Genomic DNA, 55,621 nt, shown 5'->3' on the forward strand with positions numbered 1-55,621 from the left:
TCGTGGCCACGGACGGGACGGTCACCGATGGCCCTTACCCGGAGACCAAGGAGGTCATTGGCGGCTTCGTTGTCGTCGACGTCTCCTCACGCGAGGAGGCGTTGACGTGGGCTGCCAAGATTGCCGACTCTTGCCGCTGCGCGCAAGAGGTTCGGGAGCTCATGCCCGATCCCGAAACAGACGCGATGCTTCGCCAGGCTGACAGGTGACGAGTCGCTTCTGACCCGGGAGCCAGTGATGGGAGAGACGGTCACCACCACAATCGTCAAGGTGACCGGGCGGAGCGCCGAGTGCGACTGAAGCTCGCGCCGACGTGTTGATCGGGCGTCCGTCACGAACCGTCCGGACCAACAGCGTCGACATCGGGTCCACACCACACACGGATCGCGGCGGACGGATGCGCGCTCAATCAGTCGGCAGGAGCGGGCGCATGAACGTTCGCTCGTACCGCACGACACAACCCGAGTCGTCGCGGATGCTGTCGGCCTCGACGAACTCCGGGTCATTGCCGAACCGTGCGCGGTAACGCTCGTAGGCTGCCAGGCTCTCGAAACTGAAGAGCGCCTCGGCCCGGTCGCTGGCTCCCTCGGCGGGTAGGAAGTAGCCGTGGTGCACACCACCGTGCTTGGCCACCAGCCGCATCCACGCACGGGCGAAGCGTTCAAACGCCTCGATCTGCGCGGGGTCGATGGTGTAGTGCACGACACAGGTGATCATGGCGCCACCATACGGGCCGGTGCTCCCACAATCGCGACCGCACGGTCGGCGGCAGACACTACGCTGTCGTCGCCGGTCGGCAGAGACAAGTGGGGCTGCGGTGAGTCTGACCAGCCGCCGCGTGACCGGAGGAGGCGATGCTGAGATGACGGCAGGGCGACCGATGCCCACGCAGGACGACGTGCTCGGGTACTTCGACACGCTGTCGAACTGGGGACGGTGGGGCGACGACGACGAGCTCGGAACCCTGAACCACATCACCGACGACGTCCGGCTGGCGGCGGCGCGGGCCGTGCGCCACGGCAGGAGCGTGTCCTGCGCATGGGAGGTTGCGGCACCGCGAGACATGGAGCGGTCGACGACGACGTTCCCGTGCACCGCCGACATGCCAGGTGCCGAGAACATGCCGCCCGCCTTCCACGCCGACCGGCGCTGGGGCTTCTCGTCCGAGCGGCTCGGCATCACGTTCCACGGCAACACCCTCACCCACCTCGACTCGCCGTGCCACATCTTCTGGGACGGCATGATGTACAACGGGCGGTCGCACGGGTTGGTCGACGCCACGACGGGCTCGGCGTGGGCGGCCGTCACGGCGGCGGCGAACGGGATCGTCACGCGTGGTGTCCTGCTGGACGTTGCGAGGGCCCGCGGTGTGCCGTGGTTGGAACCGGGGCAGGGTGTGTTTCCCGACGACCTCGAGGAGGCTGAGCGTCGCCAGGGTGTACGGGTCCGGTCCGGCGATGCGGTCCTCCTGCGGACCGGCTATGGCCGCTTCCGGCACGAGGCCGGCGAGGCCAGCGGTTTCACGCAGGCCGGCTGGCACGCGTCCTGCCTGCCGTGGCTCCATGAACGCGACGTCGCGCTGATCGGCGCCGACACCCCTCAGGACGTTCAGCCGTCGGGGTTCGAAGACGTGTTGATGCCGGTCCACGCCGTGAGCCTCGTCGCGATGGGTCTGTGGATGGTCGACAACTGCGACCTGGAGATGTGCGCGACAACGGCTGCCGCGCTCGGCCAGTGGGACTTCCACCTCGCAGTCGCGCCGGTCCGCTTCGCCGGTACGTCCGGCAGCCCGGTCAACCCGATCGCCACATTCTGACCGCGGTGCACACGCGGTAGCGCCCACACCAACGACCCGATTGCTGTACGAAGCTGCCGCACGACAGCAGAAAGGCCACCTCCCGTTTCCGGGAATCGGCCTTTGACCTGCGAGCGCGCGTCGAGGGCGTTGTCGCGGCCGGAGTCGCGGCGCCGAGGGTCCAGCGGGGTGCTGGATCCTCGGCGCCCTTCGCCTTGCTCGATATAGCGGGGAACGCTACGGCCTGCGGTGTTCGGCCGCTGGAGCGGTCTCGGCCGATCAGGCCTGCAGGCGTACACGGCGGCGCCGTGCGACGAGCACCAACACCGTGCCGACCGCGACGGCGACCGCAGCCGCGCCGACGAACAGCATGGTGTTGGTGCCGGTGACCGGCAGGCCCGGGCCGGCGCTCGACGACGCCGATGCCGACAGCGATGCCGATGCCGACGGCGACGGCGACGGCGACGGCGACGGCGACGGCGACGGCGAGACGCTCGGCGAGCTCACGGCGACCTTCTTCGCCGGCACGAAGATGCGCGGCTCGTCGCTGTCGTCGGCTCTGACCTGCGCCAGAGTGTGGTCGTCCTCGCCGTTCTCGCCGGCCAGGATCTTCCAGCCCGCCGGGGCGGTGAAGGTCAGCAGGACGTCGCCGGCTGGGAGGTGGGCGAGACGGAACAGGCCCTTGGCGTCCGTGATGGCCTCGGCGTACTTCGTCTTGCCGTCGGCACTGGTGGCGACGACCTTGACACCCGGGACGCCAGGCGTCCGGGGCGTCCATTCGGCGCCAGAGGACCCACCCTGGAAGACGTAGCCGCCGAGATCGTCGAAGACGCCCGCCACCAGCAGCCGCACGCTGGTGATGTTGTCGGCGTCGTTGGCCTCGCCGTTGTCGGCGGCAAGCGCGAAGGCAACGAATCCGTAGCCGGACCGCCACGCCACGTGGTTGGTCTTGCCGGTGATCTGAACGGTCTTGGTGGCGCCGGCGGCGAGGTCGAAGCCGGTCGACAGCTCACCGTAGGCGACACCGTCGACGCCCTCGCTGTCGCCACCGGTGTAGTGCACGTGCTTGGCGTCGACGGAGCTCTTGTTCTTCACCGTGACCGTGATGGTGAAGGTCTCACCCTCGGCGTAGTTGGCCTTGTCGGCGGCGGAGGTCACCGCGATATCCGGCTTGGGGTCGGCGGCCAGGGCCGCCGTTGCCGGGAGGGCGGCCACGAGCACGCCCACGAGGGCGGCGGCGGCAAGTGTGCGCATGGAGGTCTCCGTAATGGGGGACGGGAATCAGCGCGATGCTAGCGGCTGGGCGAGTCGCTCCGCTGTCCCAAGATCGAGAACGTGATCGGAAAGGTATCCGATCACGGTTAGCTTGATGATCGAGTGAACGACGACCCGCGACCCGGGGCCAGAACCCGGCAGCACGGACCTCGATCTGCTCCTAGCCGCACTGAAAGCACTTCAAGAGACGCCGGCGCCTGGCGAGATGTGGTTCACCCCGGCGGCCCGGCTCGGGTTCGCGCACCCGGCGATGGACGGCGGGACACTCATCCACTCCGACCTCAACCCGACCAACTTGATCGTGACGCCACTCGGCGTACAGATTGTCGAGTGGGCGTGGGCAACCAAGGCCGCCGCATGGGTCGAACTCGCGTTGCTCGTCCAGTGGCTGATCGGCGGCGGCCACGGCGCGGAACAGGCAGAAGAGTGGCTAACCCAAGCTTCCGGCATGGACCGCGACCGACCGTCAGGTCCTGGACGACTTCGCGTCAAGGAACGCAACGAAGTGGGCGGCCAAGTCCCGGCAAAGCACCGAGACCTGGGTGCGCGACCTCGCAATGTGGACCGGCGAGTGGGCGGACCACCGGACCGTCGGCCACCAGTCAGCCCGTGAGCCACAACCCGGGGGCACCCACTCGTGACGCGGGCACCGGTAGCGGTAGGACAACTCCTCAACTAGCCACCAGTCCCCTCTCGGGGCCGCAAATGTCACCCGGCCGGGCGGCTCCATGCCGGTCCGAACCCAGAACCAGCCGCGCCGCTCCCGATCTGCTCCCAATGTAAGCAGCACACACAGCGAAGCCCGTTACCGGCTACTCCGGCAACGGGCTTTCGACCTGCACAAACTGAGAGTGGGCGATGCTGGTATCGAACCAGCGACCTCTTCGGTGTGAACGAAGCGCTCTCCCACTGAGCTAATCGCCCTCAGCGCCGATGACTCTACCCGATCGTGGGACCGGACCGGAAATCCGGGGTCAGCGCGCGTCGAGGTACTGCATCGCCTCGTCCACCACGTCGATGCCGAGGCTGTACTTGAGCGACAGCCAGACCACCGTTCCCACGAAGACCAGGCCGACGGAGCCGAGCACGATTCGCACCGGCAGTGACTGTCGGGTTACCCACTGCGTCCAGCCGTGTACGTGCCGGCGGGTGAAGCCGAGCAGTCGGCGGGCCCAGTGGTACTCGACGGCCCAGATGCCGAGGCCGGCGATGACGAGCAGCCAACCAGGCCCGGGTAGCGGGATGAGCGCGATGCCGATCGTCACCACCAGTGCCCCGGCGATCGCAATGACGATCTTGAGGGTGATCCGGCCGGTGGGGTTGGCGCGGATCAGGTCGAGCGTGGTGGTGATCCGGTCCCGCCAACGCGGGCGTCTCGGTGGGTCGGCCACGACGAGGACGCCGCCGGCACCACGGCTGGGCCGCTCAGCACCCTCACCATCGGCGCGCGCATCACCGCCGGCGTGTCCGGCGTCTGGCGCCGGCCGACCGGACCTCTCGGGCTGCTCCATCGGCACTCCGTACCCCCGCTTTTCGGCTACTCCGACCGCGACTTTCGGTGGGCCGGGCGCCGTCGCCGGATCCACTGAGGATCCTTTCGTGACCATTTCACCCCCCAGTGTCGCTCGGGCCCGTCACTGCAACGGTCGACTGGACGTTACCGGAGTAAGTCGACGACTGAACCACCCGATGCCGGGCGGGATCACGCACTGGGCAGAACCGGAAATCCTACATGAATGCTCACATTCACGCGGCCTTTCCGTCCCCCTTCCCACCACTGGGTGAAGTCAGCGTATGGCGGAGCGTAGCCAGGAGTAGCACCTGAGTATGGGAAAAGCGGGACACGCGCGTTCCGCAGCGGTGCCGGGGGGAGAACGTCCATGAGTGTCATCCGACCGACGACCGTAGAGGTCGAGACGTCGCTAAGGCTCGTCGCGCCTGACGCCACCGCATTGCCGGTGCGTGCCAGTCTGCGTTACGACCCTGCTGACCCGTATGCGGTCCATGTCCTGTTCCATGCCGAATCGGCGGGTGGCGAGGCGGTTAGCTGGTCCTTCGCCCGCGAACTGCTGGTCACCGGCCTGGACGAGCCAGCCGGCATCGGGGATGTCCGGGTCTGGCCCTGGGCCACCCCGCGCGGCGACTTCGTCGCGCTGGCCCTCTCGTCACCGGACGGCAACGCCCTCTTCGAGGTGCCGCGCAGCGTCCTGGTGCGATTCCTTCGACGGACCTACGTCGTCGTCCCGCGCGGCCGTGAGGCCGAGCACCTGGACGTCGACACGGCGGTGAACCGACTGCTCGCCGGTCGCTGACCACCGCCCGACCGGGCAACACCGGCCATCACGGGGCCGCGCGGATCTGCCGACCGCGCGGCTCCGGCACACCCTGGGGTACGCGGGTCCGCCCGCCCGGGGCGGCCGGTGCTCAACCGTGCGTGGTGATGCCGCCGTCGACCGGGATGACCGCGCCGGTGAGGTAGGCGCCCGCCCGCGAGGACAGGTAGATGGCCGTGCCGGCCATGTCCTCGGGGCGCCCGATACGGCCCAGCGGCACCTGCTGCTCGATGGTGGCCCTGCTCGTCGGGTCGTTCAGCGCGAACGCCATCATCTTGCTCTCGAACGGGCCGGGCGCGATCGCGTTGACGGTGATCTGCTCGCCGGCCAGTTGGTGGGCGAGGCTGCGGGTGAGCATGTGAACGGCCGCCTTGGTGGCCGAGTACGCGTACACCTCCATCCACGGCACCCGGACGCCGTCGATCGACCCGATGTTGATCACGCGGGCCGGGTCGTCGGCGGTGGCGGCGGCGCGCAGCGCCGGCAGCAGCGCGGTCGTCAGCCGGAAGACGGCCTTGACGTTGACCGCCCAGAGCTTGTCGAACGCGGCCTCCGGGTAGTTCTCCAGCGGCGCACCCCAGGTCGCACCGGCGTTGTTGACCAGTACGTCGAGGCGGGGGAAGCGCTCCCGCACGGCGGCGGCGAGCCCTTCGGCGCCGGCGTCGTCGCTGAGGTCGGCCGGAATGGCCTCGCAGCGGCCCTCGGCCGAGAGTTCCTTGGCGACGGCCTCGCAGACGTCCGCCTTGCGCGACGAGATGATCACGCGCGCGCCCGCCCGGACGAAGCCCTGGGCGATCATCAGGCCGATCCCCCGCGACCCGCCGGTGACCAGGACCGTCTTGCCTTCGACCGAGAACAGCTGCGTCATGCCCATCCCATCGCGAGTCGGCGGGGTCGCCGGTCCGGCGGGCGACCGGCGGGGCGCCGGGCGGCCGGGACCGGACGGCACTACCGCCGGGTAACGTAGCCCGGCCGTCCGGATCGCCACAACCCCGTGCGCGAGGCACCGATGCGGAGGGCGGCCAGGTCCGGGATGCGGTGACCTGCGGTTCGGGCTACCGTCGCAGGCGATGGTCTCCACCGGTCCCTCCCCCGCGCCACCGATCGGAACGGCGCCACCCGTACCCGACGAGATAGCGACGTTCGCGCTGGCCGACCTGGCCCGTGACCCGGGCTGGCGTAGGCCGGTGCTCGTCGAGCAGGAGTTGCTGATCCTCACCACCCGTGGGCACGGCGACGCCGAGCTGGATTTCCACCTGCTGCCGTGCCGACCCGGCACGCTGCTGCGGGTCCGCGCCGGCCAGGTGCTGCGCTGCGCCGGCCCGCAGTTCGACGCCACCGTGGTCGCCTGGGACTCCGAGGCGCTACGCGGCTTCGACGTCGACCCCGACGCGCCGACCTGGCGGCAGTTGGCCGGCGAGGACGAGGACGCCGTGATCACCGAGGTGAGTCAGCTCTCGGTGGACTGTCAGCGGCACGGCGACAGCTCGGCGGCCCGTGCCCTGCTCCGCCACCAGCTCGCCGTACTCCTGCTCCGCCTGGCCCTGCCCGGCGCGGACCGGCCTCCGCCGCGCGCCGAGATGGAGACGTTCCAGCGGTTCTGCCGCGACGTGGAGCACGGCTACCAGCACACCCGCCGGGTGGAGGACTATGCGGCCGCGCTCGGCTGCTCGGTGCGGACCCTGACCCGCGCCTGCCTGGCCGTCACCGGACGCAGCGCCAAACAGGTCATCGACGAGCGGGTCGCGTTGCAGGCGAGCCGGCTGCTCGCCGCCACCGACGAGCCGATCGCCCGGATCGGCCGGGACCTCGGCTTCTCCGAGCCCACCAACTTCGGCCGCTTCTTCACCCGGGAGGTCGGGGTCAGCCCCGGCGCGTTCCGGGCCGCCCGCGACCAGCCGCCCGGCCGGGTCGTCCGGCCACGGGCGCCCGCGGAGCCGATGGGCGCCAACGGCGGGCGTTTCCGACCGGGTACCCCCGGCGAACCAGCCAACGGCGGTCACGCCACCCGACCCTGGTAGCCCGCGAGCCCGGGCAGCGTCGGCAGGCGGGCATGATGGCAGGGTGCAGATCTCCGCGCGCGGCGACTACGCGGTACGGGCGGCGCTCAGCCTCGCCACCGCGTACCCGTCGCTGCTGTCCACCCAGGCCATCGCCGCGGAGCAGGACATGCCCCGCAAGTTCCTGGAAGCGGTCCTGGCCGATCTGCGCCGGGCCGGCGTCGTCCGCGCCCAGCGCGGCGCCGAGGGTGGCTACACGCTCGCCCGCCCGCCGCGCGAGGTGACCGTCGGCGCGGTGCTGCGCGCCGTGGAGGGACCTCTCGCCGGGGTCCGTGGCCTGCGCCCCGAGGAGACCCGGTACGAGGGTTCGGCCGAGAACCTGCCCGGCCTGTGGGTGGCGGTGCGCGCCGCCGTGCGGCGGGTCGTCGACGAGGTGAGCCTCGCCGAGATCGTCAGCGGCCGGCTGCCCGCCCACGTCCGCAAGCTCACCGCCCTGCCCGACGCGTGGGAGCCTCGCTGACCCCGGTCAGAGGGTCCGCACCACCTCCGAGGTGCTGAGCCGGGGCAGGCGGGCGTGCCAGGCGTCCGGGCCGGGTCGACCCAGGTTCATCAGGAGCAGCGTCTCGTGCCGGCCGTCGGGGAAGAACTCCCGGGTCACGCCGGCCGCGTCGAACCCGGCCATCGGGCCGGCGGCGAGCCCGGCGGCGCGTACGCCCACCAGCAGGTAGCCGATCTGGAGCGCCGCGTTGAAACGGGCCTGCTCGGCCCGCGCCGCCGGGTCGGTCAGCCAGTCCCGGGCGTGTGGTCGGTGCGGGAACAGCTCGGGCAGCCGCTCGTGGAAGTCGACGTCGGCGGCGAGCACCGCCACCAGCGGTGCGGTGGCCGTCTTCGCCCGGTTGCCCGACGACACGTACGGCAGCAGCCGTTGCCGCGCGGCGGCGGAGCGCAGCAGCAGCACCCGCAGGGGCTGGCCGTTGAACGCGGTCGGCCCGTACCGGACGAGGTCGTGGATGGCCGCGACCTGGGCGTCGGTGACCGGCTCGTCGGTGAACGTGTTGGCCGTGCGGGCCGCCCGGAACAGCAGGTCCTGGGCGGCCCGGTCCAGCGCGAGCAGCTCGGGCGCGGCGGGTGCCCTCACGCCGGCACCGGCGGGACGGCGGTGGTGTAGCCGCCCCGGTGGTGCACCAGCGGCGCGCCGTCGCCGCCGTCGCCCACTGCCAGCGGCTCGGCGATCACGAGGCTGTGGTCGCCGGCCGGCACCCGGTGCACCACCCGGCAGAGCAGCCGGGCCAGCACTCCGGTCAGCAGCGGCACCCCGAACGGCCCGGCCGTCCAGTCGGGGTACGCGGCGAACCGGTCGATGCCGCTGGTCGCGAAGATCCGTGCGGCCTCCCGCTGACCCTCCGCGAGCAGGTGCACCGCCACGTGCTCGGCCCGGGCCAGCACCGGCCAGCTCGACGAGTCGACCCCGAGGCAGAACGAGACCAGCGGCGGGTCCAGCGACACCGACGTGAACGAGGTGGCGGTGAACCCGGCCCGCAGCGGCGCGCCGGTCCCGCCCGGGCGGGCCGGGTCGGTGGCCCGGGCCACGGCGGTGACCACGGTGACGCTGGTGGCCTGCCGGCGCAGCACCGCGCGGAGCAGGTTCCGATCCACCGGCCGCAGGTCGGCGAGGTCCGTCGGGGGACGCTCCACGGTGGTCACGCCGGCACCAGCACCGGTGCGGCGTACCCGCTGGCCGGTCGGGGCAGGCCGTAGTGCTCGCGCAGGGTCCGGCCGGTGTACTCGCCGCGGAACAGGCCCCGCGCGCGCAGCACCGGCACGACGTGGTCGACGAAGTCGGCCAGGCCGCCGGGCAGGTGCGGCGGCATGATGTTGAACCCGTCGGCGGCGCCCCGGGTGAACCACAGCTCGATCTGGTCGGCGACCTGCTCGGGGGTGCCGACGACCACCCGGTGGCCCCGGCCGCCGCCGAGCCGGCCGATCAGCTGCCGGATGGTGAGCCGTTCCCGGCGGGCCAGCTCGGTGACGAGCTCGTAGCGGCTCTGCTGGGCCTGCGTACCCCCTGCTGGCAGCTCCGGGAGGGGCCCGTCCAGCGGCAGGCCGGTCAGGTCGACGCCGAGGATGCCGGCGAGCTGGGCGAGCGCGTACTCGGGGACGATCAGCTCCTCCAGCTCGGCGGCGAGGGCCCGCGCCTCGGCCTCGGTGCCGCCGATCACCGGGGCGATGCCGGGCAGGACCTTCACCAGGTCGGGGTCCCGGCCGACGGCGGAGACCTGCCGCCGCAGCTCGGCGTAGAAGCTCTGGCCGTCGGCGAGGGTCTGCTGGGCGGTGAAGACCGCCTCGGCGTACCGGGCGGCGAACCCGATCCCGTCCGGCGACGAGCCGGCCTGCACGAGCAGGGGCCGGCCCTGCGGCCCTCGGGGGATGTTCAGCGGGCCACGCACCTGGAACTCCGGCCCGCGGTGCGCCACCTCGTGCACCCGGTCGGTGTCGGCGATCACCCCGGCCGAGGTGTCGAAGACCAGCGCGTCGTCCTCCCAGCTGTCCCAGAGCTTGATCGCCACGTCGACGAACTCGGCGGCCCGCCGGTACCGGTCGGCGTGCGCGGGGTGGCTGTCCCGGTTGAAGTTGACCGCCTCGCGTTCCTGTGCGGACGTGACGATGTTCCAGCCGGCCCGGCCGCCGCTGAGGTGGTCCAGGGAGGCGAATTTGCGGGCGATGTGGAACGGCTCGTTGTAGGTGGTGGAGACCGTCGCGATGAGACCGATGTGTTCGGTCACCGCGGCCAGGGAGGCGAGCAGGGTCAACGGTTCGAAGACGGTGTGGATGTTGTGCCGGGGGTTCGGCCCGACGGAGAGCCCGTCGGCGAGGAAGAGCGAGTCGAGGGTGCCGCGTTCGGCGATCCGGGCCAGCTCCTGGAAGTGCCGCACGTCGGTGACCCGGCGTGGGTCGGTGCGGGGGTGCCGCCAGGCGGCCTCGTGGTGGCCGACGCCCATCAGGAACGCGTTGAGGTGCAGGGTTCGGGTCATTGGTGTCTGTCCTATCCGGCGGAGACGTCGACGCGCCAGGTGGAGAAGCGGCGTTCGAGGGCGACGAGGAGCTGGTTGACGACCAGGCCGATGGCGGAGATCGTGATGATCCCGGAGTACATGTCGGTGATCGCGAAGTTGTACTGCGCGTAGTTGACGAGGTAGCCGAGCCCGGCCTTCGCGCCGACCATCTCGGCGGCGACCAGCACCAGGATCGAGTACGCCCCGGCGAGCCGGATTCCGGTGAAGATGGTCGGCACCGCTGCCGGCAGGATCACCTTCTGGAACAGCCGCAGGTGGTTGAGCCCCATCGAGCGGGCCGACCGGATCAGCAGCGGGTCGACGCCCTTCACCCCGGCGATCGTGTTCAGCAGGATCGGCCAGGAGCAGGCGTACAGCACCAGGGCGATCTTGGACGTCTCCCCCAGGCCGAGGATGAGCACGAAGACCGGCAGCAGGGCCAGCGCCGCGGTGTTGCGGAACACCTCCAGCAGCGGGCTGAGCAGCTCCGCGAGCGGCCGGTACCAGCCGATCAGCAGCCCGAGCGGGATGGCGGTGAGCACGGCCAGGCCGAGCCCGGCCAGCGACCGCGTCAGGCTCGCCCCGACGTGCTCGGCGAGCTGCCCGGTGCGCAGCAGCTCCCACCAGGCCACCAGCACCTCCGACAGCGGAGGCAGGAAGACCCGGTCCACCAGCCCGAGCCGAGGTGTGACCTCCCAGATCGCGGCCAGCGCGATGATCGCGACACCGCGGTGCAGCACCTTCCCGCCCACGCCGAGCAGCCGACCGGTCAGGCCGGGTGGGGCGGGGTCGGCCGCCGCGCCGGGCACGGCGGGCGGGGCCGCCAGCCGGGTGGGACGTTCGGCGATGTCAACCAACGCGGGCCTCCTCGGTGCGGGCCACCGCCGGCGCGGCACGCTGCGCGTCGGCTCCGGCCAGGGCGGGGGTACGACCACCGGCTGCTCCGGTGTGGGCGGTGCGGCTGCCGGTGGCGCCTTCGGCGGCCTGTGCGGCGCGCACCTCGTCGCGCAGCAGCGTCCAGATCTGGTGCCGGTGGTGGCGGAAGGCGTCGGTGGAGCGGACGTCGTCGACGGCGTCCCGGTCGCCCAGGTCGATGTCGATGACCTCCTTGACCCGTCCGGGTCGGGAGGTCAGCACCGCCACCCGCTGGCCGAGGTGCACGGCCTCGTCGATGCCGTGGGTGATGAACACGATGGTCTTGCCGGTGCGTGCCCAGATCCGCACCAGCTCGTCCTGCAACGAGTCGCGGGTCTGCGCGTCGAGCGCGGCGAACGGCTCGTCCATCAGCAGCACGTCCGGGTCGTACGCGAGGCTGCGGGCGATGGCGACCCGCTGCTTCATCCCGCCGGACAGCTCGTGCGGGTAGCGGTCGGCGAAGCCGCGCAGGCCCACCAGGTCCAGGTGGTGGTCGATCAGGTCGGCGCGTTCGGCCCGGGGCACCCCCTTGGCCTCCAGGCCGAACGCGACGTTGCCGGCGGCGGTGCGCCAGGGCAGCAGGGCGTACTGCTGGAAGACGATGCCCCGGTCCAGGCCGGGGCCGGTGACCGGCCGGCCGTCGACCAGCACCTGCCCGCCGGTCGGCGCGGTGAGCCCGCCGAGCAGATCGAGCAGGGTGGACTTGCCGCAGCCGCTGGGGCCGACGACGACGAGGAACTCGCCGGGGCGTACCCCGAGGGTGACCCGGTCCAGCGCGGTGACCGCGCCGGCGGCGCCACGCCGGGTGGCGCGGACCGGGAAGGTCTTGCTCACCGCGTCGAAGAGAATCTTGTCGGTGCTCACGCGCCGCCCCCGTCCACGAAGGGGTTGAACCGGTTGGTGTAGATGTCGGCGGGCTTCGGCGGGTCGCCCCGGAGCTCGCCCTCGGCGGCGAGCCAGTCGATCCAGGTGCGGAACTCCCGCTCGTCGATCACGCCGCCCCGACCGGCGACGCCGCTGCTCTTCCAGTACGCGACCAGCGACGGGTCCTCGTTGCGGCCGCGCTTGGCGATGATGTCCCGCATCCGGGCGACCACCGTCTCCCGGGGCTGGGTTCGTGCCCACTCGATGGCCTTGCCGACCCCGGTCACGAACGCCTTGACGGTCTCGGGGTTGCGTGTGATGAAGTCGTCGCGGAAGACGTAGGTGCCGCCGCTGAAGGCGCCGAGCAACTCGTAGTCGGTGAAGATGGTGCGGATGCCGCCGCCGGCGACCGCCTTGTCGCGGATCACCCCGCCGAGCACCGCGACGTCGATCTGCCTCTGCCGCAGCGACTGCTCGGTGTTGACCGGTGGCAGGGCGACCAGTTCGACCTGCTTGATCTCCGCGGGGGTGAGCCCGCCGCGGGCGAGCCAGGTCTTCAGCACGGCCTCGGCGTGCGCGCCGAGGGTGTTCATGCCGACCTTCCTGCCGATCAGGTCGCGGGGGCCGCGGATCGGGCTGTCGTCGAGCACGTAGTAGCCCTGGAAACTCTGCGCGTCGGAGCCGTAGTAGCTGACCACGGCGGTGATCGGGGCGTTGGCGGCGGCGAGCTTGACGATGGCGCCGTTGAACGCGCCGCCGAAGTCGCTCTGCCCCGTGGCGGTGGCCTGGATGTCCTGCGGGCCGCCGGTGACGTTGCCGATCCAGTTGAGCCGGACGTCGCCGAGGTAGCCGAGGTCGGCGGCGAGTTCGGGGAGGGTGACCTGGCCGACGGAGCCCTGGTAGCGCAGCTCGGTGGCCTGTCCGGCGCCGGCCTGGGCGTCGCCACCGCAGCCGGCGGCGCCGGCGAGCAGGGCCAGCACGGCGGCGGTGGCGAGGGTACGCAGGACGGCATGACGAGGTGGGGACATGGGGAGTCTCCTGATCTGTCCACGATGGGATCGCGGGGACGCCCAGCTGCTGGGCGCGAAGGCACGCTGCTCCGCGTTGAGCGCGGGCGGTGGGAGTGCGGCGATGGAGCCGAGCCGGATGGACCGGTCAGCTCAACAGAGCGCGCTCGCGTGCCGGACCAGGTCGACGTGCACGCGAGCGGTGAGGAGAAGCTCATCCCGCTGCGACATGACCTCATGCTGCCGTTGGCGGGATCGACCGGTCAACGGTCTTCCAGAAGGTGAGATCTGTATCGCCGACTATGTTACGAGCCGTCACGAGCAGCGTTTACCGCCGCGCAACACCTATCTGTTGAGTAGGGATTCGCCGCGCGTCGTGGCGCACCGTCCAGGTCGGACAGGGAGAGAGTTTCGGAATTCGCCGGTTCGGGCATGTTCGATCTCGACACGGCAGGGAACGGTGACGAAGGGAGTCCTCCGATGGGCCTCATGTTTCGCAAGCGCAAGAAGTACGGTCCGATCATCCTGAACTTCACCGAGAACGGCTTCTCCTCGTGGAGCATCAAGATCGGGCGCTGGTCGTGGAACTCGAAGGCCAGGGCGCACCGCGTCGACCTGCCGGGTCCGCTGTCCTGGAAGCAGGACAAGTCCCGGTCCTAGAGGCCCGGGAGTCGAGCGGGGTGCCGGTGGATCACCGGCACCCCGCTCGGTGTCCGAGTGCCGGGAGACACAGGCCGGTGCGCGGGCTCAGCGCCGCACGGTGATGATCTCGTCGCCGGCCAGCCGGCCGCCCTCGCGCTCGCGACGCACGTCGCCCGCCTCGATCAGGGCGGCGAGCGCCCGGTTGGCGTCGGCGGCCCGGTAGACGGTGGCCGTGAGGGTGTGCCGGCGCAGGTCGGTGACCGGTCGAGAGCCGCCCCGGCGCAGCTCGGCCAGCAGTTCGCGGGCCAGCGACCCGGGGTCGGGATCGGCGGCCACGTCGACCGGCGCGCCTGCCGGGTCGACCGGGTCGCGGTAGCGAACGTCGAGATCCGCACCGACCGCCCAGAGCGCGTCCCGGATCGCCTCCAGGCTCCGGTCCGAGCGGCTGCCGAACGCGATCACGCCGGCCTCACCGTCGGGGAAAACCGGCACCACCTCGGCGACCAGCGGGAAACCGGCAGCGAGGAGAACGTCGCGGGCACCGCTGCCGGCGTGCAGCAGCACCTCGCCGGCACGGCCGTTGCTCACGGCGGTGAGCAACTCCGGGGTGGCGGCGCCGGGCAGGTCCACGAAGCTGAACAGCGGGGCGCCGGCCGCACCGGCCGCCTTCACCGCGACCGGCAGCCGGTCCGGATTGCCGGGCAGCAGGTGGACGGTGACCTCGGCGGGCAAGTCCGCCTCGACGGGGCCGAGCCGGGCCGCCAGGTCAGGCGCGCCGTCGGCCAGCACCAGCACGGTCACCCGCCGACCCCGGAGCTGGTCGGCCTGCCCGGCGATCACCCGCAGCGCGGCCTCCGCCCCGCCGGCCCAGGTCACGGCGACGGTGGCCCGGCGGGAGCGTTGCAGGGCCGCGGGAAGCCAGGTCGTCAACTGGCGGACCAGCAGCTCGCGGAGGAAATCGGTGGTCCGGTCGGTCGGCATCGGTCCGTTCTACCGTATGACCGGTCAGGCCGGGACGGAGATCCCCACCCCGCCCCGGGTCTGCCCGCCGTAGCGCTGCCGCTCGGCGGCCAGGTCGAGCCGGCCGATCCGCTTGCGCGCGGCCAGCGCCGCGTCGTCGAGCCGGTCAGCCGGGACGAGCCAGACGATCTCGAACTCCAGGCCGTCCGGGTCCTGCCCGTAGAGGCTCTTGGTGGTGCCGTGGTCGGAGGTGCCGACCAGCGCGCCGGCGGCGGTGAGCCGCTCGGCGGTGGCGGCCAGCTCGTCGAGGGTGTCGACCTCCCAGGCCAGGTGGTACAGCCCGACGGTGGCCCGGCCAGCGGTGGACCGCCCGGCGCCGGCGCCGATCTCGAACAGGCCGAGGTCATGGTCGTTGGTCGAGTCGGGGGCCTGCAGGAAGGTGGCGCCCCGGAAGCCGTCCGGGGTCATCGCCACCGGGCGGAAGCCCAGCACGTCGCGGTAGAAGGCGACGCTGCGGGCGAGGTCACTGACGTAGAGGACCGCGTGGTTGAGCCGGTGGATACCCATGGCACCAGGCTAGCGCGGTTTAGTTGAGCGTTCAACCATCTCGGGTATGATGGGGCTCATGACCCGCTGGCTGGACTCCGACGAGCAGCGCACCTGGAGGGCGTTCCTCACCGCCTCCCGAGCGCTGATGGACACGCTCGACCGCGAGCTGCAACGCGACGCGGGCATGCCCCACGCCTACTACGAGATCCTGGTCCGGCTCTCCGAGGCCCCCGACCGTCAACTGCGGATGAGCGAGCTGGCCGACGCGGCCGGGTCGTCACGCAGCCGGCTCTCTCACGCGGTCGCCCGGCTGGAGGCGGCCGGATGGGTGCGCCGCGAGGAGTGCCCCACCGACCGGCGGGGACAGGTCGCGCTGCTCACCGACGCCGGCTTCGCCACGCTCGCCGCCGCCGCACCCGGCCACGTGGAGGGAGTACGCCGGCACCTGTTCGACGCGTTGAGCCCGGCCCAGGTCGACCAGCTGCGCCGCATCAGCGAGACGCTGGCCGAGCACCTGACGAGATCCTGACCGATCGACACCGGCGCGGGTCTTGTACTTACCGTCGTCAAATGAGCACGATGGGGCGTGTCCTCCGGCTTCGGCGAACTGACTGATCAGGCGCACCACCTCGTGTCCGCCGGCGACCTGGCCGGCGCGCAGCGGCTGCTCTCCGACGCCCTCACCGACGCCGACCCTCGCCCGGCCAACGCCACCGGGGAGCTGGCCGAGGCGGCCAGCCTTCAGGCGCGCGTGCTGGTGGCCCTCGGCGAGCCCCACTCCGCCCGGGGCTGGGCCGCCTTCGCGTACGCGGCCACCAACCGGCTGCACGGCCGCTCCGACCCCCGCACGGTAGCCGCCGCGGCGACCCTCGCCGCGGTGCTGCACCGGGTCGGCAGCCACTCCCGTGCCGCCCGGCTCTACCAGGAAGTCATCATCGAGCTGACCGCGCAGGACGGCCCCGAGTCGCTGCGGGTGCTCGCCGCCCACGCCGACCTGGCCACCGTGGAGTACGCCCGCGGCCAGTGCACGGTGGCCCGCGACCGGCTCCAGGACGCCTGGGAGCTGCACCGCGAGGTGTACGGCGACGGGCACCCCAGCGGCATCAAGATGCTGGCCCGTCTCGGGGCGATGCAGCGCGACTGTGGGCAGTTCGCCGAGGCGCACGACAACCTGGCGCTGGCCCGCGAGCTGTGCCGGCAGCACCTGGCCGCCGACGACCCGCTGTCGGTGCAGGTGGCGGCACTGGCCCGGGCGGCTGCCAACCCCGACCACGTCTGCGCCGACGACCCACCCACCGTCCGGGACGCCCCGACCGTGCCGGCTGCCCGCACACCGCCGCACCGCGACGGTCGGGTCGAGTCCGGCTACCACCCGCCGGAGCCTGGGCCGGCGCACTCCGGCCCGGCAGCAGGCGCGGCCGTGGCCGGTGGCGGGGTCGTGGCTGGCGGCCCGGCGGCCAGCGGCGGCGGGCCGGTCGCTGGCGGCGGACCGGTCGGCGGCGGCGTGCCGAATCCTCGCGTGCCGGCCGACGAGCCCGGCGGGTCGGCGGGCTCGTGGTGGCCGCCCGGTCCGGCGGACGAGCCGACGCCGCACCCCACCGAGCCACCCGTGCCGCCGTCCGTGGTCGGCCTCGCGGGCGGCACGGAAGAGGCGTCGGGGGTGTACCGGCTGCACCGACCCGGCGCACCGCCCGAGCCCGACGCACCGGCGGAGCCGTACTCGCCGGCTGATCCGTACTCGCCGGCCGAGTCGTACCCGCGGTCTGACCCGTACACGCCGGTCGAGCCGTCCACACCGGTCGAGCCGTACACGCCGTCGCGGCTGCTGCCGGTGCCCGTACACCGGGCTCCGCCGCCACAGCGCAACAAGCTGGTGCCGGTGTTGGTGGGCGGCGTGGTCGTGGTCCTGCTGGGCGCCGCTGCCGTGATCGCCGGGGTGGCCCGGGTCGGCGACGGGGACAACCAGGCGCCGGCGCCCGACACCGGCTCCCCCAGCGCCGGCCCCGCACCGGCCACCACGAGCGCCGCCCCGGCCGCCAGCGGCGCCACCCCGCCCGCCGGGGCGCCGCCCGCGGCCGCACCCGGCACCCCACCGGGCACCGTCACCCTGCGCGACAACCGGGACAACATCGCTCTGAACTGGACCTACCCGGCCGGCGGTGAGGGGCCGGTGGTCGTCTCCGGTGGTCGGGCCGGTCAGGGCAAGACCGCCTTCGCCACGCTGCCCGCCGGCGCCACCAGCTTCGTCGTCTACGCGCTGGGCCGCACCAACGACTACTGCTTCACGGTGGCCGTCGTCTGGTCCACCGACACCGTCGCCAGCGCCGACGAGGTCTGCACCCGCCGCCGCTGAGCGTGCGGAGGCGTCCCGTGACAACCGCTCGTCACGGTGTGGCCGCCTCGCGGCCCTCGTCGGTCGGTAGCGCCGGCAGCAGCAGACGGACCCGCAGCCCTCGCTGGTCGTCGCCGTCGGTCAACGTGATGCTGCCGCCCGCGCGACGCACCAACTCCCACACGATCGCCAGGCCCAGGCCGGCGCCACCGTCGTCCCGGGCCCGCCCGTCGTCCAGCCGGGTGAACCGGCCGAAGACCCGCCCCCGGTCGGAAACCGGGATCCCCGGGCCGTCGTCGGTCACCGTCACCAGGTGGTACGCCGCCTCCCGGTGACTCGCAGGCGTCGCCTCGACGGCGAGCAGGACACGGCCGCGCGCGTGCCGGACCGCGTTGTCGACCAGGTTGGCCAGCACCCGGCGCAGTTCGCCGGCGTTCCCGACGGTCCACAGCGGGCCGCTCGATGGCGCCACCCGCACCGGCGGCGACGGGTACCGGGCGGCGACCTCGGTCAGCAGGGCTCCCAGCTCCACGGGCCCGGTCCCCCGCGCCGGTGGCGTCTCGTCCAGGCGTGCCAGCAGCAGCAGGTCGTCGACCAGCCGGCTCAGCCGCTCGGTGTCGGCGAGCAGGTTGCTGGTCACCGCCGTCCAGTCGGTACGCCCCGCGAGGCGCTGAGCCACCTCCAGCTCGGTCCGGATGTTGGTCAGTGGGCTGCGCAGCTCGTGTGCCGCGTCGGAGACGAACGCCCGCTGCCGGTCCCGGGCGGACTCCAGCCGGTCCAGCATCCCGTTCAGGGTGACCGCCAACCGGTGGATCTCGTCGGCCGAGGCGGGCACCGGCAGCCGTCCGGTCCCCGCCCGCCCGGTGATCTCCTCGGCGCCCCGGCGCAGCGCCTCCACCGGCCGCAGGGTCGCGCCCACCACCCGCCAGGCGACGCCGGCCAGTACGGCCACCAGCAGCGGAAACGCCACCAGCAGGATGGTCCGGACCACGTGCGTGCTGTGCCGCACGTCGGCCATCGAGCGGGCGACCAGCACGGTCAGCGGGTCGGCGGCGGTCCCGGCGGGAACGGTGACCACCCGGACCGGGCCGGCGAGACCGACCCGCTCGGCCGGCACCTCCAACCGTTGCCGCCGGTCGGGGTCGAGCCGCTCCGGGCGGACCATCGGCACCAGCCGGTCCGCGTCGATCGAGGCGGCCCGGATTCGACCCTGCGCGTCGACCACCTGGACGCGGACCTGCCCACCGGCCACCGGCAGCGGATCGGGCAGCGCGTCCTCGGCGGCGAGTAGGGCGACCGCGTCCGCGGTCCGGAACGCCTCGGTGTCCACGGTGCGCTGCAGCACGTAGCCGAGCGCCCCGAGCAGCACCACCCCGCCGAGTGCCAGCCCGACGGCGAGGCCGAACACGCCGATCGCCATGAGCCGGCCCCGCAGCCCGAGCACCGGCAGCCGGCCGCGCCACGACCGGCCGGCGGCGCTCAACGGGCCGTTGGCGGTCCGGTCATGGTCGTGCCCGGTGGGCCGGGCACCCGGTGGAGGCCGGCGCCCGGCGGTGTCCTCGCCGACGGCGGTCGCCGGGTCGTCCGCGGGGGCGGGTGGCGTGCCGGCGGTCGGGCCGGCCGGCACGTCGGTGCTCATGTCGCCAGCCGGTAGCCGGCGCCCCGGACGGTCTCCAGCCGGTCGCGGCCGAGCTTGCGCCGCAGGTAGCCGACGTACACCTCGACCGCGTTCGGGGCGGTCTCCAGGCTCGCGTCCCAGACGTGATCCAGCAGCTCGATCTTGGAGACGACCTGACCGGGCCTGCGCATCAGGTAGTCCAGCAGCGCGAACTCCCGGGCGGTCAGCGTCACCTCCGCGTCGGCCCGGGTGACCCGCCGCCGGGCTGGGTCCAGCCGCAGGTCGCCGACGGCGAGCACCGCCGGGCGCTCCGGCGCGCCCCGGCGCAGCAAGGCCCGCAGGCGTGCCAGCAGCACCACGTACGAGAAGGGTTTGGTGAGGTAGTCGTCGGCGCCGCAGTCCAGACCGTCGGCCTGGTCGTACTCGCCGTCCTTCGCGGAGAGCATCAGCACCGGCAGCCAGTGCTGCTCGGCGCGCAGCCGCCGCACCAGCTCGTAGCCGGACAGGCCGGGCAGCATCACGTCGAGGATCATCGCGTCGTACCCGCCGTGCCGGGCCGCATCCAGGCCGGCCGGGCCGGTCGGGGCCACATCCACGGCGAATCCCTCCGCCTGTAGGCCACGTTGCAGGGCAGCCGCCAACCGGGCCTCGTCCTCCACCACCAGCAACCGCACGCCTCAAGGGTGCCACCCGGGTCAATCGAGGCGGATCGGCGTCCTCAGCACGTTCACAGCGACCACCGGGCAGGATGGTCGCAGGAGGTGCCACCATGTCCGTTCTGAGAAGCCGTCCTGTCCTGCGTTGGCTGGTCCCGGCGACCGCCGCCGTCGCCGTCATCGGGGGCGGCGCCGCGATCGGCACGTTCGCCGCCGAGGCCGAACCGAGCCTGCCGCCGCGTACCGCCGCACAGCTCCTGGTCGACCTGCAGACCTCCCGGCTGGAAGGGCTGTCCGGGACCGTCGTGCAGCGGGCCGACCTCGGTCTGCCGCCGCTGGTGGGGATGATCCCCGGCAACGACCTGACCACCCTGCTGAGCGGCACGCACACTTTGCGGGTCTGGTACTCCGGGCCGGAGCGGCAGCGGGTCGCGCTGCTGGACACTCTCGGCGAGCGGGACGTGATCCGCAACGGCCGGGACGTGTGGACGTGGGACAGCCGCACCAACACCGCCAACCACCGCACTCTCGCCGGCGCCGGCAAGCCGGCCCCCGAGGCCCAGCCGAACCTGCCGGCCACCCCGCAGCAGGCCGCCGACCTGGCCCTGGGTGCGATCGACCCGAGCACCGAGGTCACCGTCGGCCGGTCGGCCACCGTCGCCGGCCGGGACGCGTACGAGCTGGTGCTCCAGCCGCGCGACAAGGACTCGCTGGTGCACCAGCTGCGGATCGCCATCGACGCCAAGCAGCACGTGCCGCTGCGCTTCGAGGTGCTCGCCAAGGGCAGCGACCAGCCGGCGTTCGAGGTGGCGTTCACCCAGGTCGACTACCGGCGTCCCGACGCCGACCAGTTCACCTTCAACCCGCCGCCCGGGGTGACCGTGACCGAGGAGACGGCCGAACGACCGGCCGCGGGACGGCCCGGGCATGCGGCGCCGGCCGGTGACCCGCAGGTACGGGCCGTCGGCACCGGCTGGACCACCGTGCTGGTCGCCCGCCTCGACGGAGCCACCGGCGGCAAGCCGGCCGGTGACAAGCCGGCCGGGGCACCGGAGGCGGACATGTCGAAACTGCTCGCCGGGCTGACGGCGGTCAGCGGTGACTGGGGCAGCGGTCGACTGCTCGCCGGCAAGCTCTTCAGCGTGCTGCTCACCGACGACGGCCGGGTCCTCGCCGGCGCGGTGACGCCCGAGCGGCTCTACCAGGCCGCCCGCGGCTGATCGACCGTTGTCGCGCCGGGTCGACCCATCGGTCGGCCCGGCGCGTCGTCGTGTCAGGCGCCGGTGGTCACGCCGAGGGCGGTGAGGAACGCGTCGGCGAGCACCGCGTGGCCGGGCAGGTGGGGGTGCACCCGGTCGTCGGCCCAGCGCTTCGCCGGGCTGACCGTCAGCACCCGGTCGAACGCCGCCTGGGTGGGCACGTGCACCGCGTCGAACTCGGCGGCCAGCGCGGCCACCACGGCGGCGTACCGGTCGGTGTCGGCGCGCTGCGGGTCGCCGCGGTCGGTCTCGATCAGGAACGGGTCGCCGAGGATCAGCCGGCAGCCCGTGGCGTCCACCGCACGGCGAAGCAGGTCGCGCAGGGTGCGCTCGTACTCGTCGATCGGGACGGCCTCGTCGGGCCGGTCGCCGTAGCGCCGCCAGATGTCGTTGATGCCGATCATCACGGAGAGCCAGTCGGGGCGCAGGGCGAGCGCGTCCTCCGCCCAGCGGGCGGCCAGGTGCCGCACGGTGTCCCCGCTCACACCCCGGTTGACCCACTCCAGCTCCAGCTCGGGGTGGCGGGCGCTGACCAGGGCGCGGACCAGGCTCACATAGCCCTCGCCGTACGGCGCGGCGGCGGCCCGCCGGCCGCAGTCGGTGATGCTGTCGCCGATGAAGACCACCCGTTGCCCGGTCCGCAGGATCATCCGCCGCCACCTCGCGATCACCCGGGCGCGCCGGCCCGTCCGGCTTGGTCGGAGCCGACGGGACGCGCTATCTTCAACAGTTCTAGGGCACAAAAAAGAACGGCTTGAAAGCCGTTCCTGCAAAGGATTCTAATCTTAAGGGAGACGGCTTGTCAAGGCATTCCGGCGGTTCCGGCGAATTGCCGCTCGACGACGAGATCGGCCGCGAGCAGGAGTACGTCTCGATGCTCTACGACCGGCTGGACGGGCTGCGTGAGCAGGCCGCCTCCCGGCTCACCGACGAGCTGCGCAACACCGGCGGCACCCGCCAGGACCGCTCCCAGCGGGACAGCTCGGTAGCGATGTACGCCGATCAGGTGGAGCAGTTCTCCGCCGTCGAGGACGGGCTCTGTTTCGGGCGTCTCGACGGCGACGATGACTCCCGCCGCTACATCGGCCGAATCGGCATCTTCGACACCACCGGTGACTACGACCCGCTGCTGATGGACTGGCGGGCCCCCGCCGCCCGCCCGTTCTACCTCGCCACCGCCGCCAACCCGCAGGGCGTCCGCCGCCGCCGGCACCTGCGGACCCGCCAGCGGAAGGTGACCGGGCTCAACGACGAGGTGCTCGACATCGACACCGCCGCCCCGGACGCCCACGAGGAACTGACCGGCGAGGCGTCGCTGCTCGCCGCGCTCAACGCCGGCCGCACCGGCCGGATGCGCGACATCGTGGAGACCATCCAGGCCGAACAGGACCGGATCATCCGCGCCGATCTGCCCGGGGTGATGGTGGTCCAGGGCGGCCCGGGCACCGGCAAGACGGCGGTCGCCCTGCACCGGGCGGCGTACCTGCTCTACACACACCGGCGGGAGCTGTCCAGCCGGGGCGTGCTGCTGGTCGGCCCGAACGCGACCTTCCTGCGCTACATCTCCCAGGTGCTGCCCACCCTCGCGGAGACCGGCGTGCTGTTGCGTACCCAGGGTGATCTCTTTCCCGGGGTCAGCGCGCAACGGGCCGAGCCGGCCGGGACCGCCGCGCTCAAGGGCCGAGCGGTGCTGGCCGAGGTGCTGGCGCTGGCCGTACGGGACCGGCAGTGGGTGCCGGACGAGCCGCTGGAGATCGAGGTGGAGCGGGAGGCGCTGACCCTCGACCCGGAGACCGTGCGCACCGCCCGGGACCGGGTGCGCCGCACCGACCGGCCGCACAACCTGGCCCGGGCGCTGTTCGACGTGGAGATCGTGCACGCGCTCGCCGACCAGGTGGCCGAGCGGATCGGCGCCGACCCGCTGGGCGGGGACAACCTGCTCGACGAAGCCGACCGGGCCGAGATCCGCCGGGAGTTGCGGGAGGAACCGGAGATCCAGGCCACCCTCGACCGGCTCTGGCCGGTCCTCACCCCGCAGCGCCTGCTCGCCGACCTGTACGCCGACCCGGACCGGATCGCCGCCGCCGCGCCGATGCTCACCGACGAGGAGCGGGCCCTGCTGCACCGCGAGCCGGGTGGCTGGACGCCGGCCGACGTGCCGCTGCTGGACGAGGCCGCCGAGCTGCTCGGCGAGGACGAGCGGGCCGCCGCCGCGCGACTCGATCGCATCCGCCGGATGGAACGGGAGTACGCCGAGGGCGTGCTGGAGATCGCCCGGGGTTCCCGCTCGATCGACGTCGAGGACGAGGCCGAAGGCGGTGAGATCCTCGGCGTGACCGACCTGATCGACGCGGACCGGCTGCTGGAGCGGCAGGAGGAGGCCGACCGGCTGACCACCGCGCAGCGCGCCGCCGCCGACCGGAAGTGGGCGTTCGGCCACGTCATCGTGGACGAGGCGCAGGAGTTGTCGCCGATGGCGTGGCGGCTGCTGATGCGCCGCTGCCCGAGCCGGTCGATGACGATCGTCGGGGACGTGGCGCAGACCGGCGCGCTCACCGGCACGCCCTCCTGGGCGGACGCCCTCGCCCCGTACGTGGCGCAGCGGTGGCGGTTGACCGAGCTGACGGTCAGCTACCGCACCCCCGCCGAGATCATGGCCGTCGCCGCCGAGGTGCTGGCCGAGATCGACCCGGGCCTGCGGCCCCCGCGCTCGGTGCGGGAGAGCGGCGTACCACCGTGGGACCGGGCGGTGCCCGACGAGCAGTTGGCGGCGGAACTCGTCGCCGCGGCCACCCGGGAGGCGACCGCGCTGGCCGAGGGCCGACTCGGCGTGATCGTGCCGGCCGGTCGGGTGGACGAGCTGGGAGCGGCGGTGACCGCCGCGCTGCCGGAGGCCGCCGTGGGCGAGCATCCGGAGCTGGAGAGCCGGGTGGTGGTGCTGACCGTCGCGCAGGCCAAGGGGCTGGAGTTCGACTCGGTGCTGGTGGTCGACCCGGACCGGATGGTCGCCGAGTCCCCGCGCGGTCGCAGCGACCTGTACGTCGCGCTCACCCGCGCCACCCAACGCCTCGGCGTCCTACGGCCCGGCCGCTGACCCGCGCCGCCCCCACCGATCTGCCGGTCGGTGGGGGCGGGCGGGATCGCGACCGACCGGTCAGTCGCTGGACGTGTCCCTGATGGACTTCGCCGGCCCGGTCGCCGACGTGGACTGGTCGCTGGTGCTGCCGCCCATCGGCGTGCCCAGACCGCCGGTGGTCGCGTCGCCGGTGGTGGTCGGCGCCACCTTGCCCGGGTGCCGTTCCGGCTGCCGGGCCACCCGACGCACGCTCGCCGGGCCCGCGGTGCCACCGGTGGTGGTCACGGCACCCTGACCCCGGGTGGGGCCACCGTCGCGCAGCACCTGCGGGTCGACCCGTTCGTGCGCCGGGTCGAGCGGGTCGTCGCGCTGGATCTGGCTCTGCACGTCGGTACGGGGCACCGTCACCTCGTCGAGGGCGCCCTCGCCGTACACGCCGCCGGCGATTCTGTCTTCCGCCCGGCGGGCGGCCTGCTGCCGCATGTCGTCCTCACGCATGTCCATCACCTCGCAGAAGCTGTGGAACTGGTTGCGTGCCCCGCCACCGGCCGGCCAAACCCGCCGTGACCGGGAGGTCGTCCACCCCGGTTCACCGTCGCGCCGCCCGCCGGCCGCCTACGCGTCTTCCCTGGTGTCCATGCTGTCCGGCGACCGGTGGGAGACGCCCGCCGGCAGGAGGGGATGACAGCGTGCGCACAGTACGCCGTACCGCCATCGCGGCCCTGGTGGCCGCGACGGTGACGACCGGGCTCGCGGTGCCCGCCCAGGCGAAGCCGCGACCGGACCGGACATTCGACGTGCAGGCCCACCGCGGCGGCCTCGGGCTGCGGGTGGAGAACACCCTCGCCTCCTTCGGCAACGCCCTCCAGCTCGGGGTGACCACCCTCGAACTGGACGTGCAGATCACCGAGGACGGCCAGGCCGTGGTCACCCACGACCGGAAGATCACCGGCACGAAGTGCGTCGACACCGCCCCGGTGACCGCGGGCGACCCGGAGTTCCCGTACGTCGGGAAGTACGTCAACACGCTCACCCTGGCCCAGGTGCGCACCCTCGACTGCGGTTCGAGGACGCTGTCGGACAAGCCCGGGCAGCTCGCCGTCCCGGGTGCCCGGATGCCGCTGCTGCGTGAGGTCTTCGCGCTGGTCAACCGCTACGGGGCCAAGGACGTGAAGCTCAACGTCGAGACCAAGGTCGAGGCCGGCGCACCGACCGAGACCGCGCCGCGTGAGCAGTTCGTCCGGGTCACCGCGGCCGAGGTCCGCGCCGCCGGGATGCTCAAGCAGGTCACCATCCAGAGCTTCGACTGGGGCTCCCTGATGCGGATGCGCCAGGTAGAGCCGAAGCTGCCGTTGGTCGCCCTGACCAACTACGACTTCCTGCAGACCGGTCAGCCGGGTGCCTCGCCGTGGCTCGGCGGGCTGGACATCGACAACTTCGGTGGCGACCCGATCCTTGCGATCCGCAGCTTCGGCGCCAGCGCCTTCTCGCCGGTGCACGGCTCGCCGCAGAACGGCACGGTCACCGACCCCGGCTACAAGCCGTACGTCACCAGGGAGATGGTGGCCGAGGCGCACCGGTACGGCATCAAGGTGATCCCGTGGACGGTCGACGACCTGCCGACCATGGCCAAGCTCATCGACGACGGCGTGGACGGCATCATCACCGACTACCCGGACCGGTTGCGCGGCCTCCTGGCCCAGCGCGGCTACCGGCTGCCGAAGGCGTACGCGGCGCCGTTCGACATCCAGGCACACCGCGGCGGTCGGGCCACCCGACCGGAGAACACGCTGCCGGCGTTCTCCAACGCGCTGGCCAACCGGGCCATCTCCACGCTGGAGCTGGACACGGGCGTCACCGCCGACGGCAAGCTCGTCGTGCTGCACGACCGCACGGTCAACGGGTCGCACTGCGTCGACACCGCCCCGGTGCGCCCCGGCGACCGGCAGTTCCCCTACGTCGGCAAGCCGGTACACGAGCTGACCCTGGCTCAGCTCAAGACCGTGGACTGCGGCACGAAGACACTGCCCGAGCTGCCCGCGCAGGTGCCCGCGCCGGGTGCCCGGATTCCCACCCTGGACGAGGTCTTCGCCCTGGTGAAGGCCAGTGGCCGCAGCGACATCGGGATGAACATCGAGACGAAGATCAGCCCGGTGGTGAACGACACCGAGCCGTACCGCAGCTTCACCCGCAAGCTGGTCGACGCGATCCAGCGTGCCGGTTTGACCAACCGGGCCACCATCCAGTCGTTCGACTGGCGCACCATCACCTACGCCCGCCAGCTCGACCGGCGGATCGGCACGGTCGGCCTGGTCTGGCAGTACGGCCCGGCCGAGTGCGCCACCCTCGCCGACGAGTGCTCGCTGCAGGCGGTCTACGGCAACCCGTCGGTGAAGAGCCCGTGGACCGGTGGACTGGACTGGTGGAAGTACCAGGACCTGGGCAAGCTGACCCGGGCCGCGGGCGCTGGCACGGTGTCCGCCAACTGGCAGGTGCACGACCCGCACCAGGGCACCGTGGCCTCGGCCGACTGGTACCTGCGGGAGAACCCGGCGTACTTCCACGGACCGGACGTTCGGACCCTCCAGACGCGCTACGACCTGAAGGTGATCCCGTACACCGTCGATGACGCGCGGGTGATGCAGCGGGTCATCGACCTGGGCGTCGACGGCATCATCACCGACGACCCGGACCTGTTGGTGAGCGTGGCGATCCGCAACGGTCTGCGCTGACCTGCGCTGACACGCTGACCACCCGAACGCCGGCCGGCATTTTCCGGCCGGCGTTCGGTGTTACCTGCTCCGGCGCCTCGGGTAGTCGGGGGTTGTCCCCGCCACGAACGCCAACCCTGCCGTGGCCGAAACGCGGTAGCGGGGCGAGGGAATGCAGGTACGACTCATCGCATCCTGAGGAGGACCAGATGAGCACGCAGGCTGCTTCCACCAGGCCCATGAACCGACCGACGTCGGACGTGCAGAACCCCGCGTCGATGCAGGACCGGGCCACCCGGCAGATGCCGGTCGTGCAGGACGGGCGTCGGAACGACATGCAGGCACCCGGCACGGAGACCAAGCAGGCGTTCAAGACCACAGAGTTCTGGGTCTACATCGCCGCAGTGATCGCCGTACTGGGCGCGTCGCAGGTCGTCGGCAGGAACTCCGCTGGGGTCGACATCTTCCGGGCCGACAACGCCTGGTTCATGATCACCCTGCTGACGCTGGGTTACCTCGGTAGCCGAGGCCTGGCCAAGGCCGGCAGTAACTACCGTAGCGCTGAGGAGCGCAAGGCCCGGCACTGACCGGGTACGCGTAGCAGAGCAAACGGTGGCCTCCGGGAGAACCTCCCGGAGGCCACCGTCGCCTGTGGACGGCTACTCGTCGAAGCCGCCGAAGTCCCCACCCATGTCGCCCTCGAAGGCGTCCTCGATCATCTCGCCGGCGACCATGCCGCCGGCGACGCCGAGCGCCGCGCCGGCTACCATGCCGCCCATCCCGTGCCCCCGGCCGTGGCCGTGACCGTGACCCGGGCCGAAGCCCTGCGAGCGCAGGCTGCCGTAGCGCGACGTGGTCTCGCGCAGCCAACCGTCGACGACCTGCGCCCAGTCGACGCGGTCGGCGTCGGCGTGCGACACCTGGTAGCGGCCGAACGCATCGTGCCCGGCGCTGAGGAAGCCGCCCCGCTTGTCGCACTCCAGGATCACGTCGACCCCGCGCTGGCTGGTCACGAAGGTCAGCTCGACCTCCCTGATCGTGTTCGCGTACTGCGGCGAGGCGAAGAACTCGATCTCCTGGTAGAACGGCAGCGTCTGCTGGACGCCCCGGATGTGGCCGCGCTCGAGGTCGGCGTGCTTGAACCGGAAGCCGAGCTGCTGGAACGCCTCCAGGATGCGCTCATGCACCGGCAGGGGGTGCACGGCCACCTGGTCCAGGTCGCTCTTGTCCACCGCGCGGGCCACCGCCAGCTCGGTCCGCAGGCCCATCGTCATGCCGTGCAGGCGCTGGCCGTAGACGTCGGTGATCGGGGTCTCCCACGGCACCGGCAGCTGGAACGGGATCGAGAGCTGCTGCTTGGGCGCGAGCTGGAGCGGGCCACTGACCGACATGCGGTGGAACTCCATCGTGCCCGCGTACTCGGTGTCGTGTCCCTCGACCTCGACCCGGGTGACCAGACCGATCACGACCTGCTCGATGGCCGCCGGGCTGTCACCGCCGACGAGGTTGACCTGCCCGTCGAGGGTCAGGCCGGGTCGGGTGTTGGGGTTGGTCAGCACGGTGTCCACGCTGGGACCGCCGACACCGAACGCGCTCAACATCTTCTTGAAGACCATCGGAACTCCTGTGCGACAGCCGACCGCTCCAGGATGGAGTCGGACGTTGACTCGTGGGCACCTTATCCAGGGGCCCTGTGAGGTGGCTGTGAAGTACCGACGCCGATCACGCTGCGTTTTCAGGGAAGTGCGCTGAGTTGCCTCAGCGGTTGGCGCGACGCCGGAACAGCACTCCGCACGCGGCCACGCCGACCACCAGGAACCCGGCGGCCCAGGCGAGCGCGGCCGGAGCCGACCCGCCGACCGGGCCGCCCACCAGCAGACCGCGGATCGTCTCGACCAGCGGCGTCATCGGCTGGTGGCGGGCGAAGCCCTGGAGGAAGGCCGGCATCGTCTCCGGCGGCACGAACGTGCTGCTCACGTACGGCAGGAACAGCACCACGAAGGAGAACGCCCCGGCCGCCTCCGCGTTCGTCACCAGGAGGCCGAACGCCGCCGACAGGGCCGACACCCCGGACATGAACAGCACCAGCAGCCCGACCAGGGCCACCCAGTCCAGCACCGAGGCGGTGGGCCGGAAACCGAGGAGGAGCGACACCGCCACGACGATGGTCGTCGAGACGAGGTTGCGCGCCACGCTGGCGACGATGTGGCCGATCAGCACCGCCGATCCGAGGACCGGCAGCGAACGGAGACGGGCGATCATACCGGTCGTCATGTCCTGGTTGACCCCCACGCCGGTGGACGCCGAACCGAAGGCCGCGCAGATCAGGATGATCCCGGGCACCACGTAGGTCAGGTAACGCGTGCCGGTCTCGATCGCGCCGCCGAAGACGTAGACGAACGCCAGCAGGATCAGCACCGGCAGCAGGATCGCGGTGATCAACGCATCGACGCTGCGAACCGACCGTCGCAGGCCGCGCCCGACCAGGGCGCTCACGTCCACGATCACGCCGGGCATCCTGGTCAGCTCGGGAGCGGTCATCGGGTCACCGCCACGGCCGCTGGCTGCTCGGTCAGGGCGAGGAACACTTCGTCGAGGGTGGGCCGGTGCAGCGCGAGCCGGTGCACCTGGACGCCGTGGGCGTGCAGCAGCCCGAGCAGGTCTCGCACCGCCGCCGCGCTGCCGTCGGTGGGCACGTGCACGGACAGCGTCTCTGCGTCCTCCCTGGCAGGCACGCCGTTGGCGGCGAGCAGCGCCACGGCGCGGGCGAGCGCGTGGTCGTCGGGCAGGACAAGCTGCGTGATCTCGCCGCCGATCCGGGCCTTGAGCTGCTCGGCGGTCCCCTCGGCCGCGACCCGGCCGCCGTTCAGCACGGTGATGTGGTCTGCCAGCCGGTCCGCCTCATCCAGATACTGAGTGGTCAGCAGGACGGTGACGCCGGCGGCGGCCAACTCCGCGATCGAGCCCCAGACGTCGCGGCGGCTGCGCGGGTCCAGCCCGGTGGTCGGCTCGTCGAGGAACAGGACCCGGGGCTCGACGACGAGACTCAGCGCGATGTCCAGCCGGCGGGCCATCCCGCCGGAGTAGGTCGACACCCGCCGCCCGCCGGCCGCCGTCAACTCGAAGCGGTCGAGCAGCTCGTCGGCCCGGGCCCGCGCCGAAGCCCTGGTGAGGTGGCGCAGCCGACCCATCAGGACCAGGTTCTCCCGGCCGGTCAGCATCTCGTCGACCGCCGCGTACTGGCCGGTGAGGCTGATCGAGCGGCGGACCGCCGCTGGCGCGGAGGCGACGTCGTGCCCGGCCACCACGGCCCGGCCGCCGTCCGGGCGCAGCAGCGTGGAGAGCACCTTCACCGCCGTCGTCTTGCCGGCGCCGTTCGGCCCCAGCAGCGCCGCGACGTTGCCGCGTTCGACACGCAGGTCGATCCCATCGAGGACGGCGACACCGCCGAACCGTTTCGTAAGGGATTCAATCTCGACTGTGTATGGCATAAACCAAGTGTATGCCATACACCGGGTATAGGATCAACCCCTCATGGAACGCGCGATGTCGCCGCTCGAGGCGATCTGGACGGCCAGGCCCCCCGCCGAAGCACGGGAGGGCCTGTCGCTGACGCGCATCGTCGGCGCCGCGATCGAGGTCGCCGACACCGACGGCCTCGGCGCCGTGTCGATGAGCCGGGTCGCCAAGAGCCTCGGCTTCACCACGATGTCGCTCTACCGGCACGTCGCGAACAAGGAGGAGCTGATCCTGCACATGCAGGACGCCGCCGTCGGCCCTCCACCCGCTGACCTGGTCACGGGCCAGGGCTGGCGGGCGGACCTGGACCGCTGGGCCTGGGCCGCGGTGCGGAAGCTCCGTAGCCACCCGTGGATCCTGCAGACGTTGTCGATGCTCGGCCCGCCCGCCACCCCGAACCAGCTCAGCTGGTTCGAGTACGGGCTCCGCGCACTAAGTCCGACGCCACTCGACGAGGGCGAGAAGGTGGCCGCCATCCTGCTCATCCAGGCGCACAGCTTCGCCGACCTGACGTTCCACACGGCCGGTGCGCCCACCGCGATCGCCGACAGCGACCCTTACGAGACGCTCTTCACCCGCATCATCGATCCGGCGCGGTTTCCCGCGCTGACGGCCGCGTTCAACGGCGGCGGTTTCGCCTCGACCGACGAGCCCGAGGCCGACCGGGACTGGCTGTACGAGTTTGGCCTGCAGCGAATCCTCGACGGCGTCCAGGTCCTCGTCGAGCAGCGCCGCTCCGCGGAAAGCTGAAACCCTCCTACGCCAGCGTCGGGCACTTATGCCGCTGGGGTGCCGGGTCAGCAACCCGGCGGGCAACCCGCGCGCGCCCTTTGGAGCTGATGTCGTCAACGACTCAGAATCCCGCGAGCGAGCGCGGTCAGGTGACGAACCGGTCAGGAATCGAGAAGCCCCGGTCGCCGGGCCGGCGTTAGCGTGACCCGCATCGACGTCCCGCCCGGCGGATCGCCGGGGTCCGGGGTTGCTCCCCGTCGGAGGAGGTTCCCGTGACATCAAACAAGTGGGTTCGGCAGACGCACCGCTGGCTGGCCATCGCCTTCACCGTGACCGTCATCGTCACGTTCGTCGCCCTGGCACAGGAGGAGCCGGTCGTCTGGGTGTCCTACGTGCCGCTGCTCCCCCTCGCCCTGCTCCTGCTCACCGGCCTGTACCTGTTCGCGCTGCCGTACCGCACCAGACGGCGGCGGACCGGGCAACCGGACTGAGGCAGCCGTCACGGCGTCAGGCGTCAGTCGGCCTGGACGACGACCAGCTCGCCCACCTGCTCGCCGATCGCGGCACGCGCCTCCGCCGACAGCCCACGGTCGGTGATCAGCACGTCGGCCGCCTCCAGGGGAGCGATCGTGGCGATGCCGATGGTCTCCCACTTGGTGTGGTCGGCGAGCACCACCAGCCGGCGGGCGGCGCCGATCAGGCACCGGTTGACCCCGGCCTCCAGCAGGTTCGGTGTGGTGAAGCCGGTCCGTGGGCTGAGCCCGTGCACCCCGAGGAAGAGCAGGTCGACGTTGAGCGCGCTGATCGCCGCCTCGGCCACCGGCCCGGTCAGCGCGTCCGACGGCGTACGGATGCCACCGGTCAACACGACCGTCTGGTCGGCACGCGGGTTCTGGTAGAGCGCGTCGGCCACCGGGATCGAGTTGGTCACCACGGTCAGCCCGCGTACGTCGGAGAGCAGCGTGGCCAGCGCGGCGGTGGTGGTGCCGGCGGAGAGTGCGATGGCCATCCCCGGCTCCACCATGGTCGCCGCCCGCTCGGCGATGGCCCGCTTCTCGGCCTGCTGGCGGATCGACTTCGCGGCGAAGCCGGGCTCCTCGGCCGAACCCGGCCCGGCCAGCGTCGCTCCACCGTGCACCTTGTCCACGAGGCCGCGTTCGGCCAGCACCTCCAGGTCGCGCCGGATCGTCATGTCGGACACGCCGAACCGGCTGACCAGCTGGCTCACCCGCACGCCACCGCGCTGACGGATCAGATCGAGGATGGCGGTCTGCCGCTGCTGGGCGAGCACCTGGGTAACCTCCTTCGCGCCGTCATTGTCGCCGGGTCAGGTCGCGTCGGCGGCCGGGTCCTCCCGGACCACGACCACCTCACCGGCCGGCACCGTCAGCTCACCGGTACACCGCGCCCCGGTCAACAGCTCGGTGCCGCTGACCGCGAGCCGCACCTCGGCCTCGGTGTGGTTGATGGCGAACAGCCAGCTCCGCTCGCCGTCGCGCCGCCGGACCACCTCCACTCCGGTCGGCGCCTCCGCCGCCGGGCGGACGCCGGCCTCGTCGAGCAGCCGGGTGACCAGCCGATCGGTGGCCGGCTCGTCCAGCCGGGTGCCGACGTACCAGGCGGCGCCGGCGCCGACCGGATTCCGCGTCAGCGCCGGTACGCCCGGCAACGGCCCGTCGGCGTACGAGGCGAGCACCTCGGCGCCCTCGGAGTGCAGCCACTCGGTCCACACGTCGGCCGTGCTGCCGTCGTCCAACCGGACCTGCTCGCCCTCACGCAACGGGAAGAACTCCTCGGTCCGTACGCCGAGCAGCTCGCGGAACGCGCCCGGGTAGCCGCCCATCCGGATGTGGTCGTTCTCGTCCACGATGCCGCTGAAGTAGGTGATCGCGGCGGTGCCGCCGGACTCGACGAACCGGCGCAGCGCGTCGGCGTCGGCGTCGCGGACCAGGTAGAGGGTGGGCACCAGGACCAGCCGGTAGCCACTGAGATCGGCCGACGGGTGGACGATGTCGGCGGTCACACCGGCCTTGAACAGTGCGCCGTACAGGGCGGTCAGCCGGTCGACGTACCGGACGTCGACGCTGGGGCGCGAGTCCAGCTCGACGCCCCAGCAGGCCTCCCAGTCGAACAGGATGGCCACCTCGGCGTCCACCCGGCTGCCGCGCACCTCGGCCAGCGCCTTGAGGTCCGCGCCGAGCTGGCAGACCTCGCGGAACACCTTGGTGTCCGGCCCCGCGTGCGGCACCAGCGCGGAGTGGAACTTCTCGGCCCCGGCCCGGGAGGCCCGCCACTGGAAGAACAGGACCCCGTCGGCGCCGCGGGCGACGTGCGCCAGGCTGTTGCGGCGCAACTCCCCCGGCAGCTTCGCCACGTTGCGCGGCTGCCAGTTGACGGCGCTGGTGGAGTGCTCCATCAACAGCCACGGTTCGCCACCGGCGACGCCCCGGGTGTGGTCGGCCGAGAGCGCCAACCCGACGTGCGCCTGCGGGTCGGCGGCGGTCAGGTAGTGGTCGTTGGAGACCAGGTCCACGTCGCCGGCCCAGGAGTGGTAGTCCATGTACTTGATCCCGGTGCCGATCATGAAGTTGGTGGTCACCGGCTGGCGGACCAACGTCTTCAGCAACTCGCGTTCGGCGCGCAGTTGGGCCCGCTGCTCGTCGGAGGAGAAACGCAGGAAGTCCAGTTGCTGGGTGGGGTTGGCGAAGGTCGGGGCGGTGCGCGGCGGGTTGATCTCGGCCCAGTCGCCGTAGCGCTGGCTCCAGAAGGCGGTGCCCCACGCGTCGTTGAGCCGGTCCAGGTCGCCGTACCGCTCGCGCAGCCAGTCGCGGAAGGCCTCGGCGCTGACGTCGCAGTAGCAGTGCACGTTGTGGCAGCCCAGCTCGTTGGAGACGTGCCACATCACCACCGCCGGGTGCTCGGCGTACCGGTCGGCGACCGCCCGCACCAACTCCAGCGACCGCTGTCGGAACACCGGAGAGCTGGGGCAGTACGCCTGCCGTCCGCCCGGCCAGAGGATCGCACCGTCGGCCCGGCGGGGCAACGTCTCCGGATGCGCGCGGGCCAGCCACGGCGGCGGGCTGGCGGTGGCGGTGGCGAGGTCGACCTGGATGCCGCCGTCGTGCAGCAGGTCCAGCACCCGGTCCAGCCAGCCGAACTCGAACCGGCCCGGGGTGGGTTCCAGCAGCGCCCAGGAGAAGATGCCGACGGAGACCAGGTTGACCCCGGCGCGGCGCATCAGGTCGACGTCCTCGGACCAGGTCTGCTCGGGCCACTGCTCCGGGTTGTAGTCGCCGCCGAAATAGATGCCGTCACCCTGCCATCGCCGCATGAGAGCTGAGAGTGCACCGGGCAACCCACGGAAGTCAACAGGTTCCAACATCGACTTCTTTTCCAACGTTTACCGCGTAACAGCCGTGTCACGGCTGGGTTCCTGGAGGCGAATTGCCCTCTTGACAGCGTCCGGCGGGAGGGTAGCTTGAGGCCCCAATGGCCGTTCGTGTTTGCCAATGTGGATTCTCGTGGGATCCCTCTGTGTAGTCACGGCGCCGCACCTGCCTTCACCACCCTGACGGCCCTTGGGCGTAGCACCTCTTCATTCGCAGGAGGCACAGATGTCCCGTCCCCGATCCCAAGCCGAATACCTGGCTCGGCTCGTACCGCCCTCCGTAGCCGGCATCAACCGACGTTCACTGCTGGCCGGCGCGGCCGGCACCGGCGCGCTGCTCGGCACCGGCCTGCTGGCCGGTTGCGGCGACGACGCCGGCGGGTCCGACTCGAAGGACGTGTCACTCGGCTCGAACCAGTCCGACCCGAAACCGAAGGACGTCCTCGCCAAGGTCGCCGACGGGTTCAAGACGTCGTCCGGCGTTCAGGTCGCGGTGAACACGGTCGACCACAACACGTTCCAGGAGAACATCAACAACTACCTGCAGGGCAAGCCGGACGACGTGTTCACCTGGTTCGCCGGCTACCGGATGCGTTTCTTCGCGCAGAAGGGCCTGGCCAGCGACATCAGCGACGTGTGGGGCAAGCTCTCCGGCTACTCCGACGCCTTCAAGAAGGCGTCCACGGGGGACGACGGCAAGCAGTACTTCGTCCCGGCGTCGTACTACCCCTGGGCGATGTTCTACCGCAAGTCGGTGTGGCAGCAGTACGGCTACCAGGTGCCCACAACCCTGGATCAGCTCACCGCGCTCGGCGCGCAGATGAAGAGGGACGGCCTCATACCCATCGCCTTCGCCGACAAGGACGGCTGGCCGGCGATGGGCACCTTCGACATCCTCAACCTGCGCATCAACGGCTACCAGTTCCACGTCGACCTGATGGCCGGCAAGGAGGCCTGGACCTCCGACAAGGTCAAGAAGGTCTTCGACACCTGGGCCGGCCTGCTCCCCCTGCACCAGCCGGACAGCCTCGGCCGCACCTGGCAGGAGGCCGCGCAGTCGTTGCAGCAGAAGAAGAGCGGCATGTACATGCTCGGCCTCTTCGTCGGTCAGCAGTTCAGCAACGAGGAGCAGAGCGACCTCGACTTCTTCACCTTCCCCGAGATCGACCCGGCCATCGGCGCCAAGGCGCTGGACGCCCCGATCGACGGCTACATGATGGCCCGCAAGCCCAAGAACGAGGACAACGCGCGCAAGCTGCTGGAGTACTTCGGTGGCAAGGAAGCCGGCGACATCACGGTCAAGAACGACCCGGCCACCCTGGTCGCCAACGGCAGCGCCGACGTCAGCGGCTACACCGCCTTGCAGAAGAAGGCCGCCGAACTGGTCGGGTCGGCCACCGAGATCGCCCAGTTCCTCGACCGGGACACCCGGCCGGACTTCGCCTCCACGGTGATGATCCCGGCGATCCAGCAGTTCATCAAGAACCCCAAGGACATCGACGGCCTGACCTCGTCCATCGAGAACCAGAAAAAGTCGATCTTCACTGACTGACGGCGGAAGGGGGAGGACATCGTGTCCGACCTGCCCCTGATCCAAGCGGATCGCGCCGTGCCGCCGCCGGCCACGACCACCTCCACGGGTGGTCGTCGCCGGCGGCTACGGCTCCTGTCCCGCACCGACCGCGTGGTCATCACGCTGATGGTGCTCGTCCCGCTGCTGCTCGTCACCGGGTTCGTCTGGTTGCCCGCGGCGGCCACCGTGCTGCTCTCCGGCACCGACTGGGACGGCATCGGCCCACTCAACGAGATCGACTTCGTCGGTGCCCGCAACTACAGCGACGTGGTGAACATCTACCCGCCGTTCGTGCCGGCGATCCAGCACAACCTCCTCTGGCTGGGGGCGCTGTTCGTCGTCGCCACCCCGTTCGGCATGTTCCTGGCCGTCCTGCTGGACAAGGAGCTGCGGGGCAGCCGGTTCTACCAGACCGCTCTCTACCTGCCGGTGGTGCTCTCGCTGGCGTTGATCGGCTTTGTCTGGCAGCTGCTCTACTCCCGCGACCAGGGTCTGATCAACGCGGTCTTCGGCAGCAACATCGACTGGTACGGCGACTCGAACGTCAACATCTGGGCGGTCATGGTCGCCTCCGGATGGCGGCACGTCGGCTACATCATGCTGCTGTACCTGGCCGGGCTGAAGGGCGTCGACCCGTCGCTGCGGGAGGCCGCAGCGGTCGACGGCGCCTCGGAGAGCCGGACGTTCTTCCGGGTGGTGTTCCCGGTGCTGCGGCCGATCAACGTCATCGTGCTGGTGGTGACGGTGATCGAGTCACTGCGCGCGTTCGACCTGGTCTGGGTGGTCAACAAGGGCCGCAACGGGTTGGAGCTGATCTCCGCGCTGGTCACCCAGAACGTGGTCGGTGAGGCGAGCCGGATCGGGTTCGGCTCGGCGCTGGCGACCATCATGCTGGTCGTCTCGCTCGTCTTCATCACCATCTACCTGGCGACCGTGATGAGGGAGAACCGGCAATGAGCACCGCGACCATCACCCGGCGTACCGAGGGCGGGCCCGACGCACCGCGGCGCCGCCGCAGGATGACCCCGCTGCGGATGTTGCTGCACGGTTTCCTCATCGCCGTCTCGCTGGCCTGGCTGTTCCCGATCGCCTGGGCGGTGCTGACGTCGCTGCGCTCCTACGAGTACACCGCGGCCAACGGCTACGTCTCGTTCGGCGGCTGGACCCTCGACAACTACGTCACCGCCTGGCAGACCGCCGAGTTCGGCAAGCACTTCCTCAACTCGGTGTACATCACCGTGCCGGCGGTGCTGCTGACGCTCTTCCTCGCCTCGTGCGTGGCGTTCGTGATCGCCCGGTTCAGTTGGAAACTCAACCTCGTCCTGCTCGGGGTGTTCACCGCAGCCAACCTGCTGCCCCAGCAGGCGCTGCTCATCCCCCTGTTCCGGCTCTTCACCGAGGTGCCGCTGCCGGAGTTCATGAGCGACTCGGAGCTGCTCTACGACAGCTACTGGGGGCTGATCCTGATCAACGTCGCCTTCCAGTGCGGGTTCTGCGTCTTCGTGCTCAGCAACTACATGAAGGCGCTGCCCCGCGACCTGTACGAGGCGGCGATGGTGGACGGGGCGAGCATCTGGCGGCAGTACTGGCAGGTCACCATGCCGCTGTGCCGACCGGCCCTGGCCGCGCTGGCGACGCTGGAGGTGACCTGGATCTACAACGAGTTCTTCTGGGCCACCGTCCTGATGCGCACCGGCGACAAGTTCCCGGTGACCAGCTCGCTGAACAACCTGCGCGGCGAGTTCTTCACCGACAACAACCTGGTCTCGGCGGGCAGCGTGCTCGTCGCGATCCCCACCCTGGTGATCTTCTTTATGCTCCAGCGGCACTTCGTTCGGGGCCTGACCTTGGGAGCCTCCAAAGGATGACGATCCTGCACCTGCGCCGCGCGCGGACCAGCCTGGTGCTCGACGCGCGCGGCCCGGGGCTGCCCCGGGTCGTGCACTGGGGCGGCGACGTCGGCGACCTCGACGACGACGCCCTGCGCCAGCTCGTCGACGCGACCGTGCCGCCGGTGGTGCCGAGCAGCTTCGACGAGCCCACCGTGCTCTCGCTGCTGCCGGAGCCGAGCACCGGTTGGAGCGGCCGGCCGGGCCTGGCCGGGCACCGCGACGGCACCGGCTGGTCCACCGCGTTCCGGCTGGACGGCCTCGACGTCGACCAACCCACCGGAGAGGGTTCGGCTCGCGTGACCGTACGGGCCAGCGACCCCGCCGCGGGCCTGTCCCTGACCATCGAGGTCGAGGTGGACCCGACCGGGTTGCTGCTGCTGCGCCACCGGCTGCGCAACGACGGCGACAGCCCGTACGAGCTGCGCGAGTTGACCCCGGTGCTGCCGGTGCCGGCGGTCGCCACCGAACTGCTGGACCTGACCGGCCGGTGGTGCCGGGAACGGTCCCCGCAGCGGCACTCGTGGCAGCAGGGCACCTGGGTTCGCGAGGGGCGGCACGGGCGCACCGGGCACGACGCCACCCTGCTGCTCGTCGCCGGCACCGCCGGGTTCGGTTTCGGCCACGGCGAGGTGTGGGCGGTGCACACCGCGTGGAGCGGTGACCACGTCACCTTCGCCGAGCGCCGGCCCACCGGCGAGTCGACCCTCGGCGGCGGCGAGCTGCTGGCCCCTGGCGAGGTGCGGCTCGGCCCCGGCGAGTCGTACGACACCCCCCTGCTCTACGCGGTCTGGTCCGACGCCGGCCTGGACGGGCTCAGCGACGTGCTCCACACCCACCTGCGCGCCCGGCCGAGGCACCCGCGCTCCGCCCGTCCGGTGACCCTCAACGTCTGGGAGGCGGTCTACTTCGACCACGACCTGGACCGGCTGCGGGCGCTCGCCGACCGGGCCGCGCAGATCGGCGTCGAGCGGTTCGTCCTCGACGACGGCTGGTTCCGCGGACGCCGCGACGACACCGCGGGGCTCGGCGACTGGTTCATCGACGATGGCGTCTGGCCCGACGGCCTGCAACCGCTGATCGACCACGTGACCGGCCGGGGCCTGGAGTTCGGCATCTGGGTCGAGCCGGAGATGGTCAACCCCGACTCCGACCTGTTCCGTGCGCACGCCGACTGGCTGCTGGCCGTGCCGGGGCGTCTGCCGCCGCTCTGGCGCAATCAGCAGGTGCTCGACCTGGGCCGCCCGGAGGCGTACGACTATCTGCTGGAACGGCTCGACGCGCTGCTCACCGAGCATCCCGGCATCAGCTACCTCAAGTGGGACCACAACCGGGACCTCACCGAGGCCGGGCACCACGGTCGACCCGGCGTGCACGGGCAGACGCTGGCGGTCTACCGGCTCCTCGACGAGCTGCGCAGCCGCCACCCGGGCGTGGAGATCGAGAGCTGCGCGTCCGGCGGCGCCCGGGTGGACCTGGCCATCCTGGCGCGCACCGACCGGGTGTGGGCCAGCGACTGCAACGACGCCCTGGAACGGCTCAGCATCCAACGCTGGACGGGGCTGCTGCTGCCACCGGAGCTGGTCGGCACGCACGTCGGCCCGGAACGCTCGCACACCACCAACCGGGTGCACGACCTCGGTTTCCGGGCGGCCACCGCGCTCTTCGGCCACCACGGCATCGAGTGGGACATCGCCTCGATCAGCGCCGCCGAGCAGACCGAACTGGCCGCCTGGGTGGCGCTGCACAAGCGGCTCCGTCCGCTGCTGCACACCGGCCGGGTGGTCCGGGTCGACCACCCGGACCCGGCCGTCTGGGCGCACGGCGTGGTCGACCACGACGGCACCCGGGCGGTGTACGCGGTGGCCCGCCTCGCCACCTCGGTGGCGCAGTCCCCCGGCGCGGTCCGGCTGCCCGGCCTGGACCCGGGCCGGCGTTACCTGGTCCGGCCGGTGTCGGACGTGCCCGCCCCGGCGACGATCGACCGGTCCGCGCCGGGCTGGCTCGCCGCCGGCGTCACGCTCACCGGGGCGGCGCTGGGTCGGGTCGGGGTGCAACTGCCCGCGCTGCACCCGGAGCAGAGCCTGGTCCTGGAGGTCACCGCCGCCGGCTGAGAAGATTCCCGAAGATTTTGGGCCGGGGTGTCGAGAACGGTGCCGCCTGCTTCTACCTCAGGGTGAGAGCACCGAAGATGGTGCGCAGGCGTGAGGAGCGAGACCATGAAGTACATGCTGCTGATGCAGTTCAGCACCGCCGGAACCGACTTCCCGGGCATCGACACCTGGACCCCGCAGGAGGTCGAGGCGCACCTCGCGTTCATGGGCGAGGTCAACGCCAAGCTCACCGCCGCCGGGGAGTGGGTCGACGGGCAGGGCCTCGGTGGCCCGCAGCAGGCGCGGATCGTCCGCGCCGGTGAGGGCGGGACGCCGGTGGTCACCGAGGGGCCGTTCGCCGAGACGAAGGAGTTCCTGGCCGGCTTCTGGATCGTCGACTGCGACAGCCCGCAGCGGGCGGTGGAGCTGGCCGCGTACATCTCCACCGCACCGGGCCCCGGCGGCCGGCCACTGAACATGCCGATCGAGGTGCACCCGGTGATGTCCGCCCCACCTGAGGAGCTGTGAGGCCTGACCCCCACCGATCCCCACATCGAGGACCTGCTGCGCGAGCTGGCGCCGCAGGTCCTCGGCGTGCTCGCCCGCCGGTTCGGTGACTTCGCCACCGCCGAGGACGCGGTGCAGGAGGCGCTGCTGGCCGCCGCGACCCAGTGGCCGGTGGAGGGCCTGCCAGCGAACCCGCGCGGCTGGCTGATCCAGGTCGGCTACCGCCGGATGATCGAGCTGATCCGCGGCGAGCAGGCCCGGCGCCGCCGGGAGGACCTGGTCGTCCGCGAGGCCCCGGACGACCGCCAGCACGCGCCCCCGGCGGACGAGGAACTGACCAGCGAGCGGGACGACACGTTGGTTCTGCTCCTCCTCTGCTGCCACCCGGCGCTCACGACCGCGTCGGCCGTCGCGCTCACCCTGCGCGCGGTCGGCGGGCTGAGCACCGCCGAGATCGCGCGTGCGTTCCTGGTGCCCGAGGCGACCATGGCGCAGCGGATCAGCCGGGCCAAACAGCGCATCCGCTCCTCCGGCCTGCCGTTCCGGATGCCCGACGAGGCCGAGCGGGCCGACCGGCTGGCCGCCGTACGGCAGGTGCTCTACCTGATCTTCACCGAGGGGCACACCAGCACCGCCGGCCCGGACCTGCGCCGGGTCGACCTGGCGGCGGAGGCGATCCGGCTGACCCGGGCGCTGCACGCTCGGCTGCCCAACGACAGCGAATCGGCCGGGTTGCTGGCGTTGATGCTGCTCACCGAGGCCCGTAGCCCGTCCCGTACCGGACCCTCCGGCGAGCTGGTCTCACTGGCCGACCAGGACCGCACGCGATGGGACGCGGCGGCGATCGCCGAGGGGGTCGCGCTGGTCACCCGGGCGCTGCCGCGCGGCCCGACCGGCCCGTACCAGGTGCAGGCCGCCATCGCCGCCCTGCACGACGAGGCGCCCAGCACCGAGAAGACCGACTGGCCGCAGATCCTGGCGCTCTACGAGGTGCTGGAACGGATGTCCGGCAGCCCGGTGGTGTCCCTCAACCGGGCCGTGGCGACCGCCATGGTGCACGGACCGGCGGCCGGACTGGCCGCCCTCGACGCGCTGACCGACGACCCGCAGCTGGCCGGACACCACCGGCTGGCCGCCGCCCGCGCCCACCTGCACGAGATGGCCGGCGACCGGGACCGGGCGATCGCCGACTACCGGGCCGCCGCCGGGCGCACGAGCAGCCTGCCCGAGCAGCGCTACCTCACCATGCGGGCGGCCCGGCTCGCCGCCGAAACCGGACGGGCCACTGCCTAGGCCGAAGTCACCACCGCCCGGACCCGCCACCCCCAAGAACCGGGCGGACCGCCGCCCAGGCCGGGCCGGGACGCCACCGCCGGAGCCAGACCCGATCGGTGCCGCGACATCGCCGCCTGGCCGCGGGCACAGACTGACGGCGCATCAAGCTCCGGAGGGAACCGGGTGGGGAATCTCGGCCTCGGGGCCGGAGTAGCTACCTGCATCGCCTTTGGAGCTGATGTCGTAAACGACTCACCCGCAACCGCAACCCGCACTGCTGCCCGCCACCCGCCACCCGCTACTCGCCACCGGCCGCCCGCATCCCGCCAGCCCCCAGCGGCCGCCCGCCAGCCGCCATCCGCCACCGGCCGCCCGCTACTCGCCACCCGGCCGCCCGCTACTCGCCACCGGCCGCCATCCGCCACCGGCCGCCCGCTACTCGCCACCCGGCCGCCCGCTACTCGCCACGGGCCGCCCGCATCCCGCCATCCGCCGCCCGCTACCCGCCGCAGCTGCCTGCTCGTTGGCTGCAGCAAGTGGGCGCACTCGGCCTGAATCGTTTGTGACATCAGCTCCAAAGCTTCTGGACGACATGCACCCGGGCGCACGGACGCCACGCCGCACCGGGCGCGAGGGCTCGCACGTCGTGGACCAACCAAGCCGAGCAGCGGCGGCGCTAGCCTGACCAGCGACGAGTTCCCGCCGAGCAACCAGGACTGAGGACCGCATGGCGTACGTGCTGCTGGGGATCGCCATCGCCGCCGAGGTGCTGGCGACCAGCCTCCTCAAGACCACCGCCGGGTTCAGCAGGCTCTGGCCGACGGTGGCGTGCCTCGGCGGTTACGTGGTGGCGTTCATCCTGCTGGCGCAGGCGGTCAAGGAGATCCCGGTGGGGGTCGCGTACGCCCTCTGGTCGGGCCTGGGCACCGCCACCATCGTGGCGATCGGGGCGGTGTTCCTCGACGAGCCGGTCAGGTTGGCCAAGCTCGCCGGCATCGCACTGATCATCGCGGGGGTGGTCATCGTGAACCTGGCCGGGGAGCACTGACCAGGGTCGCGGTGGCCGGGCCCGGCTCGGGCCCGGCCACCTGCCCGTCGGTCAGCTCGCGGTGCAGCTCACCTCGGGCCTGGCGTTGCTGCCGGTCCAGCCGCCGATGAAGCCGAAGCTGGTGCTGGCGCCGGCGGCCAACCTGCCGTTGTAGTCCACGTTGCGCGCGGTCACGGTGGCTCCGCTGCTGGTCAGCGTCGCGTTCCAGGCCTGGCTGACGCTCTGGCCGTTGGCGAAGGCCCACCGGGCGCTCCAGCCGGTGATCGCCGTCGCGCCGGCGGTCACCTTCACCTCACCCTGGAATCCGCCCTGCCACTGGTTGGTGACGGTGTAGGTGGCGGTGCAACCACCAGCCGGCGGTGGAGTGGTCGGTGGGGGTGTGGTCGGCGGCGGGGTGCCGCCGAAGACGGTTGCCTCCCGGGCGGTCTGCCGGATCCCGTTGGCGCCGTTGAAGATCCGCTGGCCCCAACTGGTCAGGCTGGCCGGGTTGAAGGCGGTGGCCATGTCGAGATACTCCACGCCACCGCCGTTGCCGCTCCACGACCAGCCCAACCAGCCGATCCCGTTGGCCTGGCTGTAGGCGAGGATGGTGTCCTCGTCCGGGTCACCGTCGGAGTGGTTGAACCCGAACTCGCCGACCACGATGGGCAGCCCCGCGGCGCGGAAGCGACCCAGGTAGTCGCTGATCTCCGCGGCGGTGTCGAAGACGCCGTACATGTGGATGGAGAAGACGGTGTTGCGGGCCGGGTCGGCGGCGAAGACCGAGGCGGCGTTGTCGCGCATGGTGAACGACCAGTCCTGACCCCAGTTCGGCGCGTCCACCATGATCGTGTGGGTCAGGCCGCCGGCACGCAGTCGACTGATCGCGGTGGCGTTGTCGGTGGCCCAGGAGGCGTAGTTCTGGTTGCCGTACGGCTCGTTGCCGATGTTGACGATGACGTACCTCTCCTGGCCGGCGAGGACGTCGGCGAGGCTGAGCCAGTAGTCGACGGCCCGGGCGAGGGTGATCGCGCCACTCTGCTCGCCGTAGCCGGTGGTGTCGTGCACCTCCAGCACGCAGATCAGCCGGTTGGCCTTGCACGTCGAGATGACGTTGGCGACGTCGGCGTTGGTGTTGCGGGTCCACCGGTCGCCGCTGGAGAGCACCACCCGGACGGTGTTCGCGCCGAGCGCCTTGACGTTGGCGAACGAGCTGGTCTCCTGGGGGTACCAGGTGTGCGCGTGGTTGACCCCGCGCATGATGAATTCGGTGCCGTTGGCGTCGTACAGCTTGCCGCCCGCGACGGAGAAGCCGGCCGCGGCGTGTGCCGGCTGGCCGAACGCCAGCACGGCGACGACCAGCGCGAGCAGGGCCGCGCCGGCGGCGGAGAGTCGAGTCTTCATGGCCTTCCTCAGGGAGGACCCCCGGTGCCCGACAGGGGTGGGACGTGACAGGGGAAGGCGGCTGCAGCCCGACAGCCACCGCCCGGATCCCGGCGGCGCAGGCATCAGCGTAGGACGATGGATCGACCGGCGCAACCGGTTCAGTTGCCGGGCCCGGGCCGGAGACAGCCGTGACGGCCCACGCGGACGCGGGCCGTCACGGGGCGGTCATCCCCACCACAGGATGTGCGCCAATACCGGAGTCTTAACCGGTTAAGAGCGACCGTAGGCAGGCCGCGGTCATCCGTCAAGCGTCACCCGTCCGAACCGGACGGGAGGGTTGACCGCTGCCGACCTGGGTATCCCGGGACGAAGCGTGCGGTGGGAAGGGGTTACCAGGATGGTCGGCGTCGGCTACACCCTGATGTGTGAGCAGTCCGGTCCGAAGCAGCTGATCGACCACGCGGTACGGGCGGAGGCAGCCGGCTTCGACCAACTGGTGATCTCCGATCACTACTACCCCTGGCTGGACGCGCAGGGGCACTCCCCGTACGCCTGGTCGGTGCTCGGCGCGGTCGCCCACGCCACCTCCCGCGCGGAGCTGATGTCCTTCGTGACCTGCCCGATCCGCCGCTACCACCCGGCCGTCGTGGCGCAGAAGGCCAGCACGATCGGTGCTCTCTCGGACGGCCGGTTCACCCTCGGTCTGGGCGCCGGGGAGAACCTGAACGAGCACGTGGTCGGCGGCTGGCCGCACGTGCAGCAGCGGCACGAGATGTTCGAGGAGGCGTTGCAGATCATCCGGCCGCTGCTCAACGGCGAGTCGCTGACCTTCTCCGGCAACCACTTCGACGTACCCGACGCCTACGTCTGGGACCGCCCCGAGCGGCCGGTGCCGATGGCCATCGCCGCCTCCGGCCGGCAGTCGGCCACCCTGGCGGCCGAGTACGGCAACGGCATCGTGGCCACCGAGCCGGACCGGCACATCATCGAGATGTACGACGACGCCGGCGGCGCCGGCCAGCCCCGCTACGGGCAGGTCGCCATCTGCTACGGCCCGGACGAGGCGGAGTGCCGCAAGATCGTGCACGACCAGTTCCGCTGGTTCGGGCTGGGCTGGAAGGTCAACGCCGAGCTGCCCGGCCCGGACTCCTTCGCCGCCGCCACGCAGTTCGTCCGCGAGGAGGACGTCGCGGAGGGCATCTCCTGCGGCCCGGACGTGGACGCGCACGTCGAGGCGTTCCGGAAGTTCGTCGACGCCGGCTTCACCCACGTGGCGGTCGTCCAGGTCGGCGGGGAGAGCCAGCCGATGTTCCTGGACTGGGCGCAGGAGCAGCTGCTGCCGCGGCTGCGTGAGCTGTGAAGCTCAGCCCGGCCGGGCGGTTCAGCCTCGCGGAGCTGCGGCTGGCGCTGGCCGCGCCCAGACCGGCCGCCGGGTTGGTCAGCGAGTGGCGACTGGTCGACGGGCTACGGACACACACCCGGCGCAGCGCCGACCCGGGGACCGGGGCTCCGCCGGTCGTGCTGGTGCACGGCCTGGCGGTCTCGCACCGGTACCTCACCCCGCTGGCCGTCGCGCTCGCCTCCACCCACCCGGTGTACGTGCCGGACCTGCCCGGCTTCGGGTTGACCGAGCGGCCCCGGGGCGCGTACGACGTGCGCCGGCACGCCGACCACCTGGCCGCCTGGCTGGCCGCGTACCGGCTACCGCCGGTCTGCCTGCTCGGGCACTCGTTCGGCGCCGAGGTGGCCGCCGCGCTCGCCGCGGCGCGCCCGGACGCGGTCCGCGCGCTGGTGCTGGCCGGGCCGACCAGCGACCCGGCCGCCCGGTCGCGACGCGGCCAGTTCGGCCGGTGGCTGGTCGACACCCTGCGGGAGGCGCCCTGGCAGGCGCCGATCCTGCTTCGGGACATCTGGGACGCCCGGCCGTGGCGGGTCCTCGCGACGCTGTCGCACTCGGTCCACAACCCGATCGAGGCCGACCTGGTGCGGATAGCCGCGCCGACCGTGGTGATCACCGGTGGCCGTGATCCGGTGGTGCCGGCCGCCTGGCGGGACCTGGCGGCCCGACTGGTCCCCGACGGTCGCCCGGTGGCCGTGTCCGGCGCCGCCCACAACGTGGCCACCACCGCCCCGACGGCGGTCGCTGACGCGGTCCGCCATCTCCTCTCCCCGACTCTGACGAACAGGTGACCCCATGCGCTTCGGCAACACGGAGATCCGGCCGCTCGGTGGCGGCCTCGGCTGCCTCCTGATGATCCTCTTCTCGATCCTCGCCTCGGTGGTGCTCACCGTCCTGCTCAACGTGGTGCTCTGACCGGCGGGGGCACGGCGCCGGGATCACCCGGTCAGCCGGCGGTCAGGTCCACATCGGCCAGTACGGGGTAGTGGTCCGACGCCGTGTCCGCCGCCCCGCCCCGGATCACCCGGCAGTCCCGGACCCGCTCGGCCAGCGCCGGGGTGCCGAACAGGTAGTCCAGCCGCATCCCGGCGAACTCGCCCCCGCCGAACCGGGTGGGCACGGTGAGGCCGTCGGCCTCCGGTGCTCCGGCGGCGACCGACGGCCAGAGGTCTACCAGGCCGGCGGCCAGCAGCCGGGCGACGACGCGGGTGTCCACGCTGCCGCCGCCCCGCCGCAGATGGCGACGCCGGTACAGGGCGGGCATCCCGGCCAGGCGCGCCGTGTGGTCGGCGGTGGGGTCGAGCGAGTTGAGGTCACCGGTGACCAGGGTCAGCGGCCCCTGGGCCCGTCGCGCCGCGGCCACCAGCCAGTCCACCTCCACCCGCCGCCGTCCCCCCGAGTACGGGTAGAGGTGGGTGCCGAGCACGGTCAGCGGGCCGGCCGAGGTGCCCACCACGACGCGGGCGGCGGCGTGGTGGAACGGCCGGCGCAGCGCCCCCGCGGCGACGACCCGCAGCGGTGGCCGGACCAGCACCGCCACCGGCTGCCCGAAGCAGGACCGGGCCAGATGGGGTGTCATCCCCACCCGGGTGGCCACCTGGGCCATGAGTCCGCCGCGCTCGAAGCCGCGCAACTCCTGCAGGGCCAGCACGTCCGGCGCCTGCGCGGTGATCACCTCGATCACCCGGTCCAGCCGGCCCGGGCCGTTCCGGTCCCGACCACCCGTCCGGATGTTCCAGGTCATCACCCGCAGCACGGCGGCGCTCAGTCCGCCCGGCCGGCCCGGGCCAGCTCGTCGTCGAGGCTGCCCACGTCCTCCGACTCGATGCTCGGCCGGTTGCCCTCCCGCACGTCGGCGTTCGGGCGGATGACCAGGTAGAGCAGCCCGATCCAGAGCGCGGAGAGCAGGATCGCGCCCATGAAGTCGGTCGGGTGGTGCATCCCCCGGTACATCCGCGAGGTGGCCACCCCGACCGGCATGATCACCGCGAGGGCCACGAAGATCCAACGCCACCAGCGGTCGGTACGCGGCAGCACGACGACGGCGATCGCCAGCCAGACGCAGATGGTCGCCGCGATGTGCCCGGACGGGAAGGACGAGGTGGGCATCTGCCCGTCCAGGTTCTCCACCGCCGGGCGCGGCCGGTCGACCGCCCGGGCGGAGGCGAGGAAGAGGGTCAGCTCGCCGACCATCGCCAGCGCCACGAACAGCACCGGCCGCCAACGCCGCCACACCGCGAGCACCAGCGGACAGAACACCAGCGAGATCAGCAGGATCGCGTGGGTGTCGCCGAACTTGCTCCACCACCAGCTCACCTCGGTCAGCACCTCGGTGTGCCGGTCGGCGAACCAGCGCGGCACCTCCGTGTCGAGGGTGTGGAAGAAGGTGCCCTTGGCGTGGTAGCTGACGTACATGCCGAAGGCGTACAGCGCCCCGAACACCAGCACCCAGCCGACCAGCAGCTCGGCCACCGCCGAGCGGGGGTGGGCCAGCACGTGCTCTTCGGCGGGGGCGGGGGCGATGTCGTGCCCGGCCTCCGGCTCCAGTCCCTCGGTCAACGGGACCACCGGGCGGCCCCGCTCACGACGCCACAGGCGGAACGCGTACGCGGTGACGCCCAGCCAGGCGGCGCCGAGCAGCCAACCGGCCAGCACGTCGGAGACGAAGTGCACGCCCAGCGCGATCCGGGTCAGCCCGACCAGGGCCACCAGCACGCCGACCGCGACGATCGCCGGCTTACGCCAGCGGGGCGCCATCGCCGGCAGGAACACCAGCAGCAGCGCCCCGTACGCGACGAACGAGCCGAGCGCGTGCCCGCTCGGGAAGCTGTTGCCGGGAGCGCTGGCGACCGGCACGTCCACCACCGGACGGAGCCGGCCGACCAGCTCCTTCAGGGACGGGTCGAGGATCAGACCACCGACCCCGGTGACGATCAGGTAGACGGCCAGCCGCGGCTGCCGCCGGATGAGCAGCCCCACCACGGCGATGGTGACCAGCCAGATGAGGATGGGCCGCCCGCCCAGGTCGGTCACCGCCTGGAGCACGGTGACCAGCGCGTGGTGCGGGGCGACGAGCCCGTTGAACCACTCGGCGACCGCGTGGTCGGCGTCCTGCAACGGGCTCCACCGCACCCGGACCAGCAACAACAGCAGCCCGAAGGCCACTCCGGCGCCGGTGACGGCGACCAGACCGGCGACGCTCCGCTCGGCGAAGTGACCGATCGGACGCCTCGCCACCTCTTTGACCGCGGTCACCCCGCACCTCCCTTGTCTGTCTGGCGAGGCGCTTTACCCGATCGGCGCCTGCCGTACACGCGGACGCCCGGCGGGGGCGGCTACAGGGCCGTCATGTCTCCGGTGTCGAGGAGCTCGGCGCGGTCGGCCTCGGGCTCCCACAGATCCGGCTGGGCGGGCTCCTGCACCCCGATGCGCAGTGCCTCCAGCTGGGCGGCGAAGGCCAGCCCGCCGAAGAGCGCCATGCCGGTGAGGTTGGCCCACAGCAGCAGCGCCATCATCCCGGTCAGCGCACCGTACGTCTGGCCGAAGCCGTCGCTGAACCGCACGTACGCGGCGAGCAGCAGGCTGGCCAGCCACCAGAGCGCCGTGGCGATGCCGGCGCCGAAGAAGAGCCAGGAGAGGCCGGGTTGTTTGCGGCGCGGCGCGCGCCGGAACAGCACCGCCACGGCGAGCACGGTCAGCCCGAGGCTCAGCGGAAAGCGGATCACGTTCCAGATGCCGTCGGCGACGTCGCCCCACTCGTAGTGCTCCCGCACCGAGTCACCCACCGCCCCGCCGGCGACGAGGATGAGGAAGCCGGCGAGCGCGGGCAGGCCGGCACTGACGGCCAGCACGGCGGCGCGGAGGTACTTCCACAGTGCCGGTCGGTCCCGCTCCACGCCGTAGATGCGGTTGGCACCCCGTTCGATCTGGGCCATCGTGGTGGTCAGCGCGACCAGCCCGGTGAGCAGACCGAGGGTGAGCGCCAGCTCGCCGGCGTCCTCGACGCGCTCGCCCTCGCCGAGCAGCTCGGCGACCATCTGCTCGCTCTGGCCGGGAGTGAGCGCCAGGACGGTGTCGGCGACCACGCGGCCGCCCTCCTCGACGCCCAGCTCGCTGATGAGGCCGGTGAGGGCGATCATGAACGGCACCACGGCGAGGCAGAGCTGCAACGCGAAGGCACGGGAGTGGCTGAACCCGTCGCCGTAGCGGAAACGGATGAAGGCGTCCCGCAGCAGGTGCCAGCCGCCCTGACGGCGCAGTGTGTGCCAGGCGTCGTCGGCGGACAGCTCCTCGTCGGCCATCAGCCGGGTCTCCGGCACGATCCGGGTGCTACTCACTGCGCGCTTCCTTGATCAGCTCCTCGCCCCGCTCCCCGGCGCCCTGCGCGTCGACGGCCAGGTCGGGGGCGTCCTCGGGCTGCGGCACGCAGAGCCAGAGCGCCTGGGGTCGGACGTCGGCCCGTAGCTGCCGGGCCGGGGAGATGAGGTCGCCGTCCAGCTCCCGGGGCTGGGCCCGGTTGCTGGTGACCACCACGCGCCGGCCGCGGAACACCTCCATCCGCGGCACCTGCCCGCTGCGGCGGATCACCGCCCAGCCGAGGGCGAGCCAGTGCCGCAGGTTGCGCGGGGTGAGCACCGCGACGTCGAGCCAGCCGTCGTCCGGCTCGGCCTCGGTGAGCAGGCGCACCCCGCCCTGGAGTCGGCCCACGTTGGCGATCAGCACCGAGCGGGCTCGACGGCGTACCGGCGGGCGGTCGTCGATGCGGATCTGTACCCGCATCGGCCGGTCCCGCAGGTGCCGGGCGGCGCCCATGACGTACGCGGGCCAGCCGATCCGGGCCTTGGTGGTCTCCGAGGTGGCGGCCAGCATCTGGGCGTCGAAGCCCATGCCGGCCATCACGGTGAAGTACCGGTCCTCGACGGCACCGACGTCGAGCAGCCGCCGGCCCCGCTCGACGGCGACCTGCAGCCCGGCGGCCAGGTCGGTGGAGAGCCCCAGGTTGGCGGCGAGCAGGTTGCCGGTGCCCTGGGGCAGCACGGCCAACGCCACGTCGGTGCCGACCAGGCCGCTGACGCAGGACATCACGGTGCCGTCGCCGCCGCAGGCGAAGACCAGGTCGACGCCGGCCTTGACGGCCTGCTCGGTCTGGCCCCGGCCGGGGTCGTCGACGGTGGTCTCGAACCACTGGGGCTCGGGCCAGCCGGCGGCGGCGAGGGCGTCGTTGACGGTGCGGCGCAGCTCGTCGAGATCGTCGACCTTCACCGGGTTGACCACCACGGCGGAACGCAGCCCGCCGTCGCCGCCCGAGGGCCGCCTTTCCTGTGCAGCATCCACGGCGTCAGTGTGCAGCACCGGAACGCCTTCAGCGAGCCCCCGGGCGGCCGGCGTCGGAAGTGCCACAGACAGGTTTCAACGCGTCCGCCGCCGTTTCACCACGACCGCTGTCAGGCCGCCGTCCGCAGCGCGCTCTCGACCCGCCGGCGCAGGTCGTCGAGGTCGGCCCCGGCCTCGGTGAGCACCAGCGCGCCCAGCCCCTGGCCCTCGCGGAGCACGCCGAGCAGGATGTGCTCGGTGCCGATGTGGTTGTGGCGCAACCGCAGCGCCTCGCGCAGCGACAACTCCAGCACCTTCTTGGAGCGGGGCGAGAACGGCCCGCCGAGGAAGCGCCGGCGGCCCCAGCGGCGTCGCGGTGCCGGCACGGCCTCGCGCAGGGCGTCCGGCCCGAAGGACTGCTCGATGCGGGCCACGATGGCGGCCAGGTCGATGCCGATCTCGCGCAGCGCCGCCGCGTCCGCGTCGCCGAGGCCGGCGCCCCCGTTGGCGGCGTGCCGGCGGACCCGCTCGCGCAGGTCGTCGGCGCGGACGCCGGCGTCGGCCAGCACCCGACTGGCCAGCCCGGCCTCGTCGGCCACGAGGGCGAGCAGCAGGTGCTCGGTGCCGACCGGGCGCTGGCCCTCGGCCCGTGCCTCCTCCACCGCCTGCCGGACCACGCCGCGCGCCCGGTCGGTGAACCGTTCGAACATCACGCCTCCCACGATTGATTGACCGCCGGCCGCCCGGCGTGCTTCTTGTGCACCGCCTGCCGGCTGACCTCGAGCGCGTCGGCGATGTCCTGCCAGGACCAGCCCTGTCGGCGGGCGTTGTCCACCTGGACCACCTCGAGTCGCTCGAGCAGCCGGCGCAGCGCGCGGACGGCGCGCAGCCCGACCCGGGGGTCGGTGCTGCCGGCTGCCGCCGCGAGTTCCGTCGCCTGACTCATGTCGTCAACATACGTTGACAGCGCCACTCTGTCAACCCCAGTTGACGAGATCCCTCGACCGTCGCCGGCACCGCCCGATCCCGCCCGCCGCCGTTACCGCCCGACTACCCTCGGTCAGGGACAGCGTGGTCGTGCCGGGCGCGACGCCCGGGAGGTGATGTCGGATGGCCACATCCACCGATGCAGCGGTGCTGGTCGGCCTCGGCTCCGACCGCGACCTCACGGTCGTCCGGCTGGCCGCACAGGAGGCCGCCGCACACGGCCGGCCGCTGCACCTGCTGCACACCTTCGACTGGCAGGCTGCCTTCGCCGCGGACACCGTCGCCGCGCCCCGGGACCAGGCCGAGGATCTGATCACCCGGGCCGCCCAACTCGCCCACGAGGTGGAGCCGGGACTGACCGTACGCGGCGAGATCATCGAGAGCGCGACGCTGCCCACGCTGATCCGCCGGTCCGAGGTGGCCTTCCTGCTCGCGGTCGGCGACAGCGGGATGGCCGGCAGCGGCGAGTGCGTCCCGTCCGACACGATCGCCGTCCAGCTCGCCGCGCGGGCCGGCTGCCCTCTGCTGGTGGTGCGCGGCGAGCAGCCACCGGAGGGTCCGGTGCTGGTCGGGGTGGACGGTTCACCCAGCTCGAACCTCGCCCTGGAGTGGGCCCTCGAATGCGCCGCCCTGCGCTGCGCCCGGTTGCTGGCGCTGCGCGTGGTCGAACCCGACGAGGACGCCGAAGCGGTCACCGACGCGCTCACGAAGGTGGTGGCCCACTACACCGCCCGGCGCAGCGAGGTGCCGACCGAGTGCCGTGTCGTCAAGGGCGACCCAGGCCAGGTGCTGGTCGACATGGCCCGCTCGGCGCAGGTGGCGCTCGTCGCCGCCCGCGGTGACGAGCCGGGACGGGGCATGCTCGGAGCGGTCGCCCAGTCGCTGCTCTACCACGCTCCGGCCCCCGTGATCGTCGTCCGTGGGCTGGCCGAGGCGCCGCTGACCAGGTCTGCCGCCCACCCCGACCGGGACCAACGGCCCTGACGCGGGACCGCCGGCAGTGGCGAGGCTGGACTTCGGATGCCCCACTCCCCTATCTGCGAGAGGCTCAGCATCATGGACACCGCTCTCGACGCGAACCGTTCGCTGACCGACGACGAGCTGCGCCGGCTGGACGCCTACTGGCGAGCCGCGAACTACCTCACCGTCGGGCAGATCTACCTGCTGGGCAACCCGCTGCTGCGTGAGCCGCTGACCACCGACGACATCAAGCCCCGGCTGCTCGGCCACTGGGGCACCAGCCCCGGGCTCAACCTGATCTACGCCCACCTCAACCGGGTGATCGTGGCGCGCGACCTGAACGCCATGCTGGTCACCGGACCCGGGCACGGCGGCCCGGCCATCGTGGCCAACACCTGGCTGGAGGGCACCTGGTCGGAGCGCTACCACGACGTGTCGCGCGACGAGGCCGGGATGGCCCGGCTGTTCCGGCAGTTCTCCTTCCCCGGCGGCATCCCCAGCCACGTGGCGGCGGAGGTGCCGGGCTCGATCCACGAGGGCGGCGAGCTGGGGTACGCGCTGAGCCACGCCTACGGCGCGGCCTTCGACCACCCCGACCTGGTGGTGGCCTGCGTGATCGGCGACGGCGAGGCGGAGACCGGGCCGCTGGCCGGCAGTTGGCTGTCCACCGTCTTCCTCAACCCGGCCCGTGACGGCGCGGTGCTGCCCATCCTGCACCTCAACGGCTACAAGATCGCCAACCCGACCGTGCTGGCCCGGATCCCCGAGTCGGACCTGCTCGACATCCTGCGCGGCTCGGGCTACCAGCCGTACGTGGTGGCCGGCGACGACCCCGCCGAGGTGCACCGCGCGCTCGCCGCGACGCTGGACCGGGCACTGGACGAGATCAGCGCGATCCAGCTCGCGGCCCGCTCCGGCGGCGTCGTCGAACGCCCCCGCTGGCCGATGATCGTCCTACGGACGCCGAAGGGCTGGACCGGCCCGCGCGAGGTCGACGGCACACAGGTGGAGGGCACCTACCGCGCCCACCAGGTGCCCCTGTCGCAGGTGCGGACCAACCCCGCGCACCTGGCCGAGCTGGAGCACTGGCTGCGCAGCTACCGCCCGGAGGAGCTGTTCGACGCCACCGGCGCCCCGGTGGACGACCTGTGCACGCTGCCGCCGCACGGTGACCGGAGGATGAGCGCCAACCCGGTCACCAACGGCGGGGTGGTGCTGCGCGACCTGACCCTGCCGGACTTCCGCGAGTACGGCGTCGACGTCCCCCAGCCGGGCGAGCCGATGGCCGGCGCGACCGGGGTGCTCGGCGCGTGGATCCGGGACGTCATCGCCGCCAACCCGCAGACGTTCCGGCTGTTCGGCCCGGACGAGGTCGCCTCCAACCGGCTGGACGCCGCCTTCGAGATGACCGACCGGGCCTGGGTGGGCGGCACGATGCCCGGCGACGACCACCTCTCCCCGGACGGCCGGGTGATGGAGGTGCTCTCCGAGCACCTGTGCCAGGGTTGGCTGGAGGGCTACCTGCTGACCGGCCGGCACGGCGTGTTCACCAGCTACGAGGCGTTCATCCACATCGTCGACTCGATGCTCAACCAGCACGCCAAGTGGCTGAAGGTGACCCGCGCCATCCCCTGGCGCCAGCCCCTCGCCTCCCTGAACTACCTGCTGTCCAGCCACGTCTGGCGGCAGGACCACAACGGCTTCTCCCACCAGGACCCGGGCTTCATCGACCACGTCGTGAACAAGAAGGCCGAGGTGGTCCGGGTCTACCTGCCTCCGGACGCCAACACACTGCTCGCGACCATGGACCACTGCCTGCGCAGCCGGCACTACATCAACGTGGTGGTGGCCGGCAAGCAACCGGCGCCGAACTGGATGACGATGACCGAGGCCATCCAGCACACCCGGCGCGGCCTGGGCATCTGGAAGTGGGCCAGCAGCGACGACGGCAACGAGCCGGACGTGGTGCTCGCCTGCTGCGGGGACGTGCCCACGCTGGAGGCGCTGGCCGCCGCCGACCTGCTGCGCCGGCACCTGCCGGACCTGCGGGTGCGGCTGGTCAACGTGGTGGACCTGATGCGGCTCCAACCGCCCACCGAGCATCCGCACGGCCTGCCCGACAACGAGTTCGACACCATCTTCACCGCGGACCGGCCGATCATCTTCGCCTACCACGGCTATCCGTGGCTGATCCACCGGCTCACCTACCGGCGCACCAACCACGACAACCTGCACGTGCGCGGCTACAAGGAGGAGGGCACCACCACCACCCCGTTCGACATGGTGATGCTCAACGACCTGGACCGCTTCCACCTGGTCATCGACGTCATCGACCGGGTGCCCGGGCTGGCCGCCCGTGCCGCGTACCTGCGCCAGCAGATGATCGACGCCCGGCAGTCGGCGCGCGACTACACCCGCCGCCACGGCGAGGACGACCCCCAGGTCGCCGAGTGGCGCTGGGTCCGGGAAACCGACCCGACCAACCCCTGAGGAGGACGACGTGCGTGACGCGGAGATCCTGGTCGGCT

General features: G+C 72.1%; 55 protein-coding genes, 1 tRNA gene and 1 pseudogene (2 of these 57 cut by a window edge). 27 read left to right on the forward strand and 30 right to left on the reverse strand.

Annotation, left to right across the window (positions count from 1 at the left end; all coding sequences use genetic code 11):
- Window positions 1–209, forward strand: partial view of a YciI family protein gene (locus tag ACTWLT_RS03925; RefSeq protein ID WP_445317175.1) — the 3' portion only. The gene continues 160 nt to the left of window position 1, outside the view; only the last 209 of its 369 coding nucleotides appear in the window; its start codon lies beyond the left edge, outside the window; the stop codon is at window positions 207–209.
- 196 nt (window positions 210–405) lie between these two features.
- Here the strand turns inward: ACTWLT_RS03925 and ACTWLT_RS03930 are convergent, their stop codons facing one another.
- Window positions 406–702, reverse strand: a complete 297-nt coding sequence (locus ACTWLT_RS03930; protein ID WP_445317176.1) for an NIPSNAP family protein — start codon at window positions 700–702, stop codon at window positions 406–408.
- Between the two features lie 115 nt (window positions 703–817).
- Between ACTWLT_RS03930 and ACTWLT_RS03935 the strand changes: the two genes are divergently transcribed.
- A complete protein-coding gene (locus ACTWLT_RS03935) occupies window positions 818–1,816 on the forward strand; it encodes a cyclase family protein (protein ID WP_445317177.1) in 999 nt (332 codons plus the stop codon).
- A gap of 258 nt (window positions 1,817–2,074) precedes the next feature.
- Here ACTWLT_RS03935 and ACTWLT_RS03940 read toward each other — a convergent pair whose 3' ends face one another.
- The gene (locus tag ACTWLT_RS03940) at window positions 2,075–3,049 is read right to left on the reverse strand and encodes an SdrD B-like domain-containing protein (RefSeq protein ID WP_445317178.1); all 975 of its coding nucleotides are present in this window, start codon (window positions 3,047–3,049) and stop codon (window positions 2,075–2,077) included.
- Between the two features lie 226 nt (window positions 3,050–3,275).
- Between ACTWLT_RS03940 and ACTWLT_RS03945 the strand changes: the two genes are divergently transcribed.
- Window positions 3,276–3,683, forward strand: coding sequence for a hypothetical protein (locus ACTWLT_RS03945; RefSeq protein ID WP_445317179.1), 408 nt, complete (start codon window positions 3,276–3,278; stop codon window positions 3,681–3,683).
- A gap of 239 nt (window positions 3,684–3,922) precedes the next feature.
- On the opposite strand, the gene ACTWLT_RS03950 is transcribed toward ACTWLT_RS03945, so the two are convergent.
- Both ACTWLT_RS03950 and ACTWLT_RS03955 read right to left on the reverse strand, forming a co-directional pair.
- A tRNA-Val gene (locus tag ACTWLT_RS03950) sits at window positions 3,923–3,994 on the reverse strand.
- A gap of 50 nt (window positions 3,995–4,044) precedes the next feature.
- On the reverse strand, window positions 4,045–4,677 hold the full coding sequence (locus ACTWLT_RS03955) for a TIGR02611 family protein (RefSeq protein ID WP_445317180.1): 633 nt from the start codon (window positions 4,675–4,677) through the stop codon (window positions 4,045–4,047).
- Between the two features lie 273 nt (window positions 4,678–4,950).
- Between ACTWLT_RS03955 and ACTWLT_RS03960 the strand changes: the two genes are divergently transcribed.
- A complete protein-coding gene (locus ACTWLT_RS03960) occupies window positions 4,951–5,382 on the forward strand; it encodes an SsgA family sporulation/cell division regulator (protein WP_007457244.1) in 432 nt (143 codons plus the stop codon).
- Window positions 5,383–5,494: 112 nt separating this feature from the next.
- On the opposite strand, the gene ACTWLT_RS03965 is transcribed toward ACTWLT_RS03960, so the two are convergent.
- Complete coding sequence (locus tag ACTWLT_RS03965) at window positions 5,495–6,271, reverse strand: glucose 1-dehydrogenase (protein WP_445317181.1); 777 nt, start codon at window positions 6,269–6,271, stop codon at window positions 5,495–5,497.
- A 202-nt stretch (window positions 6,272–6,473) separates the two neighbouring features.
- Between ACTWLT_RS03965 and ACTWLT_RS03970 the strand changes: the two genes are divergently transcribed.
- The gene (locus tag ACTWLT_RS03970; protein ID WP_445317182.1) at window positions 6,474–7,424 is read left to right on the forward strand and encodes a helix-turn-helix domain-containing protein; all 951 of its coding nucleotides are present in this window, start codon (window positions 6,474–6,476) and stop codon (window positions 7,422–7,424) included.
- Window positions 7,425–7,467: 43 nt separating this feature from the next.
- Window positions 7,468–7,923, forward strand: coding sequence for an RrF2 family transcriptional regulator (locus tag ACTWLT_RS03975; protein WP_210785538.1), 456 nt, complete (start codon window positions 7,468–7,470; stop codon window positions 7,921–7,923).
- Window positions 7,924–7,929: 6 nt separating this feature from the next.
- Here ACTWLT_RS03975 and ACTWLT_RS03980 read toward each other — a convergent pair whose 3' ends face one another.
- From ACTWLT_RS03980 to ACTWLT_RS04010, 7 genes are all read right to left on the reverse strand, one after another.
- A complete protein-coding gene (locus ACTWLT_RS03980; RefSeq protein ID WP_445317183.1) occupies window positions 7,930–8,541 on the reverse strand; it encodes a malonic semialdehyde reductase in 612 nt (203 codons plus the stop codon).
- Window positions 8,538–9,107, reverse strand: coding sequence for a flavin reductase family protein (locus ACTWLT_RS03985; RefSeq protein ID WP_445317184.1), 570 nt, complete (start codon window positions 9,105–9,107; stop codon window positions 8,538–8,540). The genes ACTWLT_RS03980 and ACTWLT_RS03985 overlap by 4 nt, the downstream gene beginning before the upstream one ends.
- Window positions 9,104–10,435 (reverse strand): LLM class flavin-dependent oxidoreductase, encoded by a 1,332-nt coding sequence (locus ACTWLT_RS03990; RefSeq protein ID WP_445317185.1) that lies wholly within the window; start codon window positions 10,433–10,435, stop codon window positions 9,104–9,106. Before ACTWLT_RS03990 ends, ACTWLT_RS03985 begins: the two co-directional genes overlap by 4 nt.
- Window positions 10,436–10,446: 11 nt before the next feature.
- Window positions 10,447–11,313: an ABC transporter permease gene (locus ACTWLT_RS03995; protein WP_445317186.1), complete on the reverse strand. Its 867-nt coding sequence runs from the start codon at window positions 11,311–11,313 to the stop codon at window positions 10,447–10,449.
- Window positions 11,306–12,235, reverse strand: a complete 930-nt coding sequence (locus ACTWLT_RS04000) for an ABC transporter ATP-binding protein (protein ID WP_445317187.1) — start codon at window positions 12,233–12,235, stop codon at window positions 11,306–11,308. Before ACTWLT_RS04000 ends, ACTWLT_RS03995 begins: the two co-directional genes overlap by 8 nt.
- Complete coding sequence (locus ACTWLT_RS04005) at window positions 12,232–13,263, reverse strand: ABC transporter substrate-binding protein (RefSeq protein ID WP_445317188.1); 1,032 nt, start codon at window positions 13,261–13,263, stop codon at window positions 12,232–12,234. Before ACTWLT_RS04005 ends, ACTWLT_RS04000 begins: the two co-directional genes overlap by 4 nt.
- 132 nt (window positions 13,264–13,395) lie before the next feature.
- Window positions 13,396–13,473, reverse strand: coding sequence for a putative leader peptide (locus tag ACTWLT_RS04010; protein WP_349881247.1), 78 nt, complete (start codon window positions 13,471–13,473; stop codon window positions 13,396–13,398).
- Window positions 13,474–13,722: 249 nt separating this feature from the next.
- Here ACTWLT_RS04010 and ACTWLT_RS04015 point away from each other — a divergent pair, with 249 nt between their 5' ends.
- Window positions 13,723–13,902, forward strand: coding sequence for a DUF4236 domain-containing protein (locus tag ACTWLT_RS04015; RefSeq protein ID WP_030333600.1), 180 nt, complete (start codon window positions 13,723–13,725; stop codon window positions 13,900–13,902).
- A gap of 87 nt (window positions 13,903–13,989) precedes the next feature.
- Here the strand turns inward: ACTWLT_RS04015 and ACTWLT_RS04020 are convergent, their stop codons facing one another.
- Window positions 13,990–14,865 carry a hypothetical protein gene (locus ACTWLT_RS04020; protein WP_445317189.1) on the reverse strand — a complete coding sequence of 292 codons (876 nt, stop codon included), beginning with the start codon at window positions 14,863–14,865 and terminating at the stop codon, window positions 13,990–13,992.
- Between the two features lie 24 nt (window positions 14,866–14,889).
- Window positions 14,890–15,411: a VOC family protein gene (locus ACTWLT_RS04025; RefSeq protein ID WP_252416419.1), complete on the reverse strand. Its 522-nt coding sequence runs from the start codon at window positions 15,409–15,411 to the stop codon at window positions 14,890–14,892.
- A 49-nt stretch (window positions 15,412–15,460) separates the two neighbouring features.
- Between ACTWLT_RS04025 and ACTWLT_RS04030 the strand changes: the two genes are divergently transcribed.
- Window positions 15,461–15,922 carry a MarR family winged helix-turn-helix transcriptional regulator gene (locus tag ACTWLT_RS04030; protein ID WP_252416420.1) on the forward strand — a complete coding sequence of 154 codons (462 nt, stop codon included), beginning with the start codon at window positions 15,461–15,463 and terminating at the stop codon, window positions 15,920–15,922.
- A gap of 57 nt (window positions 15,923–15,979) precedes the next feature.
- Entirely contained in the window at window positions 15,980–17,746 is a 1,767-nt protein-coding gene (locus ACTWLT_RS04035) for a tetratricopeptide repeat protein (RefSeq protein WP_445317190.1), read from the forward strand.
- A 31-nt stretch (window positions 17,747–17,777) separates the two neighbouring features.
- On the opposite strand, the gene ACTWLT_RS04040 is transcribed toward ACTWLT_RS04035, so the two are convergent.
- Window positions 17,778–19,145 (reverse strand): ATP-binding protein, encoded by a 1,368-nt coding sequence (locus tag ACTWLT_RS04040; protein WP_445317393.1) that lies wholly within the window; start codon window positions 19,143–19,145, stop codon window positions 17,778–17,780.
- A gap of 215 nt (window positions 19,146–19,360) precedes the next feature.
- The gene (locus tag ACTWLT_RS04045; protein WP_445317191.1) at window positions 19,361–20,017 is read right to left on the reverse strand and encodes a response regulator transcription factor; all 657 of its coding nucleotides are present in this window, start codon (window positions 20,015–20,017) and stop codon (window positions 19,361–19,363) included.
- Window positions 20,018–20,112: 95 nt separating this feature from the next.
- On the opposite strand from ACTWLT_RS04045, the gene ACTWLT_RS04050 reads away from it, so the two are divergent.
- On the forward strand, window positions 20,113–21,219 hold the full coding sequence (locus ACTWLT_RS04050; protein ID WP_445317192.1) for a LolA family protein: 1,107 nt from the start codon (window positions 20,113–20,115) through the stop codon (window positions 21,217–21,219).
- Window positions 21,220–21,272: 53 nt separating this feature from the next.
- Here ACTWLT_RS04050 and ACTWLT_RS04055 read toward each other — a convergent pair whose 3' ends face one another.
- Complete coding sequence (locus ACTWLT_RS04055) at window positions 21,273–21,908, reverse strand: SGNH/GDSL hydrolase family protein (protein WP_445317193.1); 636 nt, start codon at window positions 21,906–21,908, stop codon at window positions 21,273–21,275.
- A 149-nt stretch (window positions 21,909–22,057) separates the two neighbouring features.
- On the opposite strand from ACTWLT_RS04055, the gene ACTWLT_RS04060 reads away from it, so the two are divergent.
- Complete coding sequence (locus ACTWLT_RS04060) at window positions 22,058–24,352, forward strand: HelD family protein (RefSeq protein ID WP_510182477.1); 2,295 nt, start codon at window positions 22,058–22,060, stop codon at window positions 24,350–24,352.
- 60 nt (window positions 24,353–24,412) lie between these two features.
- Here the strand turns inward: ACTWLT_RS04060 and ACTWLT_RS04065 are convergent, their stop codons facing one another.
- Window positions 24,413–24,832, reverse strand: coding sequence for a hypothetical protein (locus ACTWLT_RS04065; protein ID WP_252416425.1), 420 nt, complete (start codon window positions 24,830–24,832; stop codon window positions 24,413–24,415).
- 191 nt (window positions 24,833–25,023) lie between these two features.
- Here ACTWLT_RS04065 and ACTWLT_RS04070 point away from each other — a divergent pair, with 191 nt between their 5' ends.
- Window positions 25,024–27,066, forward strand: a complete 2,043-nt coding sequence (locus ACTWLT_RS04070; protein WP_445317194.1) for a glycerophosphodiester phosphodiesterase family protein — start codon at window positions 25,024–25,026, stop codon at window positions 27,064–27,066.
- Window positions 27,067–27,254: 188 nt separating this feature from the next.
- Complete coding sequence (locus ACTWLT_RS04075) at window positions 27,255–27,632, forward strand: hypothetical protein (RefSeq protein ID WP_252416427.1); 378 nt, start codon at window positions 27,255–27,257, stop codon at window positions 27,630–27,632.
- Window positions 27,633–27,704: 72 nt separating this feature from the next.
- Here ACTWLT_RS04075 and ACTWLT_RS04080 read toward each other — a convergent pair whose 3' ends face one another.
- The 3 genes from ACTWLT_RS04080 to ACTWLT_RS04090 all read right to left on the reverse strand — a co-directional run bounded on the left by ACTWLT_RS04080 (window position 27,705) and on the right by ACTWLT_RS04090 (window position 30,536).
- Window positions 27,705–28,661, reverse strand: coding sequence for a sporulation protein (locus ACTWLT_RS04080; protein ID WP_445317195.1), 957 nt, complete (start codon window positions 28,659–28,661; stop codon window positions 27,705–27,707).
- A gap of 142 nt (window positions 28,662–28,803) precedes the next feature.
- Entirely contained in the window at window positions 28,804–29,586 is a 783-nt protein-coding gene (locus tag ACTWLT_RS04085) for an ABC transporter permease (RefSeq protein WP_445317196.1), read from the reverse strand.
- A complete protein-coding gene (locus tag ACTWLT_RS04090) occupies window positions 29,583–30,536 on the reverse strand; it encodes an ATP-binding cassette domain-containing protein (protein ID WP_445317197.1) in 954 nt (317 codons plus the stop codon). Before ACTWLT_RS04090 ends, ACTWLT_RS04085 begins: the two co-directional genes overlap by 4 nt.
- Window positions 30,537–30,579: 43 nt before the next feature.
- Between ACTWLT_RS04090 and ACTWLT_RS04095 the strand changes: the two genes are divergently transcribed.
- The gene (locus ACTWLT_RS04095; RefSeq protein ID WP_445317198.1) at window positions 30,580–31,314 is read left to right on the forward strand and encodes a TetR/AcrR family transcriptional regulator; all 735 of its coding nucleotides are present in this window, start codon (window positions 30,580–30,582) and stop codon (window positions 31,312–31,314) included.
- 254 nt (window positions 31,315–31,568) lie between these two features.
- On the forward strand, window positions 31,569–31,787 hold the full coding sequence (locus tag ACTWLT_RS04100) for a hypothetical protein (protein WP_445317199.1): 219 nt from the start codon (window positions 31,569–31,571) through the stop codon (window positions 31,785–31,787).
- 23 nt (window positions 31,788–31,810) lie between these two features.
- On the opposite strand, the gene ACTWLT_RS04105 is transcribed toward ACTWLT_RS04100, so the two are convergent.
- Both ACTWLT_RS04105 and ACTWLT_RS04110 read right to left on the reverse strand, forming a co-directional pair.
- Window positions 31,811–32,587 (reverse strand): DeoR/GlpR family DNA-binding transcription regulator, encoded by a 777-nt coding sequence (locus tag ACTWLT_RS04105; RefSeq protein ID WP_445317200.1) that lies wholly within the window; start codon window positions 32,585–32,587, stop codon window positions 31,811–31,813.
- A 36-nt stretch (window positions 32,588–32,623) separates the two neighbouring features.
- Complete coding sequence (locus ACTWLT_RS04110) at window positions 32,624–34,627, reverse strand: beta-galactosidase (protein WP_445317201.1); 2,004 nt, start codon at window positions 34,625–34,627, stop codon at window positions 32,624–32,626.
- Window positions 34,628–34,910: 283 nt separating this feature from the next.
- Between ACTWLT_RS04110 and ACTWLT_RS04115 the strand changes: the two genes are divergently transcribed.
- From ACTWLT_RS04115 to ACTWLT_RS04145, 7 genes and pseudogenes are all read left to right on the forward strand, one after another.
- Window positions 34,911–36,236: an ABC transporter substrate-binding protein gene (locus ACTWLT_RS04115; RefSeq protein WP_445317202.1), complete on the forward strand. Its 1,326-nt coding sequence runs from the start codon at window positions 34,911–34,913 to the stop codon at window positions 36,234–36,236.
- A 21-nt stretch (window positions 36,237–36,257) separates the two neighbouring features.
- Entirely contained in the window at window positions 36,258–37,214 is a 957-nt protein-coding gene (locus tag ACTWLT_RS04120; RefSeq protein ID WP_252416435.1) for a carbohydrate ABC transporter permease, read from the forward strand.
- Window positions 37,211–38,125, forward strand: a complete 915-nt coding sequence (locus ACTWLT_RS04125; protein WP_445317203.1) for a carbohydrate ABC transporter permease — start codon at window positions 37,211–37,213, stop codon at window positions 38,123–38,125. The genes ACTWLT_RS04120 and ACTWLT_RS04125 overlap by 4 nt, the downstream gene beginning before the upstream one ends.
- On the forward strand, window positions 38,122–40,260 hold the full coding sequence (locus ACTWLT_RS04130) for an alpha-galactosidase (protein ID WP_445317204.1): 2,139 nt from the start codon (window positions 38,122–38,124) through the stop codon (window positions 40,258–40,260). Before ACTWLT_RS04125 ends, ACTWLT_RS04130 begins: the two co-directional genes overlap by 4 nt.
- 90 nt (window positions 40,261–40,350) lie before the next feature.
- Entirely contained in the window at window positions 40,351–40,767 is a 417-nt protein-coding gene (locus tag ACTWLT_RS04135; RefSeq protein WP_445317205.1) for a YciI family protein, read from the forward strand.
- Window positions 40,768–40,833: 66 nt separating this feature from the next.
- Complete coding sequence (locus ACTWLT_RS04140; RefSeq protein ID WP_445317206.1) at window positions 40,834–42,039, forward strand: RNA polymerase sigma factor; 1,206 nt, start codon at window positions 40,834–40,836, stop codon at window positions 42,037–42,039.
- Window positions 42,040–42,730: 691 nt separating this feature from the next.
- Window positions 42,731–43,069: pseudogene (locus tag ACTWLT_RS04145) on the forward strand (DMT family transporter); the annotation flags it as partial.
- Window positions 43,070–43,120: 51 nt separating this feature from the next.
- Here the strand turns inward: ACTWLT_RS04145 and ACTWLT_RS04150 are convergent.
- Entirely contained in the window at window positions 43,121–44,452 is a 1,332-nt protein-coding gene (locus tag ACTWLT_RS04150) for a cellulase family glycosylhydrolase (RefSeq protein WP_445317207.1), read from the reverse strand.
- A 379-nt stretch (window positions 44,453–44,831) separates the two neighbouring features.
- On the opposite strand from ACTWLT_RS04150, the gene ACTWLT_RS04155 reads away from it, so the two are divergent.
- Both ACTWLT_RS04155 and ACTWLT_RS04160 read left to right on the forward strand, forming a co-directional pair.
- A complete protein-coding gene (locus ACTWLT_RS04155; protein WP_252416442.1) occupies window positions 44,832–45,794 on the forward strand; it encodes a TIGR03557 family F420-dependent LLM class oxidoreductase in 963 nt (320 codons plus the stop codon).
- The gene (locus ACTWLT_RS04160) at window positions 45,791–46,624 is read left to right on the forward strand and encodes an alpha/beta fold hydrolase (RefSeq protein WP_445317208.1); all 834 of its coding nucleotides are present in this window, start codon (window positions 45,791–45,793) and stop codon (window positions 46,622–46,624) included. The genes ACTWLT_RS04155 and ACTWLT_RS04160 overlap by 4 nt, the downstream gene beginning before the upstream one ends.
- A 155-nt stretch (window positions 46,625–46,779) precedes the next feature.
- Here the strand turns inward: ACTWLT_RS04160 and ACTWLT_RS04165 are convergent, their stop codons facing one another.
- The 6 genes from ACTWLT_RS04165 to ACTWLT_RS04190 form a co-directional block, all read right to left on the reverse strand.
- The gene (locus tag ACTWLT_RS04165; protein ID WP_445317209.1) at window positions 46,780–47,589 is read right to left on the reverse strand and encodes an endonuclease/exonuclease/phosphatase family protein; all 810 of its coding nucleotides are present in this window, start codon (window positions 47,587–47,589) and stop codon (window positions 46,780–46,782) included.
- Window positions 47,590–47,597: 8 nt separating this feature from the next.
- Window positions 47,598–49,088 (reverse strand): phosphatase PAP2 family protein, encoded by a 1,491-nt coding sequence (locus tag ACTWLT_RS04170; protein WP_445317210.1) that lies wholly within the window; start codon window positions 49,086–49,088, stop codon window positions 47,598–47,600.
- A gap of 80 nt (window positions 49,089–49,168) precedes the next feature.
- Window positions 49,169–50,170 carry a YihY/virulence factor BrkB family protein gene (locus ACTWLT_RS04175; RefSeq protein WP_445317211.1) on the reverse strand — a complete coding sequence of 334 codons (1,002 nt, stop codon included), beginning with the start codon at window positions 50,168–50,170 and terminating at the stop codon, window positions 49,169–49,171.
- Complete coding sequence (locus ACTWLT_RS04180) at window positions 50,163–51,167, reverse strand: diacylglycerol/lipid kinase family protein (RefSeq protein WP_252416447.1); 1,005 nt, start codon at window positions 51,165–51,167, stop codon at window positions 50,163–50,165. Before ACTWLT_RS04180 ends, ACTWLT_RS04175 begins: the two co-directional genes overlap by 8 nt.
- Window positions 51,168–51,277: 110 nt before the next feature.
- Window positions 51,278–51,856: a Clp protease N-terminal domain-containing protein gene (locus ACTWLT_RS04185; protein WP_445317212.1), complete on the reverse strand. Its 579-nt coding sequence runs from the start codon at window positions 51,854–51,856 to the stop codon at window positions 51,278–51,280.
- Complete coding sequence (locus tag ACTWLT_RS04190) at window positions 51,856–52,092, reverse strand: helix-turn-helix domain-containing protein (RefSeq protein ID WP_252416449.1); 237 nt, start codon at window positions 52,090–52,092, stop codon at window positions 51,856–51,858. Before ACTWLT_RS04190 ends, ACTWLT_RS04185 begins: the two co-directional genes overlap by 1 nt.
- 164 nt (window positions 52,093–52,256) lie before the next feature.
- Here ACTWLT_RS04190 and ACTWLT_RS04195 point away from each other — a divergent pair, with 164 nt between their 5' ends.
- The 3 genes from ACTWLT_RS04195 to ACTWLT_RS04205 all read left to right on the forward strand — a co-directional run.
- Window positions 52,257–53,117, forward strand: a complete 861-nt coding sequence (locus ACTWLT_RS04195) for a universal stress protein (protein WP_445317213.1) — start codon at window positions 52,257–52,259, stop codon at window positions 53,115–53,117.
- A 72-nt stretch (window positions 53,118–53,189) separates the two neighbouring features.
- On the forward strand, window positions 53,190–55,583 hold the full coding sequence (locus ACTWLT_RS04200) for a phosphoketolase family protein (protein ID WP_445317214.1): 2,394 nt from the start codon (window positions 53,190–53,192) through the stop codon (window positions 55,581–55,583).
- Between the two features lie 10 nt (window positions 55,584–55,593).
- Window positions 55,594–55,621, forward strand: partial view of a universal stress protein gene (locus tag ACTWLT_RS04205; RefSeq protein WP_252416452.1) — the start only. Its footprint extends 818 nt past the window's final position; only the first 28 of its 846 coding nucleotides appear in the window; its start codon is at window positions 55,594–55,596; the stop codon falls past the right edge of the window.

Source organism: Micromonospora yongxingensis (genome assembly GCF_052601155.1).

Excerpts from the sequence above, each read along its gene's own strand:
- ACTWLT_RS03970 (WP_445317182.1), top strand. The coding sequence starts at position 6,474 with ATGGTCTCCACCGGTCCCTCCCCCGCGCCACCGATCGGAACGGCGCCA.
- ACTWLT_RS04040 (WP_445317393.1), bottom strand. The coding sequence starts at position 19,145 with ATGGCGATCGGCGTGTTCGGCCTCGCCGTCGGGCTGGCACTCGGCGGG.
- ACTWLT_RS03960 (WP_007457244.1), top strand. The coding sequence starts at position 4,951 with ATGAGTGTCATCCGACCGACGACCGTAGAGGTCGAGACGTCGCTAAGG.
- ACTWLT_RS04155 (WP_252416442.1), top strand. The coding sequence starts at position 44,832 with ATGGTCGGCGTCGGCTACACCCTGATGTGTGAGCAGTCCGGTCCGAAG.
- ACTWLT_RS04115 (WP_445317202.1), top strand. The coding sequence starts at position 34,911 with ATGTCCCGTCCCCGATCCCAAGCCGAATACCTGGCTCGGCTCGTACCG.
- ACTWLT_RS04010 (WP_349881247.1), bottom strand. The coding sequence starts at position 13,473 with ATGTCGCAGCGGGATGAGCTTCTCCTCACCGCTCGCGTGCACGTCGAC.
- ACTWLT_RS04150 (WP_445317207.1), bottom strand. The coding sequence starts at position 44,452 with ATGAAGACTCGACTCTCCGCCGCCGGCGCGGCCCTGCTCGCGCTGGTC.
- ACTWLT_RS04130 (WP_445317204.1), top strand. The coding sequence starts at position 38,122 with ATGACGATCCTGCACCTGCGCCGCGCGCGGACCAGCCTGGTGCTCGAC.
- ACTWLT_RS04015 (WP_030333600.1), top strand. The coding sequence starts at position 13,723 with ATGGGCCTCATGTTTCGCAAGCGCAAGAAGTACGGTCCGATCATCCTG.
- ACTWLT_RS04025 (WP_252416419.1), bottom strand. The coding sequence starts at position 15,411 with ATGGGTATCCACCGGCTCAACCACGCGGTCCTCTACGTCAGTGACCTC.
- ACTWLT_RS04020 (WP_445317189.1), bottom strand. The coding sequence starts at position 14,865 with ATGCCGACCGACCGGACCACCGATTTCCTCCGCGAGCTGCTGGTCCGC.
- ACTWLT_RS04110 (WP_445317201.1), bottom strand. The coding sequence starts at position 34,627 with ATGCGGCGATGGCAGGGTGACGGCATCTATTTCGGCGGCGACTACAAC.
- ACTWLT_RS04050 (WP_445317192.1), top strand. The coding sequence starts at position 20,113 with ATGTCCGTTCTGAGAAGCCGTCCTGTCCTGCGTTGGCTGGTCCCGGCG.
- ACTWLT_RS03940 (WP_445317178.1), bottom strand. The coding sequence starts at position 3,049 with ATGCGCACACTTGCCGCCGCCGCCCTCGTGGGCGTGCTCGTGGCCGCC.
- ACTWLT_RS04065 (WP_252416425.1), bottom strand. The coding sequence starts at position 24,832 with ATGCGTGAGGACGACATGCGGCAGCAGGCCGCCCGCCGGGCGGAAGAC.
- ACTWLT_RS04055 (WP_445317193.1), bottom strand. The coding sequence starts at position 21,908 with ATGATCCTGCGGACCGGGCAACGGGTGGTCTTCATCGGCGACAGCATC.
- ACTWLT_RS03955 (WP_445317180.1), bottom strand. The coding sequence starts at position 4,677 with ATGGTCACGAAAGGATCCTCAGTGGATCCGGCGACGGCGCCCGGCCCA.
- ACTWLT_RS04005 (WP_445317188.1), bottom strand. The coding sequence starts at position 13,263 with ATGTCCCCACCTCGTCATGCCGTCCTGCGTACCCTCGCCACCGCCGCC.
- ACTWLT_RS04125 (WP_445317203.1), top strand. The coding sequence starts at position 37,211 with ATGAGCACCGCGACCATCACCCGGCGTACCGAGGGCGGGCCCGACGCA.
- ACTWLT_RS04095 (WP_445317198.1), top strand. The coding sequence starts at position 30,580 with ATGGAACGCGCGATGTCGCCGCTCGAGGCGATCTGGACGGCCAGGCCC.
- ACTWLT_RS04185 (WP_445317212.1), bottom strand. The coding sequence starts at position 51,856 with ATGTTCGAACGGTTCACCGACCGGGCGCGCGGCGTGGTCCGGCAGGCG.
- ACTWLT_RS04190 (WP_252416449.1), bottom strand. The coding sequence starts at position 52,092 with ATGAGTCAGGCGACGGAACTCGCGGCGGCAGCCGGCAGCACCGACCCC.
- ACTWLT_RS04075 (WP_252416427.1), top strand. The coding sequence starts at position 27,255 with ATGAGCACGCAGGCTGCTTCCACCAGGCCCATGAACCGACCGACGTCG.
- ACTWLT_RS04080 (WP_445317195.1), bottom strand. The coding sequence starts at position 28,661 with ATGGTCTTCAAGAAGATGTTGAGCGCGTTCGGTGTCGGCGGTCCCAGC.
- ACTWLT_RS03965 (WP_445317181.1), bottom strand. The coding sequence starts at position 6,271 with ATGACGCAGCTGTTCTCGGTCGAAGGCAAGACGGTCCTGGTCACCGGC.
- ACTWLT_RS03945 (WP_445317179.1), top strand. The coding sequence starts at position 3,276 with ATGTGGTTCACCCCGGCGGCCCGGCTCGGGTTCGCGCACCCGGCGATG.
- ACTWLT_RS04200 (WP_445317214.1), top strand. The coding sequence starts at position 53,190 with ATGGACACCGCTCTCGACGCGAACCGTTCGCTGACCGACGACGAGCTG.
- ACTWLT_RS04090 (WP_445317197.1), bottom strand. The coding sequence starts at position 30,536 with ATGCCATACACAGTCGAGATTGAATCCCTTACGAAACGGTTCGGCGGT.
- ACTWLT_RS04030 (WP_252416420.1), top strand. The coding sequence starts at position 15,461 with ATGGGGCTCATGACCCGCTGGCTGGACTCCGACGAGCAGCGCACCTGG.
- ACTWLT_RS04195 (WP_445317213.1), top strand. The coding sequence starts at position 52,257 with ATGGCCACATCCACCGATGCAGCGGTGCTGGTCGGCCTCGGCTCCGAC.
- ACTWLT_RS04085 (WP_445317196.1), bottom strand. The coding sequence starts at position 29,586 with ATGACCGCTCCCGAGCTGACCAGGATGCCCGGCGTGATCGTGGACGTG.
- ACTWLT_RS03990 (WP_445317185.1), bottom strand. The coding sequence starts at position 10,435 with ATGACCCGAACCCTGCACCTCAACGCGTTCCTGATGGGCGTCGGCCAC.